Raw genomic sequence first — 43,701 nt, 5'->3', positions numbered from 1 at the left:
TCGGGCGTTCCCATCCTAGCTGTCCCAGCGTCCCAATTTATGCGGCGCGCTACAGAGGGCCTGCTGATTGCCGTCAAAAAAGGCTTGTTGCACCCGGTCGTAGGCCTTTTCGGCTTCCAGTAAATAGATCAGATAGAGACGAATGTATTCTCGGCGGGTCATATTGCGTGCCAGGGCCCGATGCTCGGACAGCGCCAGCAGTTCACTGAAGCGGGATGAACGCAAAGAGGCGTTGAAGTCAGTCATGCGCGCGCACTGCCAGACCAGCCCTTCCTCGCCCTCCAGATGATCGATGTGCTTTCGTGCATCCCGCAGCATCCGCTGCCGTTTCACCACCAGATCCAGATAGGAAGGTCGCGCGGTATAGATTCTTCGGACGGTTGGAACACCGAGCATCAGGATGATCACAAACGCACCAAAACCGCCACCAGCGACCCACGCCGGGATAAACCCGGTCAGGCCACTGAGGAACACCATCGCAGCGACCAGTGCGCAAAACAGCCACACATCCCGGCTACGACGTGCGACTGCCAGTGAGTAATTATCAGGCCAGTTCGGCATGGCCAGCAGGTCGAAGTCCAATAGCAAAACCCGGTCGCATTGTTTGAGCATCAGGCGCAGTTTGCGCTGTTGGGCCTCAGCCAGCGCCTGGTCAATCGTCGCCTGGTCTTCGGGTGCCCCGGCATCAGAGCCACTGCCCTGCTCCGTTGCGGCCGATGGCTGCGAATCACCCTCCTCCGCATTTTTCGGTGCGGTCTCCGGTGCCGGGTTGGCTGAGCGGTAGGCGGGGGCGGGTTCTGACACCGCCTGTGACAATGAACCCGTCGGCACTGGGACAGGGTCGGCAGCGCGTCCCGGGCGCAAGACCGGTTCACCCGGGGCCAGTCTGGTACGGGATGCTGTGTCTGTTTTGGTCTCTGCCATCGTCCTCTGCCGCCACGCTCTTTGCTGCCTATACACTATGTTATCGGCTGCGGATCAGGAAGCTTAAGCGCTTGGCATTGAGCAACTGGCTCGTTATCCTTTGCCGGTGTTCCAGACGGCCCTGCGTGACGGCTCCAATCAAAGGTGAACAGATGTTTACAGGCATAGTCCAAGGCATTGCAACCATTCAGGAAGTGTCTCCGGCCCCGGGCCTGAACACTTATGCCATTCGCCTCCCGGCCACGCACACCAGTGACATCAGCATTGGCGCGTCCGTTGCTGTGAACGGTGCCTGCCTGACGGTCACCCGGCAGGAAGGCGATGACCTCTACTTTGACGCCATGCAGGAAACCCTGACACTCACCACGCTGGGTAGGCTGACAACAGGTGACCGGGTGAATTTTGAGCGGGCAGCACGAATCGGCGATGAGATCGGCGGGCACCTGCTCTCGGGCCATGTTCATACCACCGCCAGAGTCACAGAGATTCAGCGTCCGGAAAACAACGTGACCATTGAGTTCGAAATACCGGAAGCCTGGGCCAGGTATGTATTTCCGAAAGGGTACATCGCCATCAATGGTGCCAGCCTGACCATTGGTGACGTCGCCGGCAACCGCTTCAACGTTCACCTCATTCCGGAAACCCTGCGGGCCACGACCTTCGGGGATATCCACGAAGGCAGCGTGGTTAATATCGAAATCGACAGCCAGACCCAGACCATCGTGGATACCCTGGCAAGAATGGGTTACGGCCGCCCGGCCGCCAGCGGCTGACGACGGACCGCGAACACCACGAACCTCGGGTCCGCCTGGAGCTGTTCCACCGCCGGGAAATAGCGTTTCAGGCTGCGGTGATAGCCAAGATGGCGGTTACCCACCATGATCATCTGCCCGCCTTTGGCGAGATGACGTGCCGCCTGCTGGAACAGGCGCAGGGCAATGTGATCCCCCACCACACCGCCCTCATGGAACGGCGGGTTCAACAGAATCACATCAAACTCACCCGCGCTGGCATCGATTCCGTCGCCATGATGAAAGGCCACGTCGGCGTCTGGCTGAGCGATTTCAACGTTGTGCCGCGCACTGGCCACGGCCTGGCTGGACACATCACTGAACAGCACCCTGATCGCTGGTTGTGATTTCAACGCCGCCAGACCCAGCACACCGTTGCCGCAGGCCAGATCCAGCACCCGCGCCCCGGGGCTTAAGGACGCCGCCACCCGGTGGACCTCGGGCAGCAGCATGCGGGTGCCAATATCCAGGCGCTCTCTGGCAAACACTGCGGGCAAACCCAGAACGGGCGAATCATCCTCCTGGAGCGCGTAGCCTTTCCAATAACCAGGCCAGTCCTCAAGCTCACGGTCGCCACGCCCGCAGATCACTACCCGCGCTTTTTTGCGGGCGGGGCACACTGCTTTACTGTGCATCAGCTCCCGGAACAGCTCAGCGCTGCGATCCGGCAAGTGCTTGATCATACCTCCGGCAATGACAACGCCATCCGGCGTAAGTACCTGATTCACCCAGCGTAGCAGCCAGGCCAGGTAGTCCAGCTGTTTTGGTATACGCATGACCACAACGTCAAACGGACCTGTGGGCGGGGCCAGCCAGGACGATGGCGTGGTAACGGCCAGCCCGTTTGCAGGCGCGTTTAACGTCAGAGCACCAACCAGCGTGGCGGCGTCTGCCAGCGCCATTGGGTTATAGGGTTCTAATCCCAGCGTCAGGGCACCGAACGCGTCATCCAGAACCAGCACCCTTGCCTGCCCGCCTTCTGGAATCCAGGCTGCTGCCTGGTCCAGCAACAGTTCATCGGCAGCGTCCCAGGCTCTCAGTGTCGGATCCTTGGTCCCCGGACGCTGAAGGGTGAGCGCACCGGCAGGCGATTTCAGGGTGTCACTTGTCATTTCGGGCACCAAATAAGACTGGAGTGGGAAGCGCGCCCATTCTAGGCTGATTACTCTAGAAATTAACCCTATGGTGTCTCTCAAGTTGTTTTGAAACCGAACACCCAAGAGAGGCACATTATGATCCGCGATTCCATCAAGCACCGCGTTGAATCCGTCCAGGCCGCTGGCAAGCGTTTTGAAGACCAGCTTCGTCCCCAGTTGGATAAAGCCTCCGCCGAACTGAAAAAAGTGCTGACGAACCTCGGTGCGGATGTCTCTGAGCCCCGGAGTCTGTCAGAAGTGGTCAGCCAGATTCGCAGCAAAAACCCGACGTTCCGCGAACTGACCGTGCGTCTGGACGTGGCCACGTACGACCTGCGCAAAAAGCTCTGGTGGGACGCCAACATGATGACCGCCTATGTCACCGATAAGGCGGAAAAAACCTATGAGGCAGACGTGAGGCCCAAGCTTACCGAAGCCCACCAGCGTGCCGAGTCGGAAGCCCGCCGGTTCCTCGAGCAAGTGCGCGAACTGGCCCCGCGCCGTCTGAGCGGTGAATCAGCCAAGCTGGCTCATGAAGAGGCTCCGAAAGAAGCCTGATTTCAGGTAGTTTCCTTTTTGACAGGTTGTTTCCCTTTTTTACCGGAAGCAGCCTTTTTGCCCCTCACCCCAGGGGCTTTTTTTGGTCTCGAGTTTCTTGCCCGGTCGGATTTACGTGCGTTTGGCGCAATACACCGTAAAACGCTTGTCTCCAGCCAGGCGAGTAACCGGCCCAATGGTTTTCCTGATCAGCGCCTCATAAGGCAGAAAACTGTTCGCCACCAGCCGCAGTTCCCCGCTGGGCTGCAGGTGCGCGGCGGCCTGCCGCAGAAACTGCTCGGTCATCGAGGTATCCGTTCGCACACCCGCGTGAAACGGCGGGTTGGTCACAATCGCGCGGTATTTTCTGTAAATCCCACCGGACACCCCGCTCAGACCATCCGAAGGCACAACATCCCCCAGGGCCTGGTTACGCTGGTAACTCGACCGGGCACAGATAACCGCTTGAGACTGAACGTCTGCCGCGTCGATCGGTGACGGCTCCTGGCCGGCGGCGCGCTGCCAGGCCTGAATCCAGCAACCGATAACACCCGAGCCGCAGGCGAAGTCCAGCGCGTGGCCACGAGGTAGCGGCTGGTCGGCCAGTGTCTGCAACAGCATCAATGTGCCGGCATCCAGCTCGCCATCGCTGAAAATACCCGGCAAACCGGCGATTTCCACTTCAACGCCGGCAGCCGCCACAGAGTGCCAGGTCATCCAGGCCCCAACATCGAACTCCCCGCCCGTGGCAAACTGGCTCGCCTGCCAAACCTGGCAATGGCGGGCACTGTCGACTTTGGCGGCGTCAGGCGCAACCGCTTTCAGTTGTCTGACTGCCCCGGCAATGCCCTCGCGTTTTTCGCCAACCAGAATCAGCCGGGCACCGTTGGCCGCCAAACGGCCCGCCAGCGCCAGCCTGAAGGCCAATTCCGCACGGGCTTTGGGCAGGAAAACCACCAAAGTATCGGCGCAACCCGGCTGCAGCGCCTCATCATCGTAGCCAAAAGCCATCCGCCAACCTTGCAGTGACGGTGCCCGGGCAAACACACCGGCGTGGTCAGTCATCGCCAGCCCGCCATCCGGCAGTTCGGACAACAGGCCGGTATCGGACAGACCGATCAGCGCAACGCGACCCTGGATACGTTCGCGGTTGCGGAGCAAGGCTTCGTGAGCATTGGGGAAAGCTGACATTGGCAATTACCCGGATTTTTTCTGGCGGCTTGCCCGTACGGGCCTCAGGACCAGCTCGTCCACGCTGTTGGTCTGCACGCGCTCTCGCTGTTCTTCGCTGGAGATGCACAGGCCCATATCCCTCAGGATACCGTCTGCCACATCATAGACGAAGCCATGCACCGTTAATGGCTGCCCCCGGTGCCAGGCCTCCTGCACAATGGTGTTCTGGCACACGTGGCCAACCTGCTCCACCACATTCAGTTCGCACAGACGGTCAATCCGATCCTCCTCACTGTCGAGACCATCCAACACTGACTGGTATTTGTCCCGCACGTCCTGCACATGGCGCAGCCAGTTGCTGATCAGGCCGAATCCCTGGTTCAGCATCGCCGCTCGCACCCCCCCACAGCCGTAGTGGCCGACAACGAGAACATGCTTGACCTTCAGCACGTCAATGGCGAACTGCAGCACCGACAGGCAATTGAAATCGGTGTGAACCACCACATTGGCAACGTTCCGATGGACGAACAGCTCCCCCGGCATCAGGTCAACAATCTGGTTGGCCGGAACCCGGCTGTCAGCGCAGCCGATCCACAGATATTCCGGAGCCTGCTGGTTGGAAAGGCGATCAAAAAACTGAGGGTCCTGGGCCTTGATACCATCGGCCCAGGATTTGTTCTTTTGCAGAAGATGATCCAACTGTCCCATTAACTTTCTCCCCGCTCAAAGTTCCTATAACGGAATTGAACGGGAATCAGCGGCTTAACGCAAGGCTCAGTTGGTCTGAATTTCGCCCTCCGGGTGACTGCTGTGCATGGTGGACTGTGCCAGATCCAACAATTCCCGCAGTGCCACCGAGAACATGGCGTACTCCGGTTCGCGCACACCCTTGAGCTCCGACAGCATGGCTTTCCAGCGGCCGATCATGGCGTCATGCGTTGCCATCCAGTTCTCCACACACAGCGGGACATCCCCTGGTTTGTCAGCGAGCCTGAGTACGCCAGTGGTGAGCGCGCGCTGCTGCCAGTCCAGATCCTCCCGGAAGCTCTCCCGGGCCAATGCCTGCCAATGGGACGCCGGCACCAGCGATGCGATAGCGTTGGTAAACCAGCTCAGGTCCAGCTTTTCCCCGAGGTCGTAGTAGAGATTGGCGACGGTCTTCAACGGCATTCCTGTCGCCTCCCGGGCCTCAATGATGCCCAGCGAGGAATACAGGTAGCTGGTTCCCGCCAGCACAGACCCCAGCTCCTTGGGCAGCCCGGCTTCCACCAACTGGTTAAACCGTTTGTCCCAGTGGGCCCGGGCCTGCTCCCCCAGGTAATCCGGCAGATCGGCGGTAATTTTCCAGACACTGTCAGCGAAACGCTCCATATGGCTCTGGATACTAAGCTCCGCGCGCCGGTTCCTTAGCAGCCAGCGCACCGACCGGCGAATCAGCCGCATCAGGTCGTTCATCAGCTCCATCTGCAGCGATGCAGGAATGTGGAAATCGAGGGATTCGATCTTGTCCCACCATGTATCCAGCCGGAACACGTCCCGGGCAATGATCCATGCCAGTGCAATGGACGCCGGGTCAGCGCCCGTGGATTGCGACAGGCGCTCCACGAACGTAATGCCCATATGATTGACCATATCATTGGCAATCTGTGTAGCAATGATTTCCCGACGCAGCTGGTGTTCGCCCAGCTCCTCGGAAAACTTGAGGGTCAGCGCCTGCGGGAACACCTTGTACATTTCACCAGCGAGCAAGGGTTCGTCTGGCAGTGAGCTGTCGATCAGGGTCTGTTTTAGGTCACCCTTGACGTAGGAAATCAGCACCGACAATTCCGGCCGCGTCAGCCCTTTCTTATCGAGCTTACGCTCGGACAGGGTTTCGTCCTCGGGGAGAAATTCCAGCGCCCGGTTGAGTTTGCCTTCACTCTCCAGCGTGTTCATCAGCCGGCGATATTCTTCCATGCGAACGATAGCGTCACCGCTGGCGATGCTGATCGCCTGGGCCTGCCGGTAGTTGTTCTTGAGCACCAGGTCCCCGACATCGTCGGTCATCTTTTCCAGCATCACGTTCCGCTGTTTGCCGGTGAGATCGCCCATGGCCACGGCGCGGTTCAGCAGGATTTTCATGTTGACTTCGTGGTCCGAACAATCCACGCCACCCGAGTTGTCGATAAAGTCGGTGTTCAGGCGGCCGCCATTGAGAGCGAACTCGATGCGCCCGAGCTGGGTCATGCCCAGATTACCCCCTTCGCCCACCACTTTGCTGCGCAGCTCGGAACCATTGATCCTCAGCCCATCGTTGGCCTTGTCCCCCACGTCGGCATGAGACTCGATCTGCCCTTTGACGTAAGTGCCAATGCCGCCAATCCACAGCAGGTCCACCTGGCTCTTGAGGATGTGCGTAATCAGCATGTTTGGCGGTACCCGGTCGGACTTGATGCCGAGCAGTTTTTTCATCTCAGCGCTGACCGGAATGGACTTGGCACTGCGGCTGAACACCCCACCACCTTTGGAGATCAACTTGCTGTCGTAGTCGGTCCACGAAGACCGGGGCAGCTCGAACAAACGCTTGCGCTCCTTGTAGCTCTTCTCCGCGTCTGGCGTGGGATCGATGAATATATGCATATGGTTGAACGCCGCCACCAGGCGGGTTTTCTCCGAGCACAGCAGCCCGTTACCGAACACGTCGCCGCCCATGTCACCAATGCCAATGGTGGTGAACTCATCCAGCGCCGGATTAATGCCCATTTCGCGGAAATGCCGCTCCACCGATACCCAGGCACCCCGGGCGGTGATGCCCATTTTCTTGTGGTCGTAGCCGTTGCTGCCGCCGGAGGCGAAAGCATCACCCATCCAGAAGCCGTACTCCGCGGCGAGACCGTTGGCAATATCCGAGAAGGTCGCGGTACCTTTGTCCGCCGCCACCACCAGATAGTGGTCGTCTTCATCGTGACGAATCACCCGCTCCGGTGACTGGATGCCGGCGTCTACCAGGTTATCGGTAATATCCAGCAGGCCGCGAATGAAGGTCTTGTAGGCTTCAATCCCCTCTGTCTGGAACGCTTCCCGATCTGAGGGGTCCGGCAGGCGCTTGGCCACAAAGCCACCTTTGGCACCAACCGGCACAATCACTGCGTTTTTCACCTGCTGGGCTTTGACCAGCCCAAGAATCTCGGTGCGATAGTCTTCAAACCGGTCAGACCAGCGCAGCCCGCCCCGGGCCACTTTGCCGCCGCGCAGGTGAACACCCTCCACCCGCGGCGAATAGACAAAGATCTCAAACATCGGCATGGGCAGCGGCATGTCCGGAATCTGCCGGGGGTCAAACTTCACACTGATGTAGGATTTGGTGTTGCCTTCACCGTCGGGCTGGAAAAAGTTCGTGCGTAAAGTGGCCTGCATCAACTCAAGATACAAACGCAGCACCCGGTCTTCACTCAGGTTCTCGACACTGTCCAGGCCGGCGTTGAATTCAATTTCCAGTTTCTGCTGGGCCGCACGGCTCTTGCCCTCACTCTGGTAACGGTCCGGATTGAAACGAACCTCGAAAAACTCGAGCAGCATCTGCGCCAGATCGACGTGGTTGACCAGAGTGTTGGAGATGAACGTCTGACTGTTGGAAAAACGGATCTGGCGCATGTAGCGCGCATAGGTCCGCAACAGGGCAATCTGGCGCCAGCTCATGTAGGAAGACAGCAATAGCCGGTTGAACGCATCGTTCTCGGCATCGCCGAACCAGACCCGGTGGAACAGGTCTTCGAAAATCGGGCGAATACGGTGAATGTCGACCACATTGCCGCTGTAGGCTTGCAGGGTGAAGTCATGGATCCAGACCAGTTTGCCGTGGCGGTCATTGACTTCAAAAGGGTGTTCGCCGATCACCCGGAACCCCAGATTGTCGAAAATCGGCATCACGTCGGACAGCGGCAGCGGCTCGTCCGCGTAGAAGAGCTTGAAATGGAGCGTGCTCTCATCTTCCTCCAGTGCCCGGTAAAAACTCATGGTCAGCTGACCATCAGCTGCACCCGCAATGTGTTCAAGATCAATGGCGGCTCGCCGGGGTGAGAACATATCGGTGTAGCTGGCCGGGAACCCGCCGGAATACAACCGATACAGCTCGTTGCCCTGCTCCTCGCCATACACTTCATTCAGGGCCTCGGCCAGGCCGTCACGCCAGGACTGGGCAAGCTCGATGACCTTCTCACGGATTTCGGCAATCGGAAGCTGACGGTTCTCCACCTGGGGCACGCGGATGGTAAACTGCACCCGCGCCAGTACCGATTCGGAAAAATGCGTGACAAATTCGATGTCTTCCGCCTCCAGGCGGTGCAGGAGAACCTGCTCGACCCGCAGCCGCAATTCGGTGTTGTAGATATCCCGCGGGAAAAACGCCAGGCAGGTAACGAACTGACCGTACACGTCCTCACGCATGAAAAGCTCAATGCGCCGACGTTCCTGAATGTAGAGAATGTTCTTGGCGACGCTCAGCAGTTCCTGCGGCTCGATCTGGAATAGCTCATCCCGGGGGTACATCGTCAGAATCTGCTCGAGTTCCTTGCCAGCGTAATCATCCCGCAGGAATCCGGATTTTTTCATGACCAAATGAAATTTGCGCCGCAACAGCGGAATTTCGTCCGGCCGTTCGTTGTAGGCCCGAGCGGTGTAAAGGCCCAGAAAGCGACGTTCACCGACCACCTCGCCCTTACTGTTGAACTTCTTCACCGCGATGTAGTCCGGATAGGCCGGCCGGTGCACCCGCGAGCGTTGAGCCGATTTGGCGAAGATGAAGATGTCATCGCTTCGCGTCATTTCATGCCGGGTTCGTTGTGGCAACTCATTCAGGCGAACCCGGTCTGGTCGCTCGTTATTGACGCGAAGAATGCCCAACTCGGAATTCTCCACCCGACGCACCACCATGCCGTTCTTGTCGCGGGCAAAGTCGTATTCGTCGTAGCCCAGAAAGGTAAAATGATCGCCCGCCAGCCAGTTCAGAAACGCCCGTGCCTCCACTTTGTCTTCATCGCTGATTCCAGCGGTGGTGGCGTCCAGTTCGTCCAGAATCTCGTTGACCTTGCCAGTAACCACCGGGAAATCCTCGACAGCGATGCGCACCTCGTGGAGGATGGTCTGCAGCGCCTGCTCCAGATCCCGCAGGTCTTCAGCGGCGCTGTGGCGGTCAATTTCCAGAACAATGAAGGCCTCGTATTCCGAACCCGAAGTGGATTTCTTGGTGGAATGCAGCTTCTTGAGTTTGCCGTCGGTATCGCGGTCAACGCGCAGAATAGAGTGCTGGATGGAATGCGTACCGATTTCCCGCTGGTTGATGGCGATCCGCAGGGAGTCGATCAGAAACGGAATATTCGGGTGCAGGATGAAAATCACCGTGTGGGTGGACTGCCAGCCATCGCTTTCCAGGTCAGGGTTGAACACCGACACCGGCGTCTCTTCCGCACTGCGTTTCTGCAGGAACTGCCACGCTGCCAGCACGGCCCCGTAGGTATCCGAAAATCGTCGACTCACCAGTTCCTCAAGCGGAATGTGTGCGTAATGCTGCTTGGCGAATTCACTGATCTTTTTTGCCTCGGCTTTCGCGATTTTCTGTGCAAAAGCGTCAGCCAGCTGTTCGAAAAACTGCTCCTTGCTGGCCACCGTCAGCGCATTCATAGTCGACCTCAGTAAGTGTGAAACAAACGTAATCAGATTATTGTTACATAAGCATAGTCAAGCTCTTGATTTTTGCCGCCCAGATGCGAAAACTGCGACAACTACTTACGCCAAGAGCCTCTACACAGGAACGACGGTTACCCATGTCACTACAGCATACGTTCGGGGAACTGAGATCTCAGTTAGCAAAAAGGATTATCGGCCAGGAAAAACTGGTGGATCGATTATTGATCACGCTGCTGGCGGATGGTCACCTGCTGGTTGAGGGGGCCCCCGGCCTGGCCAAGACCACGGCGATCAAAGCCCTTGCCGATCACATCGTGGGCGATTTCCACCGGATACAGTTCACGCCTGATTTGCTGCCCTCCGATGTCACCGGCAGCGAAATCTACCGCGCGGAAACCGGCCAGTTCGAGTTTCAGCATGGCCCGATTTTTCACAACCTCGTGTTGGCCGATGAGATCAACCGGGCACCGGCGAAAGTTCAGTCGGCGCTGCTTGAGGCCATGGGCGAACGCCAGGTCAGTGTCGGCATGCGCACCTTTCCTCTCGACCCGTTATTTCTGGTGATGGCCACCCAGAACCCCATTGAGCAGGAGGGCACCTACCCGCTTCCGGAAGCCCAGCTGGATCGTTTCCTGATGCACGTGGTGATCGACTACCCGTCCGCCCAAGCCGAGAAAGCCATTCTCCATCTCGCCCGCCGCGACTATCGTCAGGGACAGCCTGCGGCGGATATCCGCCTCAGCGCAGACCAGGTTTTCGAAGCCCGCCGGGAGATTGCCGACATCTACATGGCGGAGCCGGTCGAGCAGTATCTGCTGGCGCTGGTGCTGGCCACCCGTGACCCACAATCACTGGACCCGGAGCTGGCGCGCTGGACGGCATTCGGCGCAAGCCCCCGCGGCACTATCGCCCTGGACCGCTGCGCACGAGCCCTGGCCTGGCTCGACGGCCGCGACTACGTCAGCCCCGATGACGTCCGCCAGATCGCCTTTGATGTGCTCCGCCACCGTATTCTCCTGACCTTCGAAGCCGAAGCAGAGGGAATGACCGCCGATGCGGTGATCCAAAGACTGATCGACCATGTGCCTGTTACAGCCTGACCAAACCCGATGATATCCGCGCAAGCCGCCACCCATATCGACCTCCCCGCGCTGATTCGCCTTCAGGCGGACGCGCGCGCATTGAAACTACCCGCTGCCCGCCCGGTGCGCAGTCAGCAGGCGGGTCTGCAGCGCTCGCCGCTCAGAGGCCGGGGGATGGCGTTTGCCGAGGTGCGGCAATACCAGCCCGGTGATGATATTCGCAGCATTGACTGGCGCGTAACGGCCCGTAGACAGTCCCCGCACACCAAACTCTACGAAGAAGAACGGGGGCGACCGGTTCTGCTGCTGTGTGACCTTGGCCCCAGCCTGTTCTTCGCCAGTACCGGTGCCTTCAAACAGGTCCGCTGCGCACAACTTGCAGGCATCCTGTCCTGGCTTGCACTCTGGTCTGGCGATCAGATCGGGGGCATTGTATTCAATGGCCGGGAACTGAACGTACAGCGCCCTGCCCGGCGTAAAAAATCGGTTTTGCGACTGCTCGACACATTGGCAAAGCAGCAAAAAATCCCAGGAGACCAGCGCGTTTCGGATGCCCGCACAACGTCAGTAACCGCGGATCTGGACACGGCGTTGAGCGAAGCCCGCCGCGTGGCTCACACCGGTAGCCGGATTTTTATTCTCAGTGATTTTCTCGGCGTTACGCCGGAAACCTCCCGGCTCCTCGGTGCGCTGGCAAGGCACAATTCGGTCAGCGCGCTGCGCATTGCCGACCCGCTGGAACTGCACCTGCCAGAGCGCGGGCGCTTTGCCGTTGCCGGTGAAGACGGCCCGGTCTGGTTTGATGCCAGCAACTCCCGTTTCCAGCAAGCCTGGCACGAGAAAGTGCAACATCACGAGGCCGAACTGGCCAATTGCTTCCGCACCTCCGGAGTCCGACCAGCCGTGGTGATGACCGGTGACGAGCCTGCGGTTGCGCTGCAGTCCCTACTCGGACCTCGAGGGAGGATCGGCTGATGGAACAGAACCCACTGGACCAACTCCGGGATATACACCTCCCGGAAAGCGGCGGTTTCTGGCCGCCCGCCCCCGGCTGGTGGGCGCTGGCGGTACTGGTTCTTATTGCCGGAATCGTTCTGGTAATGCTGTTTCGCCGCTGGCGACGTCGAACCCGCTGGCTCGTCGTCGCCCGGCGGGAGATGGAACATCTGGCCCGCACCCGATCACCAACCCCCGAGTGGTTTGCCCAACTCAACACGCTGCTGAAGCAGTGCGCTCGCAAACGCTACCCACTGGAGCGCCCGGGAGCGCTGACCGGCCAGCAGTGGGCGGATTTCCTGCTGAGGACCAGCCCGCATGATCGCATTGCCTCTCGCCCCGTTGTTGAAGCCATGATCCAAAGCGCCTGGCAACCCAGGGCCGCCACTGATCCGGACAGAGCGCTGGCCTTTGCCCGCCTGTGGCTGGGAGGCCAGACATGACGAGCCTTGCTTACCCCTGGGTTTTAGTGCTCGTGTTGCTTCCTTTGCTCCTGCGGCTGGGCAAACGTACCGGGCAGGCCGTGGATGCCCCTGTGCTGCCGGTGGGGCACTGGCTGTCAGACTTGCCTGGCGTCAGCCGCAGTGGCAGCCGGCAGCCTTGGTGGCAGTCTCTACTGCTTTTGATCATATGGGTACTGCTGGTGGTAGCAGCTGCGCGCCCTCAGCACGTTGGCGAGCCGGTTCAGCTGCCAGTCAGCGGGCGAGACCTGTTGCTGGCTGTCGACATTTCACCCAGCATGGACGAACAGGACATGGTGATTCAGGGCCGCGGCATCAATCGTCTCCAGGCGGTGAAACGGGTTGTCGATGACTTCATCCAGCGCCGCCAGGGCGATCGCCTTGGTCTGCTGCTGTTTGGCACAGCGCCCTACATCCAGGCACCATTGACCTTCGATCTGGCCACCGTTCGTACGCTGCTTGATGAGTCCGGGATTGGCATGGCTGGCCGCGCCACCGCCATTGGCGATGCCATTGGTCTGGCGGTGAAGCGCCTCAGGGATCGTCCCCAGGAACAGCGGGTGGTTATCCTGCTGACCGACGGTGCCAACACCGCCGGTGAAATCACCCCGGATAAAGCCACTGAAATCGCCAAGGCAACGGGCGTGCGCATCTACACCATTGGTATTGGCGCGGAGTCGATGATTCAGCGCGGCCTGCTAGGTTCACGACAGGTCAATCCCTCACGGGACCTGGACGAAGCCTTGCTGGAACGGATGGCTGCGCAAACGGGCGGCGAGTACTTCCGCGCCCGCAGCCTGCCGGAACTGGAATTGATTTACGAAAGCATTGAGCAGCTCGAGCCCATTGACCTGGAAGGTAAACGGTATCGGCCGGTCACCGACCTGTTCGTCTGGCCGGCTGCCACCGCAGTGATTCTCTGGCTGCTGTTGCAGGGCCTGAAACTGAGCCGGGTTCTGGCTTCCCGCTCGCCCCGGGACGATCGCCAAAGCCGGGACCGGAGGCACTCTCATGGCTGACTTCCATTTCCTGCGTCCCTTTTGGCTATTGCTGCTTCTGGCTATTCCGCTGCTGCCGCTGATTTACCGCAAGGCGCGACAAAGCGACAGTGGCTGGACCCGCGTGATTCCCGAAACGCTGCTTCGCCCGGTGATCAGCCGGTACGGACAGTCAGGAACCTCCGGCCGTTCACCGCTGGTTATCTCGGCCGCGGCTGCTCTGGTACTGGCCATAGCACTGGCCGGCCCGGCCTGGCGGCAGGTTCCGACGCCGTTGCAACAACAAAACGACAGCCTGGTTATTGTGCTTGACCTCTCTCTGTCGATGCTGGCCACCGATGTCGAACCCGACCGGCTCACCCTGGCGAAACGCAAGATCCGCGACATTCTCCAGCAGCGTGATGGCAGCCTGACCGCGCTGGTGGTTTACGCAGCCGATGCCCACGCCGTCAGCCCGCTCACCGATGACCGTAATACCATTACCGGCATGCTGGATGTGCTCGACCCGGTCATCATGCCGGCCCCCGGCAACCGCGTGGATCTGGGCGTTGCGCTCGGCCATCGGTTGCTGGAACAGGGAGCGCCGGGCAAAGGCCAAATGCTGCTGATCACCGACAATGCCAGTGACCGATACCAGGACCGCATTACCCAAGCCCTTGAGGGCAGCCGGTTCGCGCTGAACACCTTGACGGTCGGAACAGCGGAAGGCGGGCCTATCCCTTTGCCCAAACAGGGCTTCATCCGGGAAAACGGCGAGATCGTAATGACCAAAGCCAGCCCCTCGGCGCTGCAGCACTTGGCGCGCAACAACGGCGGGCAGAGCCACAAACTGACCATCGACGATACCGACATTCACCAGCTCGGGTTGCGCCCGGAAGATTCAGAAGACTGGGAAGACAGTGAACGGGAGCTGACCGTCGACCGCTTCCAGGACGACGGTTACTGGTTACTGTGGCTGACATTGCCGCTGGTTCTGATCGGCTGGCGCAAAGGTGCCCTGGCCCTTATTCTGTTTACTCTGTTACCGCTGACACCGAGGCCTGCCATGGCCCTGAGCTGGGCGGATTTATGGGCCCGCGAAGACCAGCGGGCTCCGGCAATGATCGCCAACGACCCAGCGGCCGCGGCACCACAGTTAAGTGACCCCGAGTGGCGCGGCAGCGCACAATACCGCTCCGAAGACTACGAGTCAGCCGCCGAGACCCTGGCCCGGGCCGAGACGCCGCTGGCCGATTACAATCGTGGCAACGCGCTGGCCAGGGCCGGAAAGCTCGGGGAAGCCATGGCCGCATACGATGAGGCGCTGGCCGACGACCCCCAGATGGAAGACGCCCTGTTCAACCGCAAAATTGTTGAAGATCTGTTGAATCAGCAGCAGGCCGAGAACGAGTCCGATGACGGAGACGGTGACAGCAGCGACGATGGCGACTCACAAGACGGCAACGACGGCAGTCAGGACAACCAGGGGCAGCAGGAGAGTGAAGACGGCACTGGTGGCCAGGACAGCCAACAGCAGGGTGATCAAGCCAACAGCCAGCAAACCCAACAGAACGGTCAGAACGGCAATCAGGGCGGGGAACAATCCGCGGAGGCACCTTCACCCTCGGCTCAGCAATCCGGCGACGGTGAAGGCGGCTCCGAAGGGCAGAAGCGAAACGCTCCGGCGGAGGTGTCGGACGCCCCGCTCACCCAGGGTCAGGAGCAGTGGCTCAGGCGCATACCCGATGACCCAGGCGGCCTGTTACGGCGGAAATTCCTGCAGCAGTACCAGCAAAGAGATACTCAATCCGAAGAGGGCGATACCCCATGGTAAAACGGCTTGCGACACTATTCCTTCTGTCGATTGCGCTGTTATCCCCCGCCGGGGTCGCCTGGGCAGCGGGTGATCTCACGGTCGAGCCGCACCGCACCAAACTCTATGAAGGCGAGGTGCTGACCCTCAACGTGCGGGGCAGCATGAAAATCGAGCTGAATCTTGGCAACCTGTTTGATCTGGACGTTTCCAGCCTACCCTCACCCGACATCGAACAGCTGGAAGAGGATTTCGAGATACTGGGGCGCAATCAGCGTTACAGCATCCGCACCGTCAACAACGAGATGATTGGCGAAATCACCTGGACTTACCAACTGGCACCAAAATCCTCCGGGCAACTGACGATCCCAGCGCTGACGTTTGAAGATGCCACCTCCGACCCGATCAATATCACCGTCGTCAGCGGCAGCGCACCGAACGAGGAAACGGCGGACGTGGGGGCGGAATCCCGTGACAGCTTTGTCGAGCTGTCCACCGATAAGGACGAGGTTTACGTGCAAGAGCAGTTGGTACTGACCATCAAGCTGTTCTTCAGTGGCAACCTGATTCGGGGTGAGCTCTCCGAGCCCGAGCACCCGGATGCCATCATCGAAAATCTTGGCAAACAACGGGAGTACAGCCGCTTCCGCGATGGCGTTCGCTTCCGCGTTGTAGAGCGTCGCTATGCTATTTTCCCTCAGAAGCCAGGCGAGTTAAGCCTGGACACCATCCAGTTTGAAGGCCGGGCACGCACGCCGGATGGGCAGCTTAAGTTCCTGCGAGACAGCGAAACTCTGTTTGACATCCCGGTCAAGGGCGTACCCTCCGGGTTCAGCGGTGATACCTGGTTGCCGGCCGCGGACATGAAACTGATCGAATCCGGCCTGCCCGAGGGTGAGCCCCTGACAACCGGCCAGAACCTGACGCGAACGGTGGCGCTCAAAGCCAGAGGTTTACCCTCTGAAACCTTGCCACCCCCCGTGGACATGAACATACCCGGCATTCGCGCCTACCCGGAAAAGCCGGAGCGATCCACCGACAGTCACCTGGACGGGCTCGTCTCTGAGTTGACACAAACCACCGCCCTGGTCCCTGTTGAACCCGGTAATTTGGTATTGCCGGAAATTCGCATTCCCTGGTGGGATACCGAAGCCGATGAAGAAAAGGTGGCGGTGATTCCCGCCAGAACGCTCGCCGTCGAGGAGCAACCCGGCCGGGCTGCCTTGCCCACGAAAACGGACCCTCCCCGGGCCGCCGCCACTCCCGAGGGGCAGGACACTAGCGAGTTAGAACCAGACTCTTACTTCTGGAAAGGCCTGAGCCTGTTTTTGGCCATTGCCTGGCTGCTAACAGCCGGCTGCTGGTGGTGGGCCAGGCGGGCTCCTCATGCTGACAGCCGGCACTCCGGACCCACTGCGACTGGCGACAGGGCGCTCTTCAACCAGCTCTGCAAAGCCGCAGAATCTGGCTCTGCGGACACCCTGCGCCTGCTGCCACAATGGGCGAGCCGGCACTTCGAAGAGCACCAGTTCGACAGCGTGGCCGACGTTACCGTGTTCCTCAGGGACACCAGACTGAACAAGGAGATTGAGGCACTGCAGGCACATCTGTTCGGCAAACCCGACCAGCATGGCAGATCATGGGAGGGGGCAACGCTGGTGGCCGAGCTGAAACGGCTTCGCCACCACCGTGATTACTCGCCAGATGAAGAGAGCTTGCCCCCGCTGTACCCCGAGGGCTTGGCCAGCCGCTCATAAGAACAGAGCGGCACGGTGTCAGTTGCGAAGTTGGTGATCAATCACCAGGGTTGCAGCAACACCCTGGTCCTCAGTGATCGTAATCGGTTCGGCCAGCTCACCTTGCCAATCGCCCTCTTCTGCCGTCGCGGTACCCGATCGCGACAAACGTGCCACTACGGCCACTTCAGACACCTCTGACAGGCGGTTATCCGCAGACATGGCGTGGCGATCATCCAGCCGCACATCGACCGGAAGGTCGCCCGCGCTGAAACGGCGGACCGCCAGCGGCACACGGTTCTGGCTATCCACACTGCGAGCAAACAGAAACAGCGTGGTGTCTTCCGGAACCTGACCGGCAAAGACTTCGGACAACTCCACCCGCACTGTCACCCCAGGCCCGGAGGCCAGTTCTTCAGCGGCTTCTGGTGCATCTTTACCAAGCCGCTGATAAGCCTCAGAGATGCCTTCCCGAATGGACCCAAGCTGGGGATGATCCGGTGCCACTTCGGCAATACGTTCCCAATATTGTATGGCCCCGTCGTAATTCTCGTTACTGAACGCCGTTATGCCCATCAGGCCCAGCGCGTTGACTTCGTCCGGATTCAACCTACGCGCTTTTTCAATGGCACGCTTGACCCCGTCATCCAAAGCGCCCTGGCTTTTGAAAAACAGAGCCTGGGCCGACAGCCCCCAGGCGGTTGCCTTGGCACGATCATTGTCTTCGACCTGCCCGGCCAGGCGCTCAAACGCCCAGGCGGCGTCTTCGAACTGTTCCAGCCGCATGTAGCTGCGGCCTAACATGGCCCAACCGTCCGTATTATCCGGCTTGGCTTCCAGACGCTCTCGCAGCTGCGCCGTCAAGTCGGTCATCTGCTGAACCCGGTCACCCCCGGAGGCCTGCATGTCCTGCATCGCCCGAAATTGCGACACATCCTCCATGGCACCCCATTGCTGATACAGATAGACAGCAGCAGCGGGCACCAGCGCCATGCTGACCAGCGTAAAGGCCAACGCTGTTGTGCGGCCCTGATGTCCATCGGGGCGGCCCAACAGGCCCTTATCGGCGTCGGGCACGTCATCGAGCATGCTTCCGGCAAGTTCTTCCCGAAGCTGCTGGTAGTTTTCCTCGTCCAGGTTTCCGGCTTCGTATTCTCCCTCCAGCTCCTTCATGCGGGAACGGTAGGCCAGCAGGTTCTGATTGCGCAGATCCATTTGTGCCCGTTTGTCAGACCGGTGTGAAAACAGGGGCCAGATGATGAAGGCCAGCGCGAGGCAAATCAGCGCCGCAGCGAGTATCCAGAATAGCGTATCAGTCATAAGTGCGTCGTAACGTTCCAGAGGGAATGTAAATGTCGGTTCAGGACTGCTCGGAGCGGTTCTCATCGGCCAGCAGTTGGTCGGCGCGGCTGCGCTCCTGGTCCGTGAGCCTGTCGGTCTGCTCACCTCGACGGCGAGACCGGATGACAACGCCCGCGACGATCAGAAGCCCGCCGCCGACGGCAATCGCCGGAGTGGCCCATAACAGGATGGTGCGACGGTCCACTTCGGGTTTGTAGCGTACAAATTCTCCGAAACGGTCAACCAGGGCGTTCACAATGTCGTCATTGTCAGCGCCCTCCTGCATCATGCTGTAAACGGCGTCGCGCATGTCTTTGCTGATCGGCGCGTTGGAATCCGCAATGTTCTGGTTCTGACATTTGGGGCAGCGCAGTTCGGAAATCAGCTCCCGGTACCGACTTTCCTCCTCAAGCGTGTCAAAACCCTGAACATTGGCCTGGTCTGCGGCCACATAGGCCGGCAGCATCAACATCAGCAGTATCAATAAAGCAAAACGACGCATCAGGCACCCTCTCCGTATTGATTGAACAGGGGTTCCAGATCCTCTTTCCAGACCTTTTCATTCACCACGCCCACGTGACGGTGGCGCACAATGCCCTCAGCATCAATGACATAGGTCTCCGGTGCGCCGTAAACCCCAAGATCGAACCCGAGGGTGCCCCTGGGGTCGTAGATGGTCCGTTGGTAGGGGTTACCCAGGCGTTCGAGCCAGGTCAGTGCATCTTCCCGATCATCTTTGTAGTTCAGCCCGATGATGCGAACGCCCTTTTCCTCCGCCAGCCATAACAGATCTTCATGCTCGTCGCGGCAGGCCGGGCACCAGGTAGCCCAAACGTTCAGCAGTGACACTTCGCCCTTGAAGATTCCGGGGTCAAGTTGTGACTCAGGAGCCTTCAGGTCGGCCAGTGTGAACGCCGGAACCGGTTTTCCGATCAGCGCCGACTCCAGGTGATTGGGGTCCTTGCCAATGCCGGCAAAGAGCACGATGCCAAGAATGACCACCAGAACCACGGGGATAAAAAGCAACAAACGTTTCATGACGTGGCCTCCACGACACGACCATTCGACCCGGGCTCATCGACGGGGCGCCCCTGGACGGCTTTCTGGCGGACGCGGTAGCGCTTATCCGCAATGGCCAGGAAACCACCGGCCGCCATAAACAGAGAGCCCAGCCAAAGCCAGCGAACCAGCGGCTTGTATTGCAAACGAATCGCCCAGGCGTCATCACTGATACGTTCACCCACCGCCACGAACACATCGCGGAACAGGCCGGCATCGATATCTGCTTCGGTCATCACGTTACGCTGTACCCGATACTGGCGTTTCTCCGGATGCAGGACAGACACCGGATCGCCGTCCAGCGTGAGCTGAAACGAGCCATATTGGGCGGTAAAATTCTGGCCCCGACGCTCGCCAATTTCCAGAAACTCCACCTGATAGTCACCTACCATGGCGGTGTCACCCGGGACCATGCGGACATCCCGCTCGATTCCGTAGTTGGAGACAATGGTCGCCCCGGCCATGGTGATGGCAAGGCCCAGGTGCCCAAGGACCATGCCGTAGTAGCTCCGGGACTGACGCTTCAGACCGTGCAAGCGCCCTTTTTTCGAACCGGATTTGTCCCAAAGGTCGCAGAAGGTAGCTACCGTGACCCACACGGATGCAAAGCAGCCGGCGAAGGCCCAGGGTTTGAAACCGCCATAGATCAACATGATCGCGGCCGTTACCAACAGGCTGACCGCCAATGGCCACAGCAGCTTGCGACCCAGCCAGCCACCGTCGGTTTTCTTCCAGCGTGAGAAAATACCTGCACCCAGAAGGAGGCCGGCAGCCACGGCCAACGGGCTGAAGGTGAGATTAAAGAAGGGCTCGCCGATCGACAGCCGCCCCATGTCCAGATAATCCAGCACCAGGGGATACAGCGTGCCGATCAGCACCAGCAGCGTGGCCGCCACCAGCAACACGTTGTTGAGCAGCAGGAAGATCTCGCGGGAGAAAGAGCCGTAGCGAGACCGCACATGCACCACCGGCGCACGAAACGCATAAAGAACAAGGCTGGAGACAATGGTTATGGCCAGGAAGACCAGCAGGAACGTACCGCGCTCCGGGTCCGAGGCAAACGCGTGAACCGAGGTCAGTACACCCGAGCGCACCAGAAAGGTGCCCAACAAGCTGAGCGAGAACGCGACGATGGCCAGCAGGACCGTCCAGCTCTTGAACACGCCCCGCTTTTCGGTCACCGCCAGGGAGTGCATCAGCGCGGTGCCGGCCAGCCATGGCAGCAGGGAGGCATTTTCCACCGGGTCCCAGAACCACCAGCCACCCCAGCCAAGCTCGTAATAGGCCCACCAGCTGCCCAGAGCAATCCCCAGCGAGAGGAAGGCCCAGGCCACGGTGGTCCAGGGGCGCGACCAGCGGGCCCAAGCGGCATCCAGGCGGCCGTTCATCAACGCGGCGATGGCAAACGCAAAGGCCACGGAGAACCCGACATAGCCCATGTACAGCATCGGCGGGTGGACAATCAGCCCGAAATCCTGAAGCAGCGGGTTAAGGTCAGCGCCATCTGCCGGCACGTTCGGCAGCATACGGTCAAACGGGTTGGACGTCAGCACGATAAACAGCAGAAAGCCGATAGCGATCATGCCCATCACCGCCAGGACCTGGGCAATCATCACCGCGGGCAGGCGACGGCTGAACACGGCCACCGCAAGCGTCCAGCCTGCCAGCATCAGCATCCACAACAACAACGAACCTTCATGGCCACCCCAGACCGCACTGAATTTGTAGTACCAGGGCAGCATGCTGTTGCTGTTGTTGGCGACATAGGCAACGGAAAAATCGTCGGTCAAAAACGCGTAGGTCAAAATGGCGAAGGCAATGGCTATGAACACGAACAGGCCCGCAGACAGCGGGCGGGCGAACGCCTGCAGGCTGTCACGACCGGTTACCGAGCCCACCAGGGGGACCACGGCAAGAAGCACTGCAAGCAACAGCGCAAGTATCAGCGCAAACTGTCCGAGTTCCGGATACATCAAACTTCTCCAAACACCAGAAAATAAAAACCGTATCAGTAGGCCGCGTCGGCGCTACCGCTTTCACCCGCCTTGTGCTTGCTGGCAGAAGCCCGTTCAAGGGCCTCCGCAACTTCCGGCGGCATATAATTCTCGTCATGCTTGGCCAACACCTGGTCGGCAACAAACCGGCCATTCTCCGTCATCCTGCCCATGGCAACGACGCCCTGCCCTTCGGCAAAGAGATCCGGCAAAATACCGGTGTATTCCACCAGTACCGACGAATTGAAATCGGTCACCTTGAACTCGACTTTCAGGCTTTCCGTGTCTCGTAACACCGACCCTTCTTCCACCATGCCGCCGGCCCGTATCCTCACGTCCAACGGGGCGTCACCAGCAGCAATCTGGCTGGGATCGTAGAACAGATTGATGTTCTGACGCAGGGCGTAAGTGGTCAGCCCTACAGCAATGGCAATCCCTGCCAATAAAAAAAGTACGATTGTCAGTCGTTTTTTGCGAAGTGGGTGCATCAGGTTCCTGCCGTTCAGTCTTGAGAGTCGTTAATCCGGTTAAAGCTGGCGGTGACCGTTGTCCGGCCTGAGTCGGCACCGGCGGCGGCACGCGCCATGTCACGCCGCTGCGTCTGGACCACCCGGCGGCGCTGAAACAGAGACCAGTAGATCAGCGCACCCATCAGGGCAAAGAAAACACCGTAACAGGTCCAGACGAAAGGCCCATGCCCTTTCATTTCGATAAATGCGGTCAGAGATTCGAAGGCCATCGGGTCAGCTTCCTTCCGCCTGCACGCGCTCTTTCACCCAGCGAGTACGACGTTCACGAATAAGAATTTCCGTTTGCATGCGCAGGCAGGCAAACCAGCCAAAGAGTAAATACAGCCCCAGCACGGACAACAGTAGGGGAACCCACATTTCCAGAGGCATGGAAGGCTTCTCGGTCAGCTTGAAGGTGGCGGGCTGGTGAAGGGTATTCCACCACTCCACCGAATACTTGATGATCGGTATATTCACTACCCCCACCAAAACCAGCACCGCGACGGCCCGCGCCGAGGATTTTTCATCGGCAATGGCCGCTGCCAAGGCCATGACGCCGAAATACAGGAACAGCAGAATCAGCATGGATGTCAGCCGCGCGTCCCATATCCACCAGGTGCCCCAGGTAGGCTTGCCCCAAACTGCACCGGTAAACAGGGCCAGGAACGTCAATACCGCCCCTACCGGGGCCACGGCCTTCACAAAGACATCCGCCAGTTTTATGCGCCAGACCAGTGTCACTACGGCGGCGGCCGCCATCATGATGTAAACCGACTGGGCCAGAAAGGCGGATGGCACATGAATGAAAATAATCCGGTAGCTGTTGCCCTGCAGATAGTCTTCCGGTGCGAACGCCAACCCCCAGATCAGGCCGGAAAACAACAACAAAAGCCCGCTCCACAATAGCCAGGGCATCCACCGGTCTGCTATGCCGAAGAACCACTTGGGCGACCCCAGCTTGTGAAAGATTTGCCACATCAGGTTGTTACCTTCTACCTTTTCAACTGTTCGACAGGCTGATTCGCAAAGCCGCCGCTGCCGCAAAAGGTGCCAGCGTGGCTGCAAGCACCAGAAAGGCCCCCATCAGGGCCAAGTAGCCGCCCACCGGTGCACCCTCGGCAGCAGCGGCCACGGTGCCCGTGCCAAAAATCAGCACAGGAATGTACAGGGGAATAATCAGCAGAGACAAGAGCACGCCCGCCGACCTCAACCCCAGAGTCAGTGCCGCCCCGATTGCGCCGATAAAACTGAGTACCGGTGTACCGATCAGCAGCGTTAGACACAGAACGGCAATAGAGTTCCCGTCCAGATGCACCATCACACCGAGCAGCGGTGCCAGCAGCACCAGTGGCAGCCCGGTGAACACCCAATGCGCCGAGGTTTTCGCCAGCACCAGCAAAAACAGTGGCTGGGGCTGAAGCACTAGCTGCTCCAGAGTGCCATCGTCAAAATCGTGCCGGAACAGATGATCCAGAGACAATAATACCGACAACAGTGCCGCCACCCAGAGGATACCGCTACCGGCCTGTTGCAGAAACGAAACTTCTGGGCTGACCCCAAGAGGGAACAGCGTGACCACCATGATAAAAAACAGCAGCGGGTTAAGCATGTCCTGACGCTGGCGAAACGCGATTTTCAGGTCCCGCAGGAACACCGCTTTCATCGCGGCACCGGCACTGACCGGCTCGCCGGCTGAACGCAGGCCAGCCTTCCGTTCAGCGCCCATCGCCGCCTCCGAGAGTGATGCTCTGCATCGATGGCAGTTTCAAATCATGGTGGGTGGTGACTACGATCGCACCGCCGTCCCGCGCCCTTTGCACCAGCAAATTTTCCAGGGCTTCCACGCCGTCAATATCAATGGCGGTAAAAATCTCATCGAGAATCCACAGCGGCTCATCCGCGATCAGCAGACGCGCCAATGCAACCCGGCGCTGCTGACCCGCCGACAACCGACGGCAGGGCACATCTTCAAAGCCCGCCAGCCCCGTGCCCGCCAGCGCCTGGAACAGCATCGCGTCGTTGACGGCTTTGCGCCCTGCCATCAGCGCACGGAGATTCTCAACCGGTGTCAGCAGGGATTTGATGCCGGGCCGATGGCCGAGATACAGCATGTTGTGCAGAAAGTCCTCGCGCTGGCGCTCACGGGGGGCACCCTGCCAAAACAACTCACCGCGCTCAGCATCACTCAGCCCCGCAAGAATCCGCAGCAGAGTGGTTTTGCCAGAGCCGTTGGGTCCCTCGACACGGGTCACGGTACCGGGCAGTATGGAGAAGGAAAGGTCCCGGAACAGCATCCGGTCATCGCGTTCACACTGCAGATTGACAGCCTGTAGTAACGGCTCAGACATCAGGGCCCCAGATATTGAACAACGCGGTATACAGGTTTCGCGTTGCAAACATTCCATCCTGCCCTCCCCGTCAGGTTCAGAAAATCAGGGGACGCAGAAATCTCAGGCAGGCAATAGTTACCAGCGCGGCGTATTATAACGAAACCGAGCCTTGAATACTCTGGTCTGGGATCAATTCGACACAGATGAAATTACCAAACGGTAACCCGACACCGCCACTCACCGCCGAGCCGGCAAAGCCGACATCGGCAGGGTCAGCCAAGACCGCCGAAGCAGCGGTATCGCCAGCCATATCGGCACGCCAGCAACTGGACCAGTTGCAACTGGCTAATCGGGAAACGGCGCTCGCCCGGGTGGCCGAGGTACTCAACCGGCAACAGCAGTCCGGAGGCCAGTTGGTATTGGAAGTCCGCGGCCGCACGATGGCTGTTCAGGCCGCGGTCGGCGATACCGCTCTGGAAACCGGAGACTGGGTCAAGGTGATGCGGGCCGGCAACGAATTGCAGTTGATGGGGAAGCTGGCACCGGCCCAGGAAGCCGGAATTGCCCGTGCGCTGGCACAGCGGCTGCCATGGCAACAAAGCATTGATGCCGGTCTGGCCAAAGTGTTGTCGAGCCTGGTTCAGGGCGTGCGAGCCGAACCCTCCGGCTCATCGCTGCCGTCGTCACTGTCGCAACAGCCTTTGCCTGCGCCCGTACGCCAGGCGATTGAGCAGTTGGTCAACCGGTTACCAGTCAGTACCCATCTCGGCAATTCCAGCCAGACGTCCGATGCCGGCCAGCAAATTCGCCAGTGGGTTGCTGAAAGCGGGCTGTTCGCCGAGTCGCGGCTGGCACAGACTCGCGATCCGGCGCTCCCGGACCTGAAACTGGCGGTCGCGCGGATCATCACCACCCTTCTGGAGCACCAGGGCGGTGGCCCTGAGCAGTTTAACCGGTTGACCCCCCTGTCTACTCCGGAACTGGTGCAGTCGCCGCTGCAGTTTCCCAATGCCCTGGCACCGCCGGCTCCCCAAGGCAGTGCTGAACCGGTAACGGTCGGGCAGATGCTGCGCCTGTTGGCCGGCATGCTCAACCGAATCACCGTTAACCAACTGCACAGCCAGGTACTGTCAACACGCACCACCGCCGATGCGCCCACACCGGTATCTACCTTATTGCTCGAACTGCCCTGGGTAACACCACAGAACGAACCCCGAATGGCGCAGGTGCGCATTGAGCAGTACCAGGATGAAGCCGGAAGCGGTGAGAAAAAGCAGGCAGCTGGAGTAATGGAGTGGCGGCTCTCACTGGCCATGGATCTGGACGCCGCAGGCCCGCTTCATTTTGATGTGGCGCTGCGCCAGGAACAGGTAACTGCCCGCGTATGGGCCGAGAAACAGAGCACGCTTCAGCAGGTGCAGCACACTTTGCCCTCGCTACGCCAGAGCCTCTCGGACCTGGGGCTGGAGGTTAAAGAACTCGATTGCCGGCGCGGCAACCCCCGAGGAGCGACCACCCGGCTTGAACATCGACTTGTGGATACCAGAGCATGACCGACGACACCCGGAAAACCACCGCAAACGCGGCCGTGGCGCTCAAGTACGACGGCAAGACCGCCCCCACCATTACCGCCACCGGCACCCATGACCTTGCACAGGAAATTATCCGCATTGCCCAGGAGCATAATGTGCCCCTGTACGAGAACCCCGAACTGGCGAGCATCCTGGCGCGGCTGGAGCTGAATGAGGAAATACCCGACACCCTGTATCGGGTGATCGCCGAAATTCTGGCTTTTGCTTTCAACCTGCAGGGTAAGACGCCAGAGGATGCGAACGCAGACAAGCCGGCGTCACATTAAAGAACATTGACCCCGCTCTACACCGGGCAACCCCGCAGCACCGTGGTCAGGCAGCCTCTCGCTTACGGAGTGCAGACACCAGCTCGGCCTCCGGGCGTGAGATGCCACAGGTGTTCATCAGATCGTCGATATCCGCGCCCAGATCCACCAGCCGGGATGCTTCATCGTAGGAGATTCTCAGGGGATCGTTCTGACGCATTTCGTCCAACGCGCCACGAAGCTCGTGCAGCTGACGCTCGCAGGTTACCAGCCGCTGACCCACGCCCATACTGCCACTGGTCGTGGCGTGGAGTTCACGCCCAAGGGTCTCACAGCGGTTCTTCAATTGACTGCGAAGGCGGCGAACTTCACGGCGTGACAGAATGCCCTGCACCGCCATCAGGCCAAGGGTGGCCACCGTCAGTATCCAGGGGATAAGGGAAGCGTATTCTGCAAACATGATGAACGTCCTCTGCTGGGTGAACCACGGGAGCGTCCATCGTGCCGGCCTGGCCCGGATCAGCTATCCGGGGTTACAGCGAAGCGATTTCAGCCCACTCGTGATCTGATAACATCTTGTCGAACTCAACCAGAATGATCAGTTCGCCATCTTTATTGCACACGCCCTGGATAAATTTGGCACTTTCCTCATTACCCACGTTCGGCGCAGTTTCAATCTCACTGGCTTTCAGGTACACCACCTCGGCCACCGAATCCACCAGAATACCCATCACCTGGTTGGCCGACTCCATGACCACGATGCGCGTCGCATCGGTCATTTCTGAGTCCGCGAGGCCGAAACGACGGCGGGTGTCGATCACCGTTACCACATTGCCTCGCAAGTTGATGATGCCAAGCACGTAATCCGGTGCACCCGGGACCGGTGCGATTTCGGTGTATCTCAGCACTTCCTGAATCTGCATCACGTCCAGACCATAGGTCTCATCGTCCAGACGGAATGTCACGTACTGAAGCACCTGATCGTCCTGGGCCTGATGTTGTTGTCCGCTCGGGGCTGCCATAGCGTTGTGTCTCCTATTGGGCTGCCCGGCGGGCAACCTGATCGTCAAAAAATCATCGTCAGTGCCCAATACTATATTTAAGGGCACAAACCGTGCCAGCACTGCACGGTTTCATTCAGTAACCGGTGTTCAGCTGAGGTCCAGGTGGCGCTCCCGCTCCGCCCGAACCAGCAGGTCCGCCATGCTTCGAACATCCACCAGCGCACACATGTGGTTAACCACGGTACCCGCCAGCCAGGGCCGCTTGCTGCGACCTGTCCGCCAGCGCACGTCGTCTGGCTTCAGGGTAAATGACTGGGCAACGTCGTCACAGGCCAGCCCCCACTCACTGTTGTCGAGCCGGATCACAAACCGGTAATTATCCCGAGCGTCGGCCGGCACACGGTCTGCCATAATCCACTCCGCGGTATCCACCACCCGCAGGTTGTGGTCGCGATCGGCGCGAATCCCCATGTACCAGCGGGGGCTACCAGGAATCGGCTTGATGCTTTCTTCGATGCGGTGAATGGCACCTAACAGAATCAAAGGGACCGCCAGTTGCAGGCCCGCCACGGTAAAAATGAGGCACTCAAAGGGCTGATCGGACCAATCCGGCCTGGACGGCGGAGCTTCAGGCTCCGGCTGTTCAATAGCGGCCGGCCTTGGCACTGGCTTCACCTCGGGCACTGACACGACTTCGGCGGTAACCGGAGCAGCCTCTACAACCGTGTCTTCCCGCTGGGCCGTATCAGTGGCGGTGTGCAGCAGTTCGTCGAGATAGCTGGCAATCGCGCTGGCCGGATCGGCGAGCTTTGTCAAATTTTCGTCAGCCATGGGCTCGCTCCCGATCCGCGCCGGTGTGCGCCAGCAGGTCGTCCAGCAAGCGGCTGTAGGAACGCACACCATGGGTGCTGCTATCGACTGCCGATGGCACAACGCCCGCCTGGCTGGCGTCGCGGAACTTGGTATCAACCGGAACGGCAAAACGCCACAAGGTATCGGGGTAGGTTTTCCTGAGCAGATTCAGGCTCTTCACAGACGCCTGGGTACGGCGGTCAAACAGCGTCGGCACAATGGTATACGCCAGCTCGTTTTTCTGGGACCTCATGATCATCTGCAGGGTGTGCAGCATGCGCTCCAGCCCCTTGATGGCAAGAAACTCGGTCTGCACCGGAATAACCAGGTGCTGGGCGGCCGCCAGAGCGTTCACCATCAGCACACCTAAAGAGGGCGTGTTATCCAGAATCACATAATCAAAATCATCCCACAGCTGCGCCAGCGCTCTGGAGACGATCAACCCCATTCCCTCAACGCCGATCATCCGGCGCTCGAGGGTGGCCAGCGCAGTACTCGCCGGCAACAGGGAAACCCCGGCGCAGCTGGTTTCGGTGACGAGCTGCGCAGCGAGACCCTCCGGTACCTTGCCCTGGTGCTGAAACAGGTCAAACACACTGTGAGCCAGCGTGTCCGGATCGTAGCCGAACCAGCTGGTCAGCGACCCATGGGGGTCCAGATCCACCACCAACACTCGGTTTCCACGTTCGGCCAGCAGCCCGGCCAGCGCCACCACAGATGTGGTTTTTCCGACACCGCCTTTCTGATTGGCTACCGCCCAGATTCGCACGTTACGTTCTCCAGTTTCTATTTCCCGATGACCCCGTTATACCAGGCCCGGATTCTACTCAACGGTATCGGCCACAACCGGGGTAACTTGAACACAGCCCGGCAAGTCTTTGCCGTCGCGCTCATTCCGGAGGGAGTGAATACAGGAACCATGCCAATCCGCCTATACGCATCTGCCGCGGGTCAGCGCATCGCCCCGCGAATGCTGGCGTCACGGGAGATCAACAACACCACCCGGCGATTTCGCCGCCGGCCTTCTTCGGTATCGTTGCGGGCAACCGGTTGGTGTTGGCCGTAACCGATCGCGGCCAACCGCTCGGGTTCTACGCCTTCCATGGACAGCATGCGAACCACCGCAGCGGCGCGTGCCGTGGACAGCTCCCAGTTGGAGGGGAAGGCACTGGTACGAATCGGCCGGTTATCAGTAAACCCTTCCACCTTGACCGCATTGTCCCGGTCTTGGAGTACACCCGCGATTTTTTCGATGATCTCGAATCCGTCGTAGTGAGGTTCGGCGGCCCCACTGCTGAACAGCAGACTGTCAGGCAGATTCAGCTCCAGCCAGCGTTCATTGCTTTCCAGGGTGACGACGCCCTGACTGATCAGCTCGTCAAACTCCAGAGCCAGTTGGTCCGCCATGGCCCGCAACGCATCGGCCCTGCCCTGTTCGCTCATTTCGGGGTTGCTGGGTGCCTCGGTGACTTCCGGCGGGATCACCGGGTCGGACGGCGAAGACTCCCCATTCAATGGCTGGTCGCCCACCTCAATCGGCTGGAAGGAGCGCTGGGGGGCGTTGAACACTCCGGTCAGGGTTTCCGATAGTACCTTGTACTTACCCTCGTTGACGGACGACACGGAATACATCACGACGAAGAACGCGAACAGCAGAGTGATGAAGTCCGCATAGGAAATCAGCCAGCGCTCCTTGTTGTGGAGGTCGTCCTCGGGTTGCCTACGGCGCCGCATAACCCCACCCAACGGTCACTGCAGGAAGCCCCGCAACCGCAACTCAATGGATTTCGGGTTTTCGCCATCGGCAATCGCAATAATGCCGTCGATCATCATGTCTTCATAGCGCGTTCGTTCACGAACGATGCCCCGCATTTTATTGGCCACCGGAAAGAACAGCAGATTGGCCAGAGCAACCCCGTAAATGGTCGCCACGAAAGCGGTGGCAATGCCACTGCCCAGAGACTGCGGGTCTTCCAGGTTGGTCATGACCTGAATCAGGCCCATCACCGCGCCAATGATGCCGATGGTCGGCGAATACCCGCCCATGGCTTCGAACACCCGTGCCGAATCCAGGTCCCGCTGTTCACGGGATTCCAGGTCCACCTCCATGATGCCGCGGATGGTTTCAGTTTCCGCGCCGTCCACCAGCAATTGAAGGCCTTTGCGCGCAAATCGCTCTGGCTCCTTTTCCGCCAACCCCTCCAGACCAAGCAAGCCTTGCTTACGGGCCTTCACGCTCCAGTCGATCACTTTGCCGATGCCGTCTTCCAGGCTCACATAGGGTGGCAGAAACACCCATCGAACCTGGGCAAATGACCGCTTCAAAATAGGCCATGACGTTTGCAGGACAGTGGCCGCCAGGGTGCCGCCGATGACAATCAGAGCTGCGGGGCCGTTGAACAGCGAACTGACCGCACCGCCCTCAAGCAGGTTGCCGCCGAGAATCGCGGCAAACGCCAGGATGATCCCCAGCAGACTGAGAATGTCCATTACTTCACCCCTTCAGCCAGACGGGGACCAATGTCATTCAACGCCAGAACTTCATCCGTTAGCCCGGCCTTGGCGACGGCCATGGGCATACCGTAAATCACTGAGGTTTTTTCGTCCTGAGACCAGATCACCGAGCCACTCTGCTTCATCAATCGGCAGCCTTCCCGGCCATCCGCGCCCATACCGGTCAAAATCACACCAAGGGTCTTACCGGGAAAACTGCGAGCCAGCGAGCCAAACGTCACATCGACACAGGGGCGGTAGTTAAGCCTCTCGTCGCCCGGCAGAATCCGCACCCGCGCCTGGCCACTGCGATTTTCAATCATCATCTGTTTGCCGCCAGGTGCCAGCAGTGCCAGCCCGGGACGCAGTACATCGCCGTCTTCCGCCTGACGAACGTCGATCTGGCAGAGTTTGTTAAGCCGCTCGGCGAAGGCGGGGGTGAAACTGGCCGGCATGTGCTGCACCAGCACAATGGGCGCGGGAAAACCCGCCGGCAGAGAGGTCAGAACCCGCTGCAGGGCCACCGGCCCGCCGGTGGAGGTACCTATACCAACCACTGTGTAGTGCTTCGCAGGACCCCGCCGGGACGGCCGTTGTGGAGCCTCTGCCCTGGCGGCGGGTTCCGGTTGCGGAGCACGCGATGGCGCTGCAGGCCGTTCGTTGCGAACGCGTGTTTGCGGTGTTTCTGGGGGTGTCTGAGCAGGCGTGGGTGATGGCTGGGGTGATGGTTGTGGTGCCGGAGTAGCTTTTGCGCGTGGCTGACTGCTGGCCACGTCCAACACACGCTCAACCAGAATTTTTTGCAGCTGGCTGGAATCCCGGGCAATTTCCTCGAAGTTCTTGGGCAGGAAATCGACGGCCCCCGCTTCCAGCGCATCCAGCGTGACTCGGGCACCCTCATAGGTCAGCGAGGAAAACATCAGCACTGGCACCGGCTGGCGCTTCATGATTTCCCGAACCGCTGAAATGCCATCCAGAATCGGCATTTCGTAATCCATGGTGATCACATCGGGCCGCAGCTTTTCCGCCAGCTCCACACCTTCGCGACCGTTGGTGGCAACACCCACCACCTTGATCTGGCCGGATGCCGTCAGGATTTCCGTCAGGCGCTTGCGGAAGAATCCTGAATCATCAACAACCAGCACAGAAACTGTCATTCAATTCTCCTAAACCCTGGCCGCTCCATGCGTGTCTCAACCATAATGCTGGAGCAGGCTGGGAACATCGACAATGAGGGCAATGCGCCCGTCCCCGGTGATCGTCGCACCTGCCATACCCGGCGTACCCTGCAGGGCACGACCCAGGGGTTTGATCACCACTTCTTCCTGTCCAACCAACTGATCCACGACGAACCCGACCTGTCGCGTGCCCATGGCCACAATGACCACGTGCGCGTTTTCCGGTTCGGACTCAATCGGAGCGTCTTTCACCAGCCAGCGTTTGATGTGAAACAGCGGGAACACTTTGTCTCGCACGACGATGCACTCGCGACCATCCACGATGTTGGTCTTGCTCAGGTCCAGGTGGAAGATCTCGACCACGTTGACCAGCGGGAGTGCAAATGCCTGGTCACCCAGCACGATCATCAATGTCGGCATGATGGCGAGGGTCAGCGGTACCTTGATGACGATGCGCGAGCCTATGCCCAACTCGGATTCAACGCTGAGCTGGCCGTTGAGCTGGCTGATCTTGGTCTTGACCACATCCATGCCGACGCCACGGCCGGACACGTCGGAAATCTGGTCTTTGGTGGAAAAACCGGCGGCAAAGATCAGGTTGAAGCATTCTCCTTCGGTTAACCGATCCGCTGCGTCCTGATCATAGATGCCTTTCTCGACGGCCTTGCGACGAAGCACCTCAGGGTCCATACCGGCACCGTCGTCGTCGATCGACAGCAGAATGTGATCGCCTTCCTGCTCGGCGTTCAGCGTCACCGTTCCGCCTCGGGGCTTGCCTGCGTTCTCGCGCACATCCGGCGCTTCGATACCGTGATCGACCGAATTACGCACCAGGTGAACCAGCGGATCAGACAGCGCCTCGACGAGGTTTTTGTCCAGGTCGGTGTCCTCACCGTGCATCACCAGGCTGACTTCTTTCTTTAGGCTGCGAGCCAGGTCACGAACCACCCGTGGAAAGCGGCCAAAGACTTTCTTGATCGGCTGCATTCGCGTCTGCATCACGGCAGACTGGAGATCGGTGGTCACCACGTCGAGGTTGGAGACGGCCTTGTGCATATGCTCGTCTTCGCTTTCCGAACCGAGCCGCTGCAGGCGGTTTCGCACCAGCACCAGCTCGCCCACCATGTTCATGATGTCGTCCAGACGTTTGGTATCAACCCGCACGGTGGTGTCCGCCACGGGCGCGTTATCCTTCGCCGGGGCCTTGGTCTCCGCTTTCTCAGGTTTTACAACCGGGGCCGGCTTGCCGGGTTCTGGCTTGGGCTCGGGTGCAGGCTCTGCAGCCCCGGACGCCGGCTTGGCGCTCTCCTCTTGGGTCGGGCCTCCACCCTTACCGTGCAACTGGTCCAGCAGATTTTCAAACTCGTCGTCGGTGATCAGCTTATCGCCGCCTGACTGGCCTGCCGGAGCCTTGTCGTCAGTTGATGGACCTTGATCGGCTGGCGTTCCTTCATCAGCAACACCCCCGTCGAACTGGCCTTTACCGTGAAGTTGATCCAGCAGCGCTTCGAACTCATCGTCGGAAATTTCATCGCCGCCAGCACTGCCATCTTCGGCGTTGTCCTGCGCCGGTGCCTTTGCTTCAGCGGCTGGCACCGAGCTGCGTTCGTCTTCAAGGGCATCCAGCAACTGTTCAAATTCATCGTCCGTAATATCGCCCTGATCATCACTGGCAGACGGCGCAGCGGGTGTTTCCGCCGGAGCCGCCGGGGCACTGGCCGCACCCTGGGGTTCGGCCAGCGCATCCAGGGCCGCAATCAGCTCGGCCGGTGCCGGCGTCAGTTCGTCATGATTGCGCACCTGATCGAACATCGCATTGACGTTGTCGAGGGCTTCCAGCACGACGTCCATCAGCTCGGAATCCACTTTGCGTTTGTGGTTCCTCAAAATGTCGAACACGTTTTCCGCGGAGTGACAACAATTCACCAGCGCATCAAGCTGAAGGAAGCCGGCACCCCCTTTTACTGTGTGGAAACCCCGAAAAATGGCGTTGAGGAGATCACTGTCGTCCGGGTTCTGCTCCAGATCGACCAGCTGCTCGGACAATTTCTCGAGTATTTCACCTGCCTCTACCAGAAAGTCCTGCAGGATCTCTTCATCGGCATCAAACGCCATGGGTTACCCTCTTATTTCAAAAACCGAGACTGGACAAAAGATCATCAACGTCATCCTGTCCCGCGACTACATCTTCCCGTTCTTCGGCGTTCATTTGCGGGCCGACGCCCTGCTCCGCCGAGACGTCATTCGATTCAATATCGTGCACCGTGCCCGTCAGCTGATCGACATGGCTGGCCATCACCACCAGATTCAGCAGATGGTCTTCCACTTCCTTGACCAGAGTGGTGACCTTTTGAATAACCTGGCCGGTGAGATCCTGATAATCTTGCGCCAGTAGGATTTCCGACAGATTTTCATAGATGGTGTCGGCGTCCTGAGTGAGCGTGACAAAAAAGGTATCGATCCTGCCGTAAAGCTCCCGGAATTCCGCTGGCTGCATCTCACGGCGGCGCAGCCGTTGCCACTCGTCCCGCAGCGCCGCGGCTTCATCACGCATGGCGTGTGCCCGCGGCATGGCATTTTCCACCAGGTCCATGGTGCGGTTTGCCGCCTGCCCGGTCATCTGAACCACGTACTCCAACCGGTCGGAAGCGTCCGTCATCATCGACAGCGCTTCCTGCTGCTCGGCATTACGGGGGTCGACCTGAAAATTGCGAATTGCTTCGTGCAGGCTTCGGGTCAGCCGCCCCACTTCCCGGTACAGGCTCTGATCCCTGACCTCACCGAGGTCATTGATCAGGGCCATAGCCTGGCCGTAGTCGCCAGCATTGACCTGTTCCGCCAGGGCATTCGCCTGAACACGGAGCTTTTCCATCACCTCTTGATCGAGGCCCTGGGGGTTCTTTTTGCTATCGCTCATGAGAGCCCATCCGACCTCGGGTTACTGAATCCGTTCGAAGATTTTCTCAATCTTCTCCTTGAGCACCGCAGCGGTGAACGGCTTGACCACGTATCCGTTTACACCGGCCTGTGCGGCAGCGACAATCTGATCCCGCTTGGCCTCCGCAGTCACCATCAGTATCGGAAGGGTTTTCAGGCTCTCATCGGCACGGACCTCTTTGAGCAGGTCAAAGCCTGACATGCCTGGCATGTTCCAGTCGGTGACCAGAAAATCGTATTTACCGCTGCGGAGCATGGGCAACGCGGTGTTGCCATCATCAGCTTCATCGGTATTGGTAAACCCAAGATCACGCAAAAGATTCTTGATGATCCGTCGCATTGTGGAGAAGTCATCCACAATGAGAATTTTCATATTCTTGTCCAATGGGACCTCCAGTTTGTAACACCCGGAATACGTTTTATCTGACTGCCGAAGTCTCGGCAGGCCGGTGGTTTAACCGCTTATTGTGTGGTGTTTGGGCCGGTTGTAAAGCGCCGGTTACCAAACGCTACAGAGCGCCAACCTCCGCACACGTTGGCGGACTGTTGATTAATGCGTGTTGAGCCTGGCCAGGTGCCGGTTTTAAGTATCCGGTTCCCGCTTCCACCCCGACAGCCGTCCTTTCAAGCGCAGGGCCGCCTGACTGTGAATCTGGCTGACCCGACTCTCACTGACGCCCAGTACCGCCCCAATTTCTTTCAGGTTCAGCTCCTCCTGGTAATACAGGCTGAGCACCAGTTTTTCACGCTCCGGCAACTCGCCGATGGCCTCTGCCAGGCTTTTTTTAAAGGCATCCGATGTGATGCCATCCAGCGGATTATCACTGGCGTCTGTTTCTTCTATCGGCAGGTCACCGGATTCATTGAGCTCATCCAGGCTAAAAAGTCGGCCACTGTTCGCATCACTCAGGCTGGAATGGTATTCCCCCAGGCTGACATCCATCTCCTCGGCCACTTCGTGGTCCAGAGCTTCACGCCCATGGCGGTCTTCGACGGTTTTGATGGCCTGGGAAATTCGGCGGGCATTGCGGTGGACGGAACGGGGAACCCAGTCGCCCTTGCGGATCTCATCCACCATGGCACCGCGGATTCGGATACCGGCATAGGTTTCAAAGGTGGCACCCTTGGTGGTGCTGTAGCGCTGGGCTGCTTCCAGCAGGCCGATCATACCGGCCTGCATGAGATCATCGAGCTGGACCGACGCCGGCAGCCGGGCCATCAGGTGCAGCGCGATCTTCTTGACCAGCGGGGCATGTTCCGCCACGAGGCGGGATGCGCTGTTCTCACCGGTGTTTTGGTAGACTCCAAGGTTTATCGCCAATGTCATGTATCCAGCTTTTCGGTGACGGGATCAAAATCAGACTTCGACGAGCCGCTCCACAAAAAACTCAAGATGGCCGCGGGGTGATGTCGGCAAGGGCCAGCTTTCCACCTTGTCAGCCAAGGCCTTGAGGGCCAGCGAAGCCTTGGCGCGCGGGTAAGCTTCCAGTACCGCTTTCTGCCTCTGGACAGCTTTCTTGACGGCTTCGTCATAGGGCACCATTCCTACATATTGCAGTGCCACATCAAGAAATCGCTCGGTTACCCGGGTGAGTTTCTCATGGAGATGCCGGCCTTCCTGCTCGTTGCGAACCTGATTGGCCAGAATCCGGAAGCGGTTGACGCCGTAATCGCGGTTCATCAGCTTGATCAATGCATAGCAGTCGGTGATCGAGGTCGGCTCGTCACAGACCACCAGCAGAAGCTCTTGAGACGCTCGCAGAAAACTGACGACGGATTCGGAAATGCCAGCTGCGGTATCGACAATGAGCACGTCGATCTGATCGCCCAGTTCACTGAACGCGTTGATCAGGCCCGCATGCTCCATTGAACTGAGCTGGGTCATACGCTGGGTGCCAGAGGAGGCGGGAACGATCTTGATACCGCCAGGACCGTCAACCAGTACATCCCGCAGATCACACTCTCCGGACAGCACGTCCGACAGATTGCGGTTCGCTGTAATGCCCAGCAGTACATCGATGTTGGCCAGACCAAGGTCGGCGTCCAACAGCACGACACGGCGGCCTTTCTGCGCAAGGGCGATCCCGAGGTTGACCGACACGTTGCTCTTACCAACGCCGCCTTTACCGCCGGATACCGCAATCACCTGTACCGGATGTGGTTTGCTCATACTTGGTTGTTCTCTCGCCACCTTTGACCGAAGGCTTGGTTGTTATTCAACGGCGCATACTGCACGCCGGATACTCTACAATCCGGAACGGCCGGGAGTGGTTCAGGCTCCCTGTGCCGCCGCCTGCTGTTGCTGGAGTGCATTGAGCCGCTCCACGGCCAGACGAACCAGCGGCACCGCTTCGGCGTGGTGCAGATCTTCGGGAATCTTCTGGCCATCAGTATAATACGCCACCGGCAGACCCGACTCCATGACAAACCCCAGAGACTCGCCTAACGTCAGGGCTTCGTCAATTTTTGTCATCACGCAGCCCGCAAGATTTGCCATCTTATAGCAATGCCACACGGATTTCATGATACGCGGCTGGCTGGTGGCCGAAACCACCAGATGCGTCCGTATCCGGTGATGGCTCCGCGCCAGTTCGGTCAACTGCTGTTGATAGCCCTTGTCCGTACTGGTCAGCCCCGCCGTGTCGATCAGCACCAAATGACGATCAGACAGTTCGTCGAGAATGTCATCCAGGGAGTGGCTTTCGTCCACCACCCGCACCGGCACGTTCAGAATGCGACCGAACACAAACAACTGCTCGTGCGCGGCAACGCGGTAGCGGTCGGTGGTAACCAGTGCCAGGGAATCCGCGCCATGGCGCAATACGTGACGGGCCGCCAGCTTGCCAATCGTCGTGGTCTTGCCGGAGCCGGTGGGGCCAACCAGCGCATAGACTCCGCCCTGGTCCAGCCACTCCTGACGGGAGGTTTTCACACCGGTCGCCAACATTTTCAGAGACTGCTTCCAGCCATCTTCCAGCCGGCCGCCTTTGTGCCGGCGAGACAGGGAACCGGCCAGTTCGAGCCCAAGACCGAATTCCTGCAGGCGCTCGACCAACCGTTGCTGCACGGCACTGGATGCGGGTTTGGCCGGCTCCGCTTGTTGAGAGCCCATCAGGTCGCGCAACGAGCTGATTTCGGCACGCATCTGAGCCAGTTCGCCAGAATAGTGGCCCGCCTCACCCGAAGCGGTGGTTGATAACGCCACATTTTTGTCAGCATCCAGTTCTGCGACTTCGATGTCTGAGTCCTCAATCAACGACGCACCATTGGCGTATTCCGCGCCGAGACTTGCCCGTTTTTCCCGAACTTCGCGGATGCGGTCTCGGGAGCGCCCCAGTTCCTGTTCCAGGTGGCGATGTTGTTCCGCTTGCATTTCCGCCAGCCGCGAGCCATTGGTGGCTTCACGAGCCTTGTCGCCGAGCCGTTGACGCGCCATGTTTTCGTCATAGTCCAGCGCGGTCACAATTTCGACGCCACCGTCGATGCGGCGGTTGGAGAGGATGACGGCGTCCGGGCCCATCTGTTCCCGTACCTGTTTTAAGGCCTCTGCCATGCTCTGAGCAAAAAAACGTTTTACCTTCATGATGCCTCATCCTCCACCGGCAACGCTGTGCCTGCGCTGTCCGCTTTGCCTTCCGCCGTCATCACTGACCCACGGACGCCACAATGGTGATCTGTTTGTTGTCCGGAATTTCCTGGTAGGAAAGCACATGCAGCCTCTCCACCCCATAACTGGCAAACTTCGCCAGCACTGGCCTCAGCGGGCCGGACACCAGCAGAATGGCTGGTTTCCCCAGGACCTCCTGACGCTGAACACTCTCCTGCAGGGAACGCTGCAGCTTCTCTACCATGTTCGGCTCCAGTACCAGGCCAATATCCTCCTGACCGCCGGATTGTTGACTCTGTTGCATGGACTTTAGCAATAACTGTTCCAGGTCCGGATCGAGGGTGATCACCGGGATCTCCTGTTCGTTGCCACAGATGCTCTGCAAGATCATCCTCCGCAACGCCTGGCGGGCCACCGTGGTCAGCAGTTTCGGGTCCTGGCTCCTGGGGTGCACGTTAACAATCGCCTCGGCAATCGAGCGCATGTCACGGATAGGCACTTCTTCCTTGAGCAGGTTCTGCAGAACCTTCAGCAGCAGGCTGATGGAAATGGTGGTGGGCACCAGCTCCTCCGCCAACTTGGGCGACACTTTCTCAAGCTGGTCCAGCCACTTCTGGGTTTCTTCGTGGCCCAGCAGTTCGTGGGCGTGCTTCTGAAGCACCTGGTTCAGGTGGGTGGCTACCACGGTACTGGCGTCCACTACGGTGTAACCGAGGGTTTGGGCCTGGTCTTTCTTGTCCGGCTCGATCCAGCAGGCGTCCAGCCCGAACGCCGGGTCTTTGCCCTCTATGCCTTCGATCTTGCCGAAGACCTGCCCCGGGTCGATGGCGAGCTCCCGATCCGGATGGATTTCCGCCTCCGCAAGCGTGACCCCCATCAAAGTAATGCGGTACACATTCGGCATCAGATCCAGGTTGTCACGGATATGAACCGACGGCATCAGGAAGCCAAGATCCTGGGACAGCTTCTTTCGGACCCCTTTGATCCGGCTCAGCAACTGCCCACCCTGGGATTTGTCGACCAGCGGAATCAGGCGATAGCCTACCTCCAACCCGACAATATCCACGGTGGCGACGTCGTCCCAGCCCAGCTCACGGGTTTCTCCCGGTGCTGGCAATGCCTGACCCTGCTCGCCGCCGTCACTGCCCGGGGCCTGATCGCGGCCAGCGGGCCGGGCACCACCGCCACGTACCGGGAAAGCGCCCTCTTCTTCGACAGTTTGCCGGTCCCGATTCCAGATCATGTAAGCAGCGCCGGCGGCAATGCCCCCCAACCCGAGAAACGCCACGTGTGGCATCCCTGGAATCAGGCCGAGAATAATGAGAATAGTGGCGGCAATGGCCAGGGCTCTCGGGGCGCTGAACATCTGCTGGAGGATCTGCCCGCCCATATCCTGGCTGGAGGTCACCCGGGTTACCATGATTGCAGCAGACGTCGACAGCAGCAGCGAGGGAATCTGCGCCACCAGGCCGTCACCGATCGTCAGCAAGGCGTAATTCTGCATGGCGGTGCCGAAGTCCAGACTGTGCTGCAGCATACCGATGGCCACACCACCAATGATGTTGATGGCGAGGATAAGCAAGCCTGCTACCGCATCGCCTTTCACGAACTTGCTGGCACCGTCCATTGAGCCGTAGAAATCGGCTTCCTGGGCAATCTCGGAGCGCCGGTGCTTGGCCTCCTCCTGATTGACCAGGCCGGCGTTGAGGTCGGCGTCTATGGCCATCTGCTTGCCGGGCATGGCATCCAGGGTAAAGCGGGCACTGACTTCGGACACCCGGCCCGCGCCTTTGGTCACCACCAGAAAGTTAATGATCATCAGGATGGCAAACACCACCAGACCCACCGCGTAATTGCCGCCGATCAGAACTGCGCCAAAGGACTCAATGACCTTACCGGCGGCATCGCCGCCCTCGTGACCGTTCAACAGCACAATGCGGGTAGAGGCGACGTTCAGCGCCAGACGCAACAGGGTGGCCACCAGCAGCACTGTCGGAAAGGAGGCAAACTCCATCGGCCGCATGGCGTACACGCACACCAGCAGAATCACGATGGATAAGGTGATATTGAAGGTAAAGAACACGTCCAGCATGAAGGCCGGCATGGGCAAAATCATCATCCCCAGCAACCCCATCAACATAATGGGTATGCCCAGGTTTCCCCGCGTCAGGGATTTGACGTTATTCAGGACTAAAGCTCTGTCCATGCCAGGAAACTCTCCGCTTGGTCTTGCCTGCCGGCCTTGAATGGGTCGGAATTATGACGCCGAAGCGTCGTTTGCAGGGCTATCCGCAAGATCCATACCAGCCCTCGCGGGATTTCACTTTTCAGTGCCTGACTGGAACTTTCAGATACGGTATCCTTGCGCCATTTACTGCGACACTGCCGATACACGACACACAGACAAAGGTGACCGCCATGCCAATCCACGAGGTTAAACACCCCCTGATCCGCCATAAACTCGGCCTGATGCGCCGCGCGGACATCAGCACCAAAAATTTTCGTGAACTGGCACAGGAAGTCGGTGCCCTGCTGACCTACGAAGCAACGAAAGATTTTTCGTTGCAGGAAAAAACCATTGAAGGCTGGGCCGGCCCCGTACAGATCGAGCAGATCCAGGGCAAGAAAGTGACCATCGTGCCGATCCTTCGCGCCGGCATGGGCATGCTCGACGGCGTGCTGAGCCTGATCCCGGGGGCGCGTGTCAGCGTCGTGGGCCAGATCCGCAATGAAGAAACCCTGGAAGCCAGCACCTATCTTGAAAAACTGGTGGGCGAACTGGATCAGCGCCTGGCCATGATCATCGACCCGATGCTCGCCACCGGCGGTTCGCTGATTTCCACGATCGACCTGCTCAAGAAAGCCGGCAGCACCGATATCCGCGCGCTGATTCTGGTGGCGGCACCCGAAGGCGTGCAGAAAGTGCTCGAAGCTCACCCGGATGTGTCTATCTATACGGCCTCAATTGACGAGCGCCTGAACGAAAAAGGCTATATCCTTCCCGGACTTGGTGACGCCGGTGACAAAATTTTCGGCACCAAGCAGAAGGACGTCTGAACATGCAGGACCACGCTAACGACCCGACCTGGAAACAGGCTCTTGCCGGCTCGCAAATGCTACTGGTGGCTTTTGGTGCCCTGGTGCTGATGCCGCTGATCACCGGCCTTGATCCCAACGTCGCGCTGTTTACCGCCGGTCTCGGCACGCTGATTTTTCACATCGTTACCGGCGGCCAGATCCCGATTTTTCTGGCCTCGTCCTTCGCCTTCATAGCGCCGGTTATCGCGGCCAAAGGCCGCTTCGGCCTGGAAGAAACCCTCGGTGGCCTGATGGCCGCGGGCATTCTCTACATCCTTCTCAGTGGTGCCGTGAAACTCCGGGGCACCGGTTTCATTACCCGGCTTTTGCCACCCGTGGTGATCGGCCCGGTGATCATGGTGATCGGCCTGGGACTGGCCCCGGTGGCGGTTCACATGGCTTCTGGCCGCACCGGTGACGGCGCGGCCGAACTGGTGCCCTACGACACCGCCATCTGGATTGCGATGATCTCCCTGGTGGTGACAGTCATCATGTCGGTCTGGGCAAAAGGCATTTTCCGACTGATCCCCATCATGTTCGGGGTGATCGTCGGTTATATCCTGTCGGCGTTCGCCGGCATCGTGGACCTTACTCCGGTTCGCGAAGCGCCCTGGTTCGCCGTTCCCAATTTTGTGGCACCAGAGTTCAGTTGGGGTGCCATTCTGTTCATGATCCCGGTGGCCATTGCTCCGGCCATTGAGCACATTGGTGACGTCCTTGCCATCGGCACCGTGACCCGCAAGAACTACCTGGAGAAACCCGGCCTGCACCGCACCCTGCTGGGTGACGGCCTGGCCACCAGCGCTGCGTCCATGCTGGGCGGGCCACCGAACACCACCTATTCGGAGGTCACCGGTGCCGTGGTGCTGACCCGCAATTTCAACCCCAAAGTGATGTGGTGGGCGGCGGTTATCGCCATTGTGCTGGCGTTCGTTGGCAAGTTCGGCGCGGTACTGCAGACCATCCCGGTTCCGGTCATGGGCGGCATTCTCTGCCTGCTGTTCGGCTCCATTGCGGTGGTGGGCCTGAACACCCTGATCCGCCACCAGGTGGACCTGTCTCAGGCCCGTAACCTGGTCATCGTAGCCATTACCCTGGTGTTCGGCATCGGTGGCATGGCCATCGGCCAGTTCGAGGGAATTGCCCTGTGCGCCGTTTTGGCGATTGCCCTTAACCTGATACTGCCAGGCACACGGGAAGCCTGGGGAAAGGCCATCTATGAGCAAAAAGCCGACTGACAGTTCCGGCATCAGTTTTACAGCCCTGTACACCGGTGCCGTCTGGCACCGGCACGGGCTGTCTGATGATGCCCTCGCCACCGAACAGGGCCGCTGGCTCTACCACCTGATGAGCCCGTTCGAAACTGCCAGCAAGGCAGCGATTGGCGGCAACATCCGCACGTTCCTGCTTCAGCGCCACCGGATCATCGACCATTTAATTGCTGAGGCTGTCGTTAAAAACGGCGTCGACCAGGTGCTGGAAATTGCCTGCGGCCTGTCTCCAAGGGGCATTCGGCTAAGAGAGAAACACCCTCACCTGAAAATGGTCGAAGCCGACCTGCCGGACATGGCCACCCGCAAAGCAGCCAGACTGCTGGCCACAGGCCGGCTCGGCGAGAACCATCAGGTGACCCCGATGGACATTCTGGCCGACTCCGGCAACCACGCCCTGGAGGCCGTCATCGCCCGCACCTTCGATAACACCAAACCCATCGTGGTGGTCACCGAAGGTCTGGCCAGCTACTTCTCTCTGGACGTCATCACCGAGTTCTGGCAACGCCTGGCCAGGGCCCTGGCCAACCGCCCTGGCTCCGTGTATCTCTCCGAAAGCTACCTGATGCCCCGGCAACCGCTGCTCCGACACTCCCTGAAAACCCTCGGCGGCCTGCTGGGCACCATGACCCGCAGCCAGGTCAGTTTCCACTTTGAAGATGACCAGCAGGCCCAGGACCATTTCCAGGCCTGCGGGTTTCCTTCCGTTCGCGTCTACAACCCTTCCGAGTTCTACGGCCTGTTGCCGATACCCGAAAGCCGCCACGATCCGATGGTGCGGGTGGTTAGTGCTCGGGTCTGATTTGGGCTTTTTTGCGGAGTAGCCTGCTGGCTTTGGTGAAGGGCCTTTGTTGGTGGTCCTGCCAAAAAACCGCTACGAGCACATCCATGTGCGCTTCTCTCCGGCCATCCATGGCCTCC

The 43,701-nt window shown here is 59.4% G+C and carries 41 protein-coding genes; 13 read left to right on the top strand and 28 right to left on the bottom strand.

The window, feature by feature from the left end; translation table 11 throughout:
- Positions 1-15: 15 nt before the first annotated feature.
- On the bottom strand, positions 16-924 hold the full coding sequence (locus tag WD429_RS04035; RefSeq protein WP_368420888.1) for a hypothetical protein: 909 nt from the start codon (positions 922-924) through the stop codon (positions 16-18).
- A gap of 152 nt (positions 925-1,076) precedes the next feature.
- Between WD429_RS04035 and WD429_RS04030 the strand changes: the two genes are divergently transcribed.
- Entirely contained in the window at positions 1,077-1,697 is a 621-nt protein-coding gene (locus WD429_RS04030; protein WP_368420887.1) for a riboflavin synthase subunit alpha, read from the top strand.
- Here the strand turns inward: WD429_RS04030 and WD429_RS04025 are convergent.
- Positions 1,670-2,827, bottom strand: a complete 1,158-nt coding sequence (locus WD429_RS04025; RefSeq protein WP_368420886.1) for a class I SAM-dependent methyltransferase — start codon at positions 2,825-2,827, stop codon at positions 1,670-1,672. The two genes, WD429_RS04030 and WD429_RS04025, sit on opposite strands and share 28 nt — an antisense overlap.
- 120 nt (positions 2,828-2,947) lie before the next feature.
- On the opposite strand from WD429_RS04025, the gene WD429_RS04020 reads away from it, so the two are divergent.
- Complete coding sequence (locus tag WD429_RS04020) at positions 2,948-3,409, top strand: hypothetical protein (protein ID WP_368420885.1); 462 nt, start codon at positions 2,948-2,950, stop codon at positions 3,407-3,409.
- A gap of 111 nt (positions 3,410-3,520) precedes the next feature.
- On the opposite strand, the gene WD429_RS04015 is transcribed toward WD429_RS04020, so the two are convergent.
- The 3 genes from WD429_RS04015 to WD429_RS04005 all read right to left on the bottom strand — a co-directional run bounded on the left by WD429_RS04015 (position 3,521) and on the right by WD429_RS04005 (position 10,219).
- Entirely contained in the window at positions 3,521-4,579 is a 1,059-nt protein-coding gene (locus tag WD429_RS04015; RefSeq protein ID WP_368420884.1) for a methyltransferase, read from the bottom strand.
- A 6-nt stretch (positions 4,580-4,585) separates the two neighbouring features.
- Complete coding sequence (gene can, locus WD429_RS04010) at positions 4,586-5,269, bottom strand: carbonate dehydratase (RefSeq protein ID WP_368420883.1); 684 nt, start codon at positions 5,267-5,269, stop codon at positions 4,586-4,588.
- Between the two features lie 66 nt (positions 5,270-5,335).
- The gene (locus WD429_RS04005) at positions 5,336-10,219 is read right to left on the bottom strand and encodes an NAD-glutamate dehydrogenase (RefSeq protein ID WP_368420882.1); all 4,884 of its coding nucleotides are present in this window, start codon (positions 10,217-10,219) and stop codon (positions 5,336-5,338) included.
- Between the two features lie 143 nt (positions 10,220-10,362).
- Between WD429_RS04005 and WD429_RS04000 the strand changes: the two genes are divergently transcribed.
- From WD429_RS04000 to WD429_RS03975, 6 genes are read left to right on the top strand one after another with little or no spacing between them, the layout of a single operon-like run.
- Positions 10,363-11,325 (top strand): AAA family ATPase, encoded by a 963-nt coding sequence (locus tag WD429_RS04000; protein ID WP_368420881.1) that lies wholly within the window; start codon positions 10,363-10,365, stop codon positions 11,323-11,325.
- A 9-nt stretch (positions 11,326-11,334) separates the two neighbouring features.
- Complete coding sequence (locus WD429_RS03995; protein ID WP_368420880.1) at positions 11,335-12,282, top strand: DUF58 domain-containing protein; 948 nt, start codon at positions 11,335-11,337, stop codon at positions 12,280-12,282.
- Positions 12,282-12,746 carry a DUF4381 domain-containing protein gene (locus WD429_RS03990; protein WP_368420879.1) on the top strand — a complete coding sequence of 155 codons (465 nt, stop codon included), beginning with the start codon at positions 12,282-12,284 and terminating at the stop codon, positions 12,744-12,746. Before WD429_RS03995 ends, WD429_RS03990 begins: the two co-directional genes overlap by 1 nt.
- The gene (locus WD429_RS03985) at positions 12,743-13,783 is read left to right on the top strand and encodes a VWA domain-containing protein (RefSeq protein WP_368420878.1); all 1,041 of its coding nucleotides are present in this window, start codon (positions 12,743-12,745) and stop codon (positions 13,781-13,783) included. Before WD429_RS03990 ends, WD429_RS03985 begins: the two co-directional genes overlap by 4 nt.
- Positions 13,776-15,575, top strand: coding sequence for a VWA domain-containing protein (locus WD429_RS03980; RefSeq protein ID WP_368420877.1), 1,800 nt, complete (start codon positions 13,776-13,778; stop codon positions 15,573-15,575). The genes WD429_RS03985 and WD429_RS03980 overlap by 8 nt, the downstream gene beginning before the upstream one ends.
- On the top strand, positions 15,569-17,311 hold the full coding sequence (locus WD429_RS03975; protein WP_368420876.1) for a BatD family protein: 1,743 nt from the start codon (positions 15,569-15,571) through the stop codon (positions 17,309-17,311). Before WD429_RS03980 ends, WD429_RS03975 begins: the two co-directional genes overlap by 7 nt.
- 18 nt (positions 17,312-17,329) lie before the next feature.
- Here WD429_RS03975 and ccmI read toward each other — a convergent pair whose 3' ends face one another.
- The 9 genes from ccmI to ccmA are packed head-to-tail and all read right to left on the bottom strand — an operon-like array spanning position 17,330 to position 24,541.
- On the bottom strand, positions 17,330-18,610 hold the full coding sequence (gene ccmI / locus WD429_RS03970) for a c-type cytochrome biogenesis protein CcmI (RefSeq protein WP_368420875.1): 1,281 nt from the start codon (positions 18,608-18,610) through the stop codon (positions 17,330-17,332).
- 40 nt (positions 18,611-18,650) lie between these two features.
- A complete protein-coding gene (locus WD429_RS03965) occupies positions 18,651-19,133 on the bottom strand; it encodes a cytochrome c-type biogenesis protein (protein ID WP_368420874.1) in 483 nt (160 codons plus the stop codon).
- Complete coding sequence (locus WD429_RS03960) at positions 19,133-19,669, bottom strand: DsbE family thiol:disulfide interchange protein (RefSeq protein ID WP_368420873.1); 537 nt, start codon at positions 19,667-19,669, stop codon at positions 19,133-19,135. The genes WD429_RS03965 and WD429_RS03960 overlap by 1 nt, the downstream gene beginning before the upstream one ends.
- Positions 19,666-21,663 carry a heme lyase CcmF/NrfE family subunit gene (locus WD429_RS03955; RefSeq protein WP_368420872.1) on the bottom strand — a complete coding sequence of 666 codons (1,998 nt, stop codon included), beginning with the start codon at positions 21,661-21,663 and terminating at the stop codon, positions 19,666-19,668. The genes WD429_RS03960 and WD429_RS03955 overlap by 4 nt, the downstream gene beginning before the upstream one ends.
- 35 nt (positions 21,664-21,698) lie before the next feature.
- Complete coding sequence (gene ccmE, locus WD429_RS03950; protein ID WP_368420871.1) at positions 21,699-22,172, bottom strand: cytochrome c maturation protein CcmE; 474 nt, start codon at positions 22,170-22,172, stop codon at positions 21,699-21,701.
- Between the two features lie 14 nt (positions 22,173-22,186).
- Complete coding sequence (gene ccmD / locus WD429_RS03945) at positions 22,187-22,423, bottom strand: heme exporter protein CcmD (protein ID WP_368420870.1); 237 nt, start codon at positions 22,421-22,423, stop codon at positions 22,187-22,189.
- Positions 22,424-22,427: 4 nt separating this feature from the next.
- Complete coding sequence (gene ccmC, locus WD429_RS03940; protein ID WP_368420869.1) at positions 22,428-23,171, bottom strand: heme ABC transporter permease CcmC; 744 nt, start codon at positions 23,169-23,171, stop codon at positions 22,428-22,430.
- Positions 23,172-23,193: 22 nt separating this feature from the next.
- Positions 23,194-23,919, bottom strand: a complete 726-nt coding sequence (gene ccmB / locus WD429_RS03935) for a heme exporter protein CcmB (protein ID WP_368420868.1) — start codon at positions 23,917-23,919, stop codon at positions 23,194-23,196.
- Positions 23,909-24,541, bottom strand: a complete 633-nt coding sequence (gene ccmA, locus WD429_RS03930; protein ID WP_368420867.1) for a cytochrome c biogenesis heme-transporting ATPase CcmA — start codon at positions 24,539-24,541, stop codon at positions 23,909-23,911. The genes ccmB and ccmA overlap by 11 nt, the downstream gene beginning before the upstream one ends.
- A 185-nt stretch (positions 24,542-24,726) precedes the next feature.
- Between ccmA and WD429_RS03925 the strand changes: the two genes are divergently transcribed.
- Complete coding sequence (locus WD429_RS03925) at positions 24,727-26,076, top strand: flagellar hook-length control protein FliK (protein WP_368420866.1); 1,350 nt, start codon at positions 24,727-24,729, stop codon at positions 26,074-26,076.
- Positions 26,073-26,381: an EscU/YscU/HrcU family type III secretion system export apparatus switch protein gene (locus WD429_RS03920; RefSeq protein WP_368420865.1), complete on the top strand. Its 309-nt coding sequence runs from the start codon at positions 26,073-26,075 to the stop codon at positions 26,379-26,381. The genes WD429_RS03925 and WD429_RS03920 overlap by 4 nt, the downstream gene beginning before the upstream one ends.
- 46 nt (positions 26,382-26,427) lie before the next feature.
- Here WD429_RS03920 and WD429_RS03915 read toward each other — a convergent pair whose 3' ends face one another.
- The 14 genes from WD429_RS03915 to flhA all read right to left on the bottom strand — a co-directional run bounded on the left by WD429_RS03915 (position 26,428) and on the right by flhA (position 40,637).
- On the bottom strand, positions 26,428-26,820 hold the full coding sequence (locus WD429_RS03915) for a DUF2802 domain-containing protein (RefSeq protein WP_368420864.1): 393 nt from the start codon (positions 26,818-26,820) through the stop codon (positions 26,428-26,430).
- 73 nt (positions 26,821-26,893) lie between these two features.
- Positions 26,894-27,382 carry a chemotaxis protein CheW gene (locus WD429_RS03910; RefSeq protein WP_368420863.1) on the bottom strand — a complete coding sequence of 163 codons (489 nt, stop codon included), beginning with the start codon at positions 27,380-27,382 and terminating at the stop codon, positions 26,894-26,896.
- 129 nt (positions 27,383-27,511) lie between these two features.
- On the bottom strand, positions 27,512-28,195 hold the full coding sequence (locus WD429_RS03905; protein WP_368420862.1) for a chemotaxis protein CheW: 684 nt from the start codon (positions 28,193-28,195) through the stop codon (positions 27,512-27,514).
- On the bottom strand, positions 28,188-28,985 hold the full coding sequence (locus WD429_RS03900; protein WP_368420861.1) for a ParA family protein: 798 nt from the start codon (positions 28,983-28,985) through the stop codon (positions 28,188-28,190). The genes WD429_RS03905 and WD429_RS03900 overlap by 8 nt, the downstream gene beginning before the upstream one ends.
- Before the next feature lie 182 nt (positions 28,986-29,167).
- The gene (gene motD / locus WD429_RS03895) at positions 29,168-29,950 is read right to left on the bottom strand and encodes a flagellar motor protein MotD (protein ID WP_368420860.1); all 783 of its coding nucleotides are present in this window, start codon (positions 29,948-29,950) and stop codon (positions 29,168-29,170) included.
- Between the two features lie 15 nt (positions 29,951-29,965).
- Positions 29,966-30,706 carry a flagellar motor protein gene (locus tag WD429_RS03890; protein ID WP_368420859.1) on the bottom strand — a complete coding sequence of 247 codons (741 nt, stop codon included), beginning with the start codon at positions 30,704-30,706 and terminating at the stop codon, positions 29,966-29,968.
- Positions 30,706-31,866, bottom strand: coding sequence for a chemotaxis response regulator protein-glutamate methylesterase (locus WD429_RS03885; RefSeq protein ID WP_368420858.1), 1,161 nt, complete (start codon positions 31,864-31,866; stop codon positions 30,706-30,708). Before WD429_RS03885 ends, WD429_RS03890 begins: the two co-directional genes overlap by 1 nt.
- Before the next feature lie 36 nt (positions 31,867-31,902).
- Positions 31,903-34,002: a chemotaxis protein CheA gene (locus tag WD429_RS03880; RefSeq protein WP_368420857.1), complete on the bottom strand. Its 2,100-nt coding sequence runs from the start codon at positions 34,000-34,002 to the stop codon at positions 31,903-31,905.
- A gap of 16 nt (positions 34,003-34,018) precedes the next feature.
- A complete protein-coding gene (locus tag WD429_RS03875; RefSeq protein ID WP_368420856.1) occupies positions 34,019-34,804 on the bottom strand; it encodes a protein phosphatase CheZ in 786 nt (261 codons plus the stop codon).
- A 21-nt stretch (positions 34,805-34,825) separates the two neighbouring features.
- Positions 34,826-35,209, bottom strand: a complete 384-nt coding sequence (gene cheY / locus WD429_RS03870; RefSeq protein ID WP_368420855.1) for a chemotaxis response regulator CheY — start codon at positions 35,207-35,209, stop codon at positions 34,826-34,828.
- 198 nt (positions 35,210-35,407) lie between these two features.
- Positions 35,408-36,151: an RNA polymerase sigma factor FliA gene (locus WD429_RS03865; protein ID WP_368420854.1), complete on the bottom strand. Its 744-nt coding sequence runs from the start codon at positions 36,149-36,151 to the stop codon at positions 35,408-35,410.
- Between the two features lie 30 nt (positions 36,152-36,181).
- Positions 36,182-36,994: a MinD/ParA family protein gene (locus WD429_RS03860; protein WP_368420853.1), complete on the bottom strand. Its 813-nt coding sequence runs from the start codon at positions 36,992-36,994 to the stop codon at positions 36,182-36,184.
- Positions 36,995-37,096: 102 nt separating this feature from the next.
- A complete protein-coding gene (flhF, locus tag WD429_RS03855; RefSeq protein WP_368420852.1) occupies positions 37,097-38,407 on the bottom strand; it encodes a flagellar biosynthesis protein FlhF in 1,311 nt (436 codons plus the stop codon).
- Positions 38,408-38,468: 61 nt separating this feature from the next.
- A complete protein-coding gene (gene flhA / locus WD429_RS03850; protein WP_368420851.1) occupies positions 38,469-40,637 on the bottom strand; it encodes a flagellar biosynthesis protein FlhA in 2,169 nt (722 codons plus the stop codon).
- Positions 40,638-40,849: 212 nt separating this feature from the next.
- On the opposite strand from flhA, the gene upp reads away from it, so the two are divergent.
- The 3 genes from upp to WD429_RS03835 are packed head-to-tail and all read left to right on the top strand — an operon-like array spanning position 40,850 to position 43,582.
- Entirely contained in the window at positions 40,850-41,488 is a 639-nt protein-coding gene (gene upp / locus WD429_RS03845) for a uracil phosphoribosyltransferase (RefSeq protein ID WP_368420850.1), read from the top strand.
- Positions 41,489-41,490: 2 nt separating this feature from the next.
- The gene (locus WD429_RS03840; protein WP_368420849.1) at positions 41,491-42,747 is read left to right on the top strand and encodes a uracil-xanthine permease family protein; all 1,257 of its coding nucleotides are present in this window, start codon (positions 41,491-41,493) and stop codon (positions 42,745-42,747) included.
- Positions 42,728-43,582 (top strand): class I SAM-dependent methyltransferase, encoded by an 855-nt coding sequence (locus WD429_RS03835; protein ID WP_368420848.1) that lies wholly within the window; start codon positions 42,728-42,730, stop codon positions 43,580-43,582. Before WD429_RS03840 ends, WD429_RS03835 begins: the two co-directional genes overlap by 20 nt.
- Positions 43,583-43,701: the final 119 nt, after the last annotated feature.

Origin of the sequence: Marinobacter sp., from assembly GCF_040904845.1 — a bacterium.
In the GTDB taxonomy this organism is placed as follows: Bacteria; Pseudomonadota; Gammaproteobacteria; order Pseudomonadales; family Oleiphilaceae; genus Marinobacter.
Note: the sequence above shows the minus strand (reverse complement) of the source record. Positions and strands in the feature narration are given on the sequence as shown.

What these genes read in the sequence shown, in the direction of transcription:
- ccmA (WP_368420867.1), bottom strand. Translation starts at nt 24,541, where the DNA reads ATGTCTGAGCCGTTACTACAGGCTGTCAATCTGCAGTGTGAACGCGAT.
- WD429_RS03885 (WP_368420858.1), bottom strand. Translation starts at nt 31,866, where the DNA reads ATGACAGTTTCTGTGCTGGTTGTTGATGATTCAGGATTCTTCCGCAAG.
- WD429_RS03835 (WP_368420848.1), top strand. Translation starts at nt 42,728, where the DNA reads ATGAGCAAAAAGCCGACTGACAGTTCCGGCATCAGTTTTACAGCCCTG.
- WD429_RS03955 (WP_368420872.1), bottom strand. Translation starts at nt 21,663, where the DNA reads ATGTATCCGGAACTCGGACAGTTTGCGCTGATACTTGCGCTGTTGCTT.
- WD429_RS03925 (WP_368420866.1), top strand. Translation starts at nt 24,727, where the DNA reads ATGAAATTACCAAACGGTAACCCGACACCGCCACTCACCGCCGAGCCG.
- WD429_RS03995 (WP_368420880.1), top strand. Translation starts at nt 11,335, where the DNA reads ATGATATCCGCGCAAGCCGCCACCCATATCGACCTCCCCGCGCTGATT.
- WD429_RS03985 (WP_368420878.1), top strand. Translation starts at nt 12,743, where the DNA reads ATGACGAGCCTTGCTTACCCCTGGGTTTTAGTGCTCGTGTTGCTTCCT.
- WD429_RS04015 (WP_368420884.1), bottom strand. Translation starts at nt 4,579, where the DNA reads ATGTCAGCTTTCCCCAATGCTCACGAAGCCTTGCTCCGCAACCGCGAA.
- WD429_RS03990 (WP_368420879.1), top strand. Translation starts at nt 12,282, where the DNA reads ATGGAACAGAACCCACTGGACCAACTCCGGGATATACACCTCCCGGAA.
- WD429_RS03890 (WP_368420859.1), bottom strand. Translation starts at nt 30,706, where the DNA reads ATGGACATTCTCAGTCTGCTGGGGATCATCCTGGCGTTTGCCGCGATT.
- ccmE (WP_368420871.1), bottom strand. Translation starts at nt 22,172, where the DNA reads ATGCACCCACTTCGCAAAAAACGACTGACAATCGTACTTTTTTTATTG.
- WD429_RS03875 (WP_368420856.1), bottom strand. Translation starts at nt 34,804, where the DNA reads ATGAGCGATAGCAAAAAGAACCCCCAGGGCCTCGATCAAGAGGTGATG.
- WD429_RS03905 (WP_368420862.1), bottom strand. Translation starts at nt 28,195, where the DNA reads ATGGCTGACGAAAATTTGACAAAGCTCGCCGATCCGGCCAGCGCGATT.
- ccmC (WP_368420869.1), bottom strand. Translation starts at nt 23,171, where the DNA reads ATGTGGCAAATCTTTCACAAGCTGGGGTCGCCCAAGTGGTTCTTCGGC.
- WD429_RS03915 (WP_368420864.1), bottom strand. Translation starts at nt 26,820, where the DNA reads ATGTTTGCAGAATACGCTTCCCTTATCCCCTGGATACTGACGGTGGCC.
- ccmI (WP_368420875.1), bottom strand. Translation starts at nt 18,610, where the DNA reads ATGACTGATACGCTATTCTGGATACTCGCTGCGGCGCTGATTTGCCTC.
- ccmD (WP_368420870.1), bottom strand. Translation starts at nt 22,423, where the DNA reads ATGGCCTTCGAATCTCTGACCGCATTTATCGAAATGAAAGGGCATGGG.
- upp (WP_368420850.1), top strand. Translation starts at nt 40,850, where the DNA reads ATGCCAATCCACGAGGTTAAACACCCCCTGATCCGCCATAAACTCGGC.
- WD429_RS03920 (WP_368420865.1), top strand. Translation starts at nt 26,073, where the DNA reads ATGACCGACGACACCCGGAAAACCACCGCAAACGCGGCCGTGGCGCTC.
- WD429_RS04005 (WP_368420882.1), bottom strand. Translation starts at nt 10,219, where the DNA reads ATGAATGCGCTGACGGTGGCCAGCAAGGAGCAGTTTTTCGAACAGCTG.
- WD429_RS03975 (WP_368420876.1), top strand. Translation starts at nt 15,569, where the DNA reads ATGGTAAAACGGCTTGCGACACTATTCCTTCTGTCGATTGCGCTGTTA.
- WD429_RS04000 (WP_368420881.1), top strand. Translation starts at nt 10,363, where the DNA reads ATGTCACTACAGCATACGTTCGGGGAACTGAGATCTCAGTTAGCAAAA.
- WD429_RS04025 (WP_368420886.1), bottom strand. Translation starts at nt 2,827, where the DNA reads ATGACAAGTGACACCCTGAAATCGCCTGCCGGTGCGCTCACCCTTCAG.
- WD429_RS03860 (WP_368420853.1), bottom strand. Translation starts at nt 36,994, where the DNA reads ATGAGCAAACCACATCCGGTACAGGTGATTGCGGTATCCGGCGGTAAA.
- WD429_RS04030 (WP_368420887.1), top strand. Translation starts at nt 1,077, where the DNA reads ATGTTTACAGGCATAGTCCAAGGCATTGCAACCATTCAGGAAGTGTCT.
- WD429_RS03965 (WP_368420874.1), bottom strand. Translation starts at nt 19,133, where the DNA reads ATGCGTCGTTTTGCTTTATTGATACTGCTGATGTTGATGCTGCCGGCC.
- WD429_RS04035 (WP_368420888.1), bottom strand. Translation starts at nt 924, where the DNA reads ATGGCAGAGACCAAAACAGACACAGCATCCCGTACCAGACTGGCCCCG.
- flhF (WP_368420852.1), bottom strand. Translation starts at nt 38,407, where the DNA reads ATGAAGGTAAAACGTTTTTTTGCTCAGAGCATGGCAGAGGCCTTAAAA.
- can (WP_368420883.1), bottom strand. Translation starts at nt 5,269, where the DNA reads ATGGGACAGTTGGATCATCTTCTGCAAAAGAACAAATCCTGGGCCGAT.
- WD429_RS04020 (WP_368420885.1), top strand. Translation starts at nt 2,948, where the DNA reads ATGATCCGCGATTCCATCAAGCACCGCGTTGAATCCGTCCAGGCCGCT.
- WD429_RS03840 (WP_368420849.1), top strand. Translation starts at nt 41,491, where the DNA reads ATGCAGGACCACGCTAACGACCCGACCTGGAAACAGGCTCTTGCCGGC.
- motD (WP_368420860.1), bottom strand. Translation starts at nt 29,950, where the DNA reads ATGCGGCGCCGTAGGCAACCCGAGGACGACCTCCACAACAAGGAGCGC.
- WD429_RS03960 (WP_368420873.1), bottom strand. Translation starts at nt 19,669, where the DNA reads ATGAAACGTTTGTTGCTTTTTATCCCCGTGGTTCTGGTGGTCATTCTT.
- WD429_RS03980 (WP_368420877.1), top strand. Translation starts at nt 13,776, where the DNA reads ATGGCTGACTTCCATTTCCTGCGTCCCTTTTGGCTATTGCTGCTTCTG.
- WD429_RS03880 (WP_368420857.1), bottom strand. Translation starts at nt 34,002, where the DNA reads ATGGCGTTTGATGCCGATGAAGAGATCCTGCAGGACTTTCTGGTAGAG.
- WD429_RS03910 (WP_368420863.1), bottom strand. Translation starts at nt 27,382, where the DNA reads ATGGCAGCCCCGAGCGGACAACAACATCAGGCCCAGGACGATCAGGTG.
- ccmB (WP_368420868.1), bottom strand. Translation starts at nt 23,919, where the DNA reads ATGGGCGCTGAACGGAAGGCTGGCCTGCGTTCAGCCGGCGAGCCGGTC.
- flhA (WP_368420851.1), bottom strand. Translation starts at nt 40,637, where the DNA reads ATGGACAGAGCTTTAGTCCTGAATAACGTCAAATCCCTGACGCGGGGA.
- WD429_RS03865 (WP_368420854.1), bottom strand. Translation starts at nt 36,151, where the DNA reads ATGACATTGGCGATAAACCTTGGAGTCTACCAAAACACCGGTGAGAAC.